This is a genomic window from Falsiroseomonas sp. E2-1-a4 (genome assembly GCF_051433165.1).
Taxonomy (GTDB): Bacteria; Pseudomonadota; Alphaproteobacteria; order Acetobacterales; family Acetobacteraceae; genus Falsiroseomonas.
The window spans coordinates 1-55835 of record NZ_JBHMFS010000019.1; the positions used below are offsets into that span (position 1 = coordinate 1).

Annotated in this window: 48 protein-coding genes, 1 tRNA gene and 3 pseudogenes (1 of these 52 running past the window's edge); 23 read left to right on the forward strand and 29 right to left on the reverse strand. The window is 67.6% G+C overall.

Translation table 11 applies throughout. The annotated features are described in order from the left end of the window. Positions 1 to 188 precede the first annotated feature (188 nt). Together ACFHNC_RS18920 and ACFHNC_RS18925 are read right to left on the reverse strand one after the other, a co-directional pair. A complete protein-coding gene (locus ACFHNC_RS18920; protein ID WP_437170800.1) occupies positions 189 to 3086 on the reverse strand; it encodes a PAS domain-containing protein in 2898 nt (965 codons plus the stop codon). Between the two features lie 150 nt (positions 3087 to 3236). Then, entirely contained in the window at positions 3237 to 4004 is a 768-nt protein-coding gene (locus tag ACFHNC_RS18925; RefSeq protein ID WP_437170801.1) for a hypothetical protein, read from the reverse strand. Between the two features lie 354 nt (positions 4005 to 4358). Between ACFHNC_RS18925 and ACFHNC_RS18930 the strand changes: the two genes are divergently transcribed. Then, positions 4359 to 6305 (forward strand): AsmA family protein, encoded by a 1947-nt coding sequence (locus ACFHNC_RS18930; RefSeq protein ID WP_437170802.1) that lies wholly within the window; start codon positions 4359 to 4361, stop codon positions 6303 to 6305. 44 nt (positions 6306 to 6349) lie between these two features. After that, the gene (locus ACFHNC_RS18935; protein ID WP_437170803.1) at positions 6350 to 8176 is read left to right on the forward strand and encodes an ABC transporter ATP-binding protein/permease; all 1827 of its coding nucleotides are present in this window, start codon (positions 6350 to 6352) and stop codon (positions 8174 to 8176) included. Positions 8177 to 8674: 498 nt separating this feature from the next. Here ACFHNC_RS18935 and ACFHNC_RS18940 read toward each other — a convergent pair whose 3' ends face one another. Together ACFHNC_RS18940 and ACFHNC_RS18945 are read right to left on the reverse strand one after the other, a co-directional pair. Next, positions 8675 to 9400 (reverse strand): glycosyltransferase family 2 protein, encoded by a 726-nt coding sequence (locus ACFHNC_RS18940; protein WP_437170804.1) that lies wholly within the window; start codon positions 9398 to 9400, stop codon positions 8675 to 8677. After that, entirely contained in the window at positions 9397 to 10740 is a 1344-nt protein-coding gene (locus ACFHNC_RS18945; protein ID WP_437170805.1) for a hypothetical protein, read from the reverse strand. The genes ACFHNC_RS18940 and ACFHNC_RS18945 overlap by 4 nt, the downstream gene beginning before the upstream one ends. 79 nt (positions 10741 to 10819) lie before the next feature. Here ACFHNC_RS18945 and ACFHNC_RS18950 point away from each other — a divergent pair, with 79 nt between their 5' ends. Continuing rightward, positions 10820 to 11407: a rhodanese-like domain-containing protein gene (locus ACFHNC_RS18950; protein WP_437170806.1), complete on the forward strand. Its 588-nt coding sequence runs from the start codon at positions 10820 to 10822 to the stop codon at positions 11405 to 11407. 11 nt (positions 11408 to 11418) lie between these two features. Here the strand turns inward: ACFHNC_RS18950 and ACFHNC_RS18955 are convergent, their stop codons facing one another. The 4 genes and pseudogenes from ACFHNC_RS18955 to ACFHNC_RS18970 form a co-directional block, all read right to left on the reverse strand. After that, positions 11419 to 12234: a DUF547 domain-containing protein gene (locus ACFHNC_RS18955; RefSeq protein WP_437170807.1), complete on the reverse strand. Its 816-nt coding sequence runs from the start codon at positions 12232 to 12234 to the stop codon at positions 11419 to 11421. Between the two features lie 201 nt (positions 12235 to 12435). Next, positions 12436 to 13161, reverse strand: coding sequence for a TIGR04282 family arsenosugar biosynthesis glycosyltransferase (locus ACFHNC_RS18960; RefSeq protein WP_437170808.1), 726 nt, complete (start codon positions 13159 to 13161; stop codon positions 12436 to 12438). A gap of 184 nt (positions 13162 to 13345) precedes the next feature. Next, positions 13346 to 14557, reverse strand: a complete 1212-nt coding sequence (locus tag ACFHNC_RS18965) for a PHA/PHB synthase family protein (protein WP_437170809.1) — start codon at positions 14555 to 14557, stop codon at positions 13346 to 13348. Positions 14558 to 14606: 49 nt separating this feature from the next. Continuing rightward, positions 14607 to 15125: pseudogene (locus tag ACFHNC_RS18970) on the reverse strand (poly-beta-hydroxybutyrate polymerase N-terminal domain-containing protein); the annotation flags it as partial. 210 nt (positions 15126 to 15335) lie between these two features. On the opposite strand from ACFHNC_RS18970, the gene ACFHNC_RS18975 reads away from it, so the two are divergent. The 5 genes from ACFHNC_RS18975 to ACFHNC_RS18995 are packed head-to-tail and all read left to right on the forward strand — an operon-like array spanning position 15336 to position 20560. After that, entirely contained in the window at positions 15336 to 15635 is a 300-nt protein-coding gene (locus tag ACFHNC_RS18975) for a phasin family protein (protein ID WP_437170810.1), read from the forward strand. A 19-nt stretch (positions 15636 to 15654) separates the two neighbouring features. Continuing rightward, positions 15655 to 16452 carry an HlyD family secretion protein gene (locus ACFHNC_RS18980; protein WP_437170811.1) on the forward strand — a complete coding sequence of 266 codons (798 nt, stop codon included), beginning with the start codon at positions 15655 to 15657 and terminating at the stop codon, positions 16450 to 16452. A gap of 42 nt (positions 16453 to 16494) precedes the next feature. Beyond that, positions 16495 to 16728: a hypothetical protein gene (locus ACFHNC_RS18985; RefSeq protein ID WP_437170812.1), complete on the forward strand. Its 234-nt coding sequence runs from the start codon at positions 16495 to 16497 to the stop codon at positions 16726 to 16728. Then, positions 16725 to 19451, forward strand: a complete 2727-nt coding sequence (rbbA, locus tag ACFHNC_RS18990) for a ribosome-associated ATPase/putative transporter RbbA (RefSeq protein WP_437170813.1) — start codon at positions 16725 to 16727, stop codon at positions 19449 to 19451. The genes ACFHNC_RS18985 and rbbA overlap by 4 nt, the downstream gene beginning before the upstream one ends. Before the next feature lie 2 nt (positions 19452 to 19453). After that, entirely contained in the window at positions 19454 to 20560 is a 1107-nt protein-coding gene (locus ACFHNC_RS18995; protein WP_437170814.1) for an ABC transporter permease, read from the forward strand. 178 nt (positions 20561 to 20738) lie between these two features. Here the strand turns inward: ACFHNC_RS18995 and ACFHNC_RS19000 are convergent, their stop codons facing one another. Beyond that, positions 20739 to 21716 (reverse strand): Bug family tripartite tricarboxylate transporter substrate binding protein, encoded by a 978-nt coding sequence (locus tag ACFHNC_RS19000; protein WP_437170815.1) that lies wholly within the window; start codon positions 21714 to 21716, stop codon positions 20739 to 20741. 276 nt (positions 21717 to 21992) lie between these two features. On the opposite strand from ACFHNC_RS19000, the gene ACFHNC_RS19005 reads away from it, so the two are divergent. Both ACFHNC_RS19005 and ACFHNC_RS19010 read left to right on the forward strand, forming a co-directional pair. Then, positions 21993 to 23477 carry a M81 family metallopeptidase gene (locus ACFHNC_RS19005; RefSeq protein WP_437170816.1) on the forward strand — a complete coding sequence of 495 codons (1485 nt, stop codon included), beginning with the start codon at positions 21993 to 21995 and terminating at the stop codon, positions 23475 to 23477. 22 nt (positions 23478 to 23499) lie between these two features. After that, complete coding sequence (locus tag ACFHNC_RS19010; RefSeq protein ID WP_437170817.1) at positions 23500 to 25077, forward strand: ABC transporter substrate-binding protein; 1578 nt, start codon at positions 23500 to 23502, stop codon at positions 25075 to 25077. Here ACFHNC_RS19010 and hisD read toward each other — a convergent pair. The 9 genes from hisD to ACFHNC_RS19055 all read right to left on the reverse strand — a co-directional run bounded on the left by hisD (position 25074) and on the right by ACFHNC_RS19055 (position 35215). Next, positions 25074 to 26348 carry a histidinol dehydrogenase gene (hisD, locus tag ACFHNC_RS19015; RefSeq protein WP_437170818.1) on the reverse strand — a complete coding sequence of 425 codons (1275 nt, stop codon included), beginning with the start codon at positions 26346 to 26348 and terminating at the stop codon, positions 25074 to 25076. The genes ACFHNC_RS19010 and hisD overlap by 4 nt on opposite strands. A gap of 174 nt (positions 26349 to 26522) precedes the next feature. Further along, entirely contained in the window at positions 26523 to 28451 is a 1929-nt protein-coding gene (locus ACFHNC_RS19020) for an ATP-binding protein (RefSeq protein WP_437170819.1), read from the reverse strand. A gap of 74 nt (positions 28452 to 28525) precedes the next feature. Next, positions 28526 to 29965, reverse strand: coding sequence for a class I adenylate-forming enzyme family protein (locus tag ACFHNC_RS19025; RefSeq protein WP_437170820.1), 1440 nt, complete (start codon positions 29963 to 29965; stop codon positions 28526 to 28528). After that, positions 29962 to 30831, reverse strand: a complete 870-nt coding sequence (locus tag ACFHNC_RS19030; protein ID WP_437170821.1) for an amidohydrolase family protein — start codon at positions 30829 to 30831, stop codon at positions 29962 to 29964. Before ACFHNC_RS19030 ends, ACFHNC_RS19025 begins: the two co-directional genes overlap by 4 nt. Beyond that, entirely contained in the window at positions 30828 to 32003 is a 1176-nt protein-coding gene (locus ACFHNC_RS19035; RefSeq protein ID WP_437170822.1) for an acyl-CoA dehydrogenase family protein, read from the reverse strand. The genes ACFHNC_RS19030 and ACFHNC_RS19035 overlap by 4 nt, the downstream gene beginning before the upstream one ends. Continuing rightward, the gene (locus ACFHNC_RS19040; RefSeq protein WP_437170823.1) at positions 31973 to 32788 is read right to left on the reverse strand and encodes an ABC transporter permease; all 816 of its coding nucleotides are present in this window, start codon (positions 32786 to 32788) and stop codon (positions 31973 to 31975) included. The genes ACFHNC_RS19035 and ACFHNC_RS19040 overlap by 31 nt, the downstream gene beginning before the upstream one ends. Next, positions 32788 to 33573, reverse strand: a complete 786-nt coding sequence (locus ACFHNC_RS19045; RefSeq protein WP_437170824.1) for an ABC transporter ATP-binding protein — start codon at positions 33571 to 33573, stop codon at positions 32788 to 32790. Before ACFHNC_RS19045 ends, ACFHNC_RS19040 begins: the two co-directional genes overlap by 1 nt. Next, a complete protein-coding gene (locus ACFHNC_RS19050; RefSeq protein ID WP_437170825.1) occupies positions 33570 to 34196 on the reverse strand; it encodes an isochorismatase family protein in 627 nt (208 codons plus the stop codon). The genes ACFHNC_RS19045 and ACFHNC_RS19050 overlap by 4 nt, the downstream gene beginning before the upstream one ends. Further along, positions 34196 to 35215 carry an ABC transporter substrate-binding protein gene (locus tag ACFHNC_RS19055; protein ID WP_437170826.1) on the reverse strand — a complete coding sequence of 340 codons (1020 nt, stop codon included), beginning with the start codon at positions 35213 to 35215 and terminating at the stop codon, positions 34196 to 34198. Before ACFHNC_RS19055 ends, ACFHNC_RS19050 begins: the two co-directional genes overlap by 1 nt. Positions 35216 to 35331: 116 nt before the next feature. On the opposite strand from ACFHNC_RS19055, the gene ACFHNC_RS19060 reads away from it, so the two are divergent. Then, complete coding sequence (locus ACFHNC_RS19060; protein WP_437170827.1) at positions 35332 to 36798, forward strand: dihydrolipoyl dehydrogenase family protein; 1467 nt, start codon at positions 35332 to 35334, stop codon at positions 36796 to 36798. Positions 36799 to 36809: 11 nt separating this feature from the next. Beyond that, on the forward strand, positions 36810 to 37517 hold the full coding sequence (locus ACFHNC_RS19065; RefSeq protein ID WP_437170828.1) for a TVP38/TMEM64 family protein: 708 nt from the start codon (positions 36810 to 36812) through the stop codon (positions 37515 to 37517). A 55-nt stretch (positions 37518 to 37572) separates the two neighbouring features. Here the strand turns inward: ACFHNC_RS19065 and ACFHNC_RS19070 are convergent, their stop codons facing one another. The 5 genes from ACFHNC_RS19070 to ACFHNC_RS19090 form a co-directional block, all read right to left on the reverse strand. Then, positions 37573 to 38415, reverse strand: a complete 843-nt coding sequence (locus ACFHNC_RS19070; protein WP_437170829.1) for a hypothetical protein — start codon at positions 38413 to 38415, stop codon at positions 37573 to 37575. A 68-nt stretch (positions 38416 to 38483) separates the two neighbouring features. Beyond that, entirely contained in the window at positions 38484 to 39281 is a 798-nt protein-coding gene (locus ACFHNC_RS19075) for a DUF72 domain-containing protein (protein ID WP_437170830.1), read from the reverse strand. Between the two features lie 49 nt (positions 39282 to 39330). Further along, positions 39331 to 40158 carry a metallophosphoesterase family protein gene (locus ACFHNC_RS19080; protein ID WP_437170831.1) on the reverse strand — a complete coding sequence of 276 codons (828 nt, stop codon included), beginning with the start codon at positions 40156 to 40158 and terminating at the stop codon, positions 39331 to 39333. Continuing rightward, positions 40155 to 40898, reverse strand: coding sequence for a phosphonate ABC transporter, permease protein PhnE (gene phnE / locus ACFHNC_RS19085; RefSeq protein ID WP_437170832.1), 744 nt, complete (start codon positions 40896 to 40898; stop codon positions 40155 to 40157). Before phnE ends, ACFHNC_RS19080 begins: the two co-directional genes overlap by 4 nt. Positions 40899 to 40911: 13 nt before the next feature. Beyond that, a complete protein-coding gene (locus ACFHNC_RS19090; protein ID WP_437170833.1) occupies positions 40912 to 41757 on the reverse strand; it encodes a phosphate/phosphite/phosphonate ABC transporter substrate-binding protein in 846 nt (281 codons plus the stop codon). A gap of 416 nt (positions 41758 to 42173) precedes the next feature. Between ACFHNC_RS19090 and ACFHNC_RS19095 the strand changes: the two genes are divergently transcribed. Together ACFHNC_RS19095 and ACFHNC_RS19100 are read left to right on the forward strand one after the other, a co-directional pair. Next, positions 42174 to 43700 carry an AAA family ATPase gene (locus ACFHNC_RS19095; protein WP_437170834.1) on the forward strand — a complete coding sequence of 509 codons (1527 nt, stop codon included), beginning with the start codon at positions 42174 to 42176 and terminating at the stop codon, positions 43698 to 43700. 14 nt (positions 43701 to 43714) lie between these two features. Further along, the gene (locus tag ACFHNC_RS19100) at positions 43715 to 44683 is read left to right on the forward strand and encodes a hypothetical protein (RefSeq protein WP_437170835.1); all 969 of its coding nucleotides are present in this window, start codon (positions 43715 to 43717) and stop codon (positions 44681 to 44683) included. 26 nt (positions 44684 to 44709) lie between these two features. Here the strand turns inward: ACFHNC_RS19100 and ACFHNC_RS19105 are convergent, their stop codons facing one another. Next, positions 44710 to 45408 (reverse strand): recombinase family protein, encoded by a 699-nt coding sequence (locus tag ACFHNC_RS19105; protein ID WP_437170836.1) that lies wholly within the window; start codon positions 45406 to 45408, stop codon positions 44710 to 44712. 156 nt (positions 45409 to 45564) lie between these two features. On the opposite strand from ACFHNC_RS19105, the gene ACFHNC_RS19110 reads away from it, so the two are divergent. Together ACFHNC_RS19110 and ACFHNC_RS19115 are read left to right on the forward strand one after the other, a co-directional pair. Next, the gene (locus ACFHNC_RS19110) at positions 45565 to 45876 is read left to right on the forward strand and encodes a hypothetical protein (RefSeq protein ID WP_437170837.1); all 312 of its coding nucleotides are present in this window, start codon (positions 45565 to 45567) and stop codon (positions 45874 to 45876) included. Further along, positions 45869 to 46606: a hypothetical protein gene (locus ACFHNC_RS19115; RefSeq protein WP_437170838.1), complete on the forward strand. Its 738-nt coding sequence runs from the start codon at positions 45869 to 45871 to the stop codon at positions 46604 to 46606. The genes ACFHNC_RS19110 and ACFHNC_RS19115 overlap by 8 nt, the downstream gene beginning before the upstream one ends. A gap of 789 nt (positions 46607 to 47395) precedes the next feature. Here the strand turns inward: ACFHNC_RS19115 and ACFHNC_RS19120 are convergent. Beyond that, positions 47396 to 48144: pseudogene (locus ACFHNC_RS19120) on the reverse strand (IS5 family transposase). Between the two features lie 167 nt (positions 48145 to 48311). Between ACFHNC_RS19120 and ACFHNC_RS19125 the strand changes: the two are divergent. Beyond that, positions 48312 to 48902, forward strand: coding sequence for a hypothetical protein (locus ACFHNC_RS19125; protein WP_437170839.1), 591 nt, complete (start codon positions 48312 to 48314; stop codon positions 48900 to 48902). A gap of 157 nt (positions 48903 to 49059) precedes the next feature. On the opposite strand, the pseudogene ACFHNC_RS19130 reads toward ACFHNC_RS19125, so the two are convergent. From ACFHNC_RS19130 to ACFHNC_RS19145, 4 genes and pseudogenes are all read right to left on the reverse strand, one after another. Further along, positions 49060 to 49359: pseudogene (locus ACFHNC_RS19130) on the reverse strand (transposase); the annotation flags it as partial. 61 nt (positions 49360 to 49420) lie between these two features. Further along, a complete protein-coding gene (locus ACFHNC_RS19135; protein ID WP_437170840.1) occupies positions 49421 to 50005 on the reverse strand; it encodes a hypothetical protein in 585 nt (194 codons plus the stop codon). Between the two features lie 181 nt (positions 50006 to 50186). Further along, positions 50187 to 51944 carry a DUF6538 domain-containing protein gene (locus tag ACFHNC_RS19140; RefSeq protein ID WP_437170841.1) on the reverse strand — a complete coding sequence of 586 codons (1758 nt, stop codon included), beginning with the start codon at positions 51942 to 51944 and terminating at the stop codon, positions 50187 to 50189. A gap of 64 nt (positions 51945 to 52008) precedes the next feature. Beyond that, a tRNA-Ala gene (locus ACFHNC_RS19145) sits at positions 52009 to 52084 on the reverse strand. Positions 52085 to 52236: 152 nt separating this feature from the next. Here ACFHNC_RS19145 and ACFHNC_RS19150 point away from each other — a divergent pair. The 6 genes in view from ACFHNC_RS19150 to ACFHNC_RS19175 are tightly spaced (at most 59 nt apart) and all read left to right on the forward strand, a layout consistent with a single transcriptional unit that may run on beyond the window. Continuing rightward, complete coding sequence (locus tag ACFHNC_RS19150; protein ID WP_437170842.1) at positions 52237 to 52548, forward strand: YggT family protein; 312 nt, start codon at positions 52237 to 52239, stop codon at positions 52546 to 52548. A gap of 32 nt (positions 52549 to 52580) precedes the next feature. Continuing rightward, positions 52581 to 52880 carry a DUF167 domain-containing protein gene (locus ACFHNC_RS19155; RefSeq protein WP_437170843.1) on the forward strand — a complete coding sequence of 100 codons (300 nt, stop codon included), beginning with the start codon at positions 52581 to 52583 and terminating at the stop codon, positions 52878 to 52880. Continuing rightward, positions 52877 to 53719, forward strand: coding sequence for a bifunctional methylenetetrahydrofolate dehydrogenase/methenyltetrahydrofolate cyclohydrolase FolD (folD, locus tag ACFHNC_RS19160; RefSeq protein WP_437170844.1), 843 nt, complete (start codon positions 52877 to 52879; stop codon positions 53717 to 53719). The genes ACFHNC_RS19155 and folD overlap by 4 nt, the downstream gene beginning before the upstream one ends. 59 nt (positions 53720 to 53778) lie before the next feature. Beyond that, positions 53779 to 54654, forward strand: coding sequence for a DMT family transporter (locus ACFHNC_RS19165; RefSeq protein WP_437170845.1), 876 nt, complete (start codon positions 53779 to 53781; stop codon positions 54652 to 54654). A 37-nt stretch (positions 54655 to 54691) separates the two neighbouring features. Next, positions 54692 to 55306, forward strand: coding sequence for an FMN-binding negative transcriptional regulator (locus tag ACFHNC_RS19170; protein WP_437170846.1), 615 nt, complete (start codon positions 54692 to 54694; stop codon positions 55304 to 55306). Continuing rightward, on the forward strand, positions 55299 to 55835 hold the 5' portion of the coding sequence (locus ACFHNC_RS19175) for an NUDIX domain-containing protein (RefSeq protein ID WP_437170847.1). Its footprint extends 15 nt past the window's final position; the window shows 537 of its 552 coding nt (coding positions 1–537); it begins with the start codon at positions 55299 to 55301; its stop codon lies off the right edge, out of view. Before ACFHNC_RS19170 ends, ACFHNC_RS19175 begins: the two co-directional genes overlap by 8 nt.

Here is a 55835-nt window from a genome sequence, read left to right on the forward strand (position 1 = left end):
GAAGCATTCGACGACGGACACGACGGGCAGGTCAAGTTGGAGGCGCTGCGGCTCTATGGGCTGCCGGAGGATGCGCCGGCGATCGTCTGTGGCTGCCCGCTGGGACGCGGACGCGAACCCTGGCAGCGGAGGCGATGGGGGATCTGCCCAGCTTGGCGTCCGGCGGCTTGGCACTGATCTCCGCAGGATCAACGCTTGGTGCGTTTGCTACCAGCACAGGCGTGGTCCGACGCAGGGGCCACTGTCGCCAAACTGAGAACCCGAGCGAGGTCGTCGACCGAGTAGGGCTTGTGGAGCAGCGGAAAGCCGTGGCGCCCCTCGGTTGCGAGAACCTGGCTGTAGCCACTGGTCAGCACGACCGGTAGGTCCGGCCATCGGACACGAAGTAGCCCGGCCAGTTCAACGCCGCTCATGCCCGGCATGACAACGTCCGAAAAGACGATATCAAATGCGCCACCATGCTCCTCCAGCAGGCCAAAGGCCTCCGTCGCGTTCATGGCAAGCGCCGTTTGACAGCCGAGATCGCGCAGAAGCAGCATTGCCAACTCAGCAACCTGCGCATCATCCTCGACGACAAGCACGCGGCGGCGCCTGGCCTTCCTTGCGTGGTCGAACGTGCCGACTTCCGCTGAAACCATGGCGGGTGGCTCAGACCGAGGCAGGTAGAGAGTGAAGCACGCGCCCTCGCCCGGCCGGCCTGCAACATCCACGTCGCCACCCGACTGCTTGGCAAAGCCATACACCTGGCTGAGTCCCAGGCCCGTTCCCTTGCCGATCTCCTTGGTCGTGAAGAACGGTTCGAACAGTCTCTGCATCGTGTCCGCGGAGATGCCCGTGCCAGTATCGGTGATCGACAGAATGATGTGCTCCCCGGCAACAGGCTGATGTGCACGGATTCCAGGCAGGGCCCCAACGATGCCGACCGTGATGGTCAGCGTTCCCTGTCCATCCATGGCATCGCGCGCATTCACTGCCATGTTGACCAGGGCGGTATCGAATTGGCTTGGATCAGCTTCAACAAAACATGGCACCGCCGCGGTGCCGATTTCGAGCTGGATGCGTGCGCCGATCATGGTCTGCAACATCTCGGCGATGCCTTGCACGCGCCCGGCCACGTCGAAGATCTCTGGCTTCAAAGCCTGGCGTCGGGCGAATGCGAGAAGCTGGCGCGTCAGCGTGGCCGCCCGCTCCGTGGTGTCGGAAATCGCATCGACATAGCGGCGCCGGCGCTCCTCCGGGAGGTCCTGCCGACGCAGTAGCTCCGCCGAGGATCGGATGATCGTCAGGAGGTTGTTGAAGTCGTGGGCAACCCCGCCGGTAAGCTGCCCAAGGGCATCCAGTTTCTGGCTCTGGCGCAGCTGGTCCTGCGCCTCGGTCAGTTCGGCGGCCCGCTGGGCGGCCCGAGTTTCCAGCGACTCGTTCAGTTCGCGAAGCTGCTCCTCGGTCTGCCGGGAGGCGGTGATGTCGCGAGAGACGGAAAGCAGCTTCACCGGCGTGCCGTCCGGCCCATTGATCGGCGTCACCACCACGTCCCACCAACGCGGCGAGCCCGCCATCGTGGTGGCAAAACCCTGAAAGCGACCGGTCCCGCCACGCCGAGCCTCCTCGACGGCGGCCACGGATTTCGCGTGCTCCTCGCCGCGCCAGAGATCGGGCCAGCAGGTGCCTTCGACAACGCCGAAATCGTCCACCTCCATCACCTGCATGCCGCCTTCGCTCATGAAGATCACACGGGCGTCGAGGTCAAGAACCTTGATGCAGTCAGCGGAACTCTGGATGATGCGGCGGTTGAATTCCTCGCTGGCCCGCAGGGCGGCTTCCGCCCGGACCCGCTCGGTCAGATCGATGGTGACGGACAGCAGTGCGGGCGGCTGGTTGTGCTCGCTGTCCAGCCGCGTCAGGGTGCAGCTGACAATGACCTTCGCTCCGTCTGGCCGGAGATAGCGCTTTTCGAATGATGCCGGCATGCCGGTGCGGGCCGTTCGTTCCGACTGTTCCAGCGTAACCGCAACATCGTCCGGGTGGGTCACCTCCACGAAGGTGCTCTCCAGCAAGTCTTCGCGGGACCTGCCGAGCATGCGGCAGAAGGCGTCGTTGACACGCCGAAAGCGACCATCCAGCGCCACCTCGGCAAGGCCCACCGCTGCGAGCTTGAAGATGGCGTTGAGGCGCTGCTCACTCATCCGAAGATCGGCCTCGGCGACCACGCGCTCGGTCACGTCCGAGCCCTCGACGAATATGCCCGTTACTGCGCCGTCCGAGTCGGTGATCGGCTGGTAGACCAGGTCGACGAAGCGTTGTTCCACCGCAGCTCCAGGTTGGCGCTGCAACGCGACGGACAAGGCGCGCCCGACGAATGGCGTGCCGGTGGTATAAACCTGGTCGAGCAACTCGTAGTACCCCTGTCCTTCAATTTCCGGGAGCGCCTCCCGCACCGACCTGCCGACCACGCTGCGGTGGCCGACGAGTTGCTCAAAGGCGTGGTTGGCGAATTCGAACTTCTGCGCACGGCCGCTGAGCATCGCCATGAAGCCGGGCGCCTGTTCGAACATTCGCGACATACGTTCGCGATCGGCTACATCGCGGCGCTCGGCGAGGACACGCTGGGTCGTCTCGACGACCGTGACGAGCAGACTCGCGACCGCAGTGCCCACGTAGCGGAGTGGGCTGAAGGTCAGGTTGAACCAGGCATCCTCCTGCCGGCCGTTCCGCTCAATGGTCAGCTTCTGGTTCTCGAAGGACCGCGTCTCGCCGCGGAATACGGCCGCGAAGATCGGCTCGTTGAAGGCCCAGATCTCCGGCCAGCAGACGCGGTTCGGTTGGCCAAGCCCCGCAGGATGCTTTGGGCCCATGATTCGGGCGTAGGCGTCATTGTAGACCTGGACGAAGTCGGGTCCACACAGCAGGACCATGGCCATTGGTGAACCGAGCACCAGATCGACCGTCGCGCGCAGGCCGGCCGGCCAGGTCTCGGAGGGGCCGAGCGGCGTCGCTGACCAGTCATGGGCACGGATCAGCGCGCCCATCATGCCGCCCGCGATGGGAAAGTCGCTGCTGTGGGTGGTTCTGCCTATGTCGTACTGCATGGTCTTGCCACATCTTTCGCCCAAATCATCGCGTGTTGCTCGGGGCTGGCCGCATCATCGAGGGTGGGGAAGTTCGCGTGTTGCGCCGTTGCGCCGCATGTCCTGACACGGTCAGGACCACAGTGGGGCAAGCTGAGCCGGCAGTTCTGGTCAGGGAGACGGGCTGAACAGGCTGGAATGGGCCCATCCCAGTGTCGTCTGGCCATCGCCGAGATGGATCCAGCCCCCGGGCGCCCGGTCGAGCACCACGTAGCTGCGGCCGCGCATCGCAGTCCACAGAATGTCCGCGTCGCCTGCTGGCGCCGCACGCACGCGCACCGGCGAAACCACAACCACCCGAGCCAGCGGTGCGGCAGCGGCCTCGGCATCCGGCTGCACGAGCGCCGTGACCTGCGACGCGTCAGCGCCTGCGGCTGTTGCCACCTGCGGGTCGCGACAATAGCGGAGGGCTGGACCCTGCTGCGAGCCACCACGCCCAAGTCCCGGCCCGACCTCCATGATGACCATGGCCGGGCGCGTCCTCGCGATTGCCTCGCCGTCCTGCGCTGCGGCGGCCCGGGCGGCGGCGGTTGGCTTGTGCAGGACAACCCGGGCAACGACCTGCATGGCCTCCGCGCCCGCCATTGGCAGCAGCGCGCAGACCACGATCTCATCGGCCACGGTCAGTGGGTACAGCCGAACGTCCGACAACTGGCCTTGCACACCTGCATCGCGCAGATGAGCCCGAACGGCAACCACCGCGACATCCTCCTGCTCCAGGGTCTGTCCGCTCGCGCCGCGTCGCGCGGTCTCCAGGACGGGGTCGGCCGCGGCGGCACGCGGATCACGGCGTTCCCAGCCCCAGCCCAGCGCAGCCGCGCTACCGGCTGCCAATGCGGTCAAGCCAACGATGGTTTTTTTTACAGCTGGGGCTGGCATGGGTCTGAATTTCCACGGGGGAGGGGGTGGTTCGGAACGCAATAAACACGGTTAATGAAGCATAAGTTTGGTAAAAATCTGACCGAAGGGAAGTCAAGGATCTTTGCAGTTACAACGTCCCGCTTGGCTTCTGATGTAGAAAACCTATAAATACACTGCGGTAATCGTTCAACTCTTAAAAATCAGATTAATTTTTTGTAGGTGATGCAACCTTTCTTGAAAAGACACAACACGTTGTTTGAAAGAGGCGTTTTTTATTTACTGAACCGGCACACGCTTGCCGTGAATTTGACACTTTCGGCCCCGCAACATCGCCATCCCGGATCGGCGGGCTGAGTGCATCTGGAGAACGACGTGACTCGTCTGGATCAACTGCCGCGTTGGCTGGCCTGGGCGTCACTGCCCTTGGTCATCCTGCTGCTGCTTTTCGCCTTCTGGTCCTGGGATTGGTTCATCCCGCTGGCTGAACGCCGCGCCTCCGCCGCCATTGGCCGGCCCGTGACGATCGCGCATCTGCACCTGCGCCTCGGCCGGGTCGTCGTGCTGACGGCCGAAGATGTCCGAATCGCGAACCCCCCAGGCTTCGTCGCCGATCCACCCTTCGCTCAGGCGGAGCGGCTGATCGCACGGATCGACCTGCTGGGGTCCTGGCGCGCAGCAGCGTTGGTGCTGCCGGAGGTCGAAATCGTGAAGCCCGTTGTCGAGGCGGCCGCACACGAGGATCGCCGCAGCAACTGGGTCCTCGATGTCGCGGCCGCGCCTCCGGGCCAGCCGTCCTCGCTGCGAATCGGCACCCTGCGAATCACCGAGGGCGTCGCCCACATCGTCCTGCCGCACCTTGAGGCCGATCTGCGGCTGGCGATCGCCACGCGCGAGGAGGCCGGTACGGCGCCGCGCCTCGCGGCCGACATCACCGGCACCTATGCCGGCCAGCCGATCACGGGGCAGGCGCTGGGCGGCGCCGTATTGGACTTGCAGGCAGATGCGCCCTGGGCGCTCAGCCTGCAACTCGCCAACGGCCCGACACGGATTTCACTTGAGGGCACGCTGCGGGACCCCCTGGCCTTGCGGGGCGCCGAGCTGCGCCTGGTGATGCAGGGGCCCGACATGGCGCTGCTGGAGAAGCTGACCGGTGTGCCGATCCCCCGCACGCCGAACTACGAGGTCGCCGGGCGCCTCGACTATGCCGAGGATCGCTTTCGCTTCAGCGAAATCGCCGGCCGCGTTGGCCAGACCGACATCGACGGCACGCTCACGGTCGGCACGGCGGGAACGCGCGTGAATGTGGAAGGAGAACTTCACTCGCGCCGCGTCGACCTGGCGGATCTCGGTGGCTTCATCGGCGAGGAACCCGGCCGCGTGACCACGCCCGGCCAGACGCCTGAACAGCGTCGCGACCTGGCCCGCAATGAGGCCCGCGCCCGCATGCTGCCGGATGAGCCGATCAACCTGCCGAAACTGCAATCGACCGACATCCGCATCAGCTACCGCGCCGACAGCGTCATCGGTCGCAACGTGCCCTTCGATTCTCTCCGCGCGGAGCTGGAGATAAAGGAAGGCGTGGTGCATCTGCGGCCGCTGACGCTCGGCGTCGGGCGGGGCCAGATTGCCGGCAACGTCACCCTGACGCCGGCCGAGGAAGGCCGCATGCAGGCCGAGGCCGATGTGCAGTTTCAGCGCCTGGACCTGTCGCGGCTGATGCAGGCGACGCGGACCTTCGAGGGTGCCGGCACGATCAGCGGGCGGGCGCGCATCCAGGGTGCCGGCAATTCCTTCGCCGCCATCCTCGGCGCTGGCAACGGCACGCTGACGCTGGCGATGTCCGGCGGCAACCTCTCCGCCCTGTTGGTCGATCTGTCCGGTCTGCGGCTGGCAAACGCGCTGCTGTCCTCGCTCGGCGTGCCAGGGCGCACGGCCGTGCAGTGCTTCGTCGGTGATCTGGTCCTCCAACGTGGTGTGCTGAACCTGCGCACGGTGCTGCTGGACACGGAGGATGTGCTGGTCGCCGCGACCGGCAGCGTGAACCTGGCGCGGGAACGGCTGGACGTGCGGCTGCGCAGCGAGTCGAAAAGCTTCACCATCGGTACCCTCCCAACCTCCATCCTGATTGCAGGCAGCTTTCGCAACCCCTCCGTTGGGCCGGAGCTCGGCGAACTGGCCGCGCGTGGCGGCGCTGCGGTGGGGCTGGCTGCGTTGTTGGCGCCGGTTGCCGGGCTGCTGCCGACCATCCAGTTCGGCATCGGTGAAGACAACCGCTGTGAAGCCATGGTCCGGCGTGGTGCGCGTCCAGCCGCGCGCTGAATTTCTGAAATCATAACCCCATCCAGCAAAGCGACCATCAGGCCATGAGCGACGCTGTGCCCGTCAGCCGCCAGTTCTTCCGTGACTTCGCCCGACTTGCCCTGCCCTACTGGACCGAGAAGGGACGCTGGCGGCCGCGGCTCTTGACCGGGCTGCTGGTCCTGCTGGTGGTCGCCCAGATCGCGCTGGTGCTGCGGCTGAATGTCTGGAGCGCGGATCTGTTCGACGCGCTGGAACGGCGCTCAGCAGAAAACGCGATGGCGCAGATCGGCATCTTTGTGCTGATCCTGGCGGGCACCATGATCACGAACATGGGCCACCTGACGGTCAAGCGGCACCTGCAGCTGGACTGGCGGCGGTGGCTGACTGCCCGCGTCGTCGGGCACTGGATGGAGGATGCACGGCATTTCCAGGCTGGCCTCATCCCCGGCGACCATGCCAATCCAGATGGGCGCATCGCCGAGGACATCCGCGTGATGACCGAGGCCGCGGTCGATCTTGCCAGCACGCTGTTCTACTGCCTGCTGCTGCTGGTGACGTTTGTCGGCATTCTATGGTCGCTGTCAGGTTGGATAACGGTGCTTGGGGTAAATGTGCCGGGCCATCTGGTGCTGCTAGCGTTCCTCTATGCCGGAATCGGAGCCGTTGTTGCCTTCGTTCTGGGCCGGCCGCTGGTGCAGGCCACGGATATTCGCCAAACCAAGGAAGCCAACTTCCGCTACGATTTGGTGCGCGCACGCGAAGCCGCCGAGCCGATCGCGATTGCGCGCGCGGAAGCCGCCGAGCGTCGCCGTTTGACAGTGGGGTTCGAGACGATCGCGATGGCTTGGAAGGATCAGTCCGTTGGGCTGGCCCGGCTGATTGCCTTTTCCTCGGGCTATGTTGCGCTCGCTGCCGTGTTCCCCATTCTGGTTGGCACGCCGCGCTTCCTCGAAGGAACGCTGTCGCTCGGCCGCCTCATGCAATCGGCGCAGGCATTCCAGCAGGTCACCGCGGCGCTGTCCTGGCCGGTAGACAACCTACCGCGCATCGCCGAATGGCGCGCCTCTGTCGAGCGTGTGCTGGCGCTGGAGGAGGCGGTTCAGGTGGTCGCACTGGAGACCGCCCGAGCAGGAGAGACCGCCATCAACATGGACCGCTCTCCCGGCCCGTGGCTCGGCGTTTCTGATCTTTGGGTGGCGGAGCCCGATGGCACGGCGCTGCTGACAAACCTGGCGCTGCAAGTGAAACCCGGCGAGCATGTGCTGGTGGATGGCGACGCAGAGGCCGCGGCTGCGTTCTTCCGGGTCGTTGCCGGCATCTGGCCATGGGGCCACGGCCGCATCGACCTGCCGGCAGATGCCCTGCTGGTCGCCAGTGGCCGCCGGGTGTTCCTCCCACGAGGCACGCTGCGCAATGCGTTGGCGCTATCGGATGAGGAAGCTGACGAAGCCATTCTGGAGGCGCTGGCCGCGGTCGGGCTGGCTTCGCTGACGGCTCGCCTGGATCAATCGGAAGACTGGTCGGAGGTGCTGAACGGCGCTGACCTCCAGCGGCTTGCCTTTGCCCGGCTGCTGCTGCTCCGGCCGGGCTGGGTGGTGCTGGGCGATGCAACGGATGCGCTGGACCCGGGTTCAGCCGATGCGCTGCTCCGCCTGGTTGCCACGCGCCTGCCGCAGGCGGCGGTGGTGCTGATCGGTCAGCATCCGGGATCAACCGAAGCCTTTGATCGCCGGCTGGCGCTGCATCGCTCCAAAGCCGGAGAGGTGCTGTTGAACGCGGTCTATGCCCGACGCCAAGCCGCACGCACCCCGAAGCGTAGGCCACTCAAGGTCGTGGACTGGCTGCAGAAGGGCTACCCGCCGGATGCGCCGAGCACGATGCATGGGTAAGCCGGCGAAGGTCCTGGGGCTGCCATTGCCAGGAATCACGATGGCGCCCCCTTGCCCGGGCACATCACTACCCCAGTCGGGGCTGGCGCGCGCTGCTTCGGGTTCACCATCGCATCCCGGTTCGCCACCGCGTTTCGTCCTCGTTTCGGCGAATCGCCGCTGGACACGGTGCGGCGCGACCGGATGCGCGGCACCAGCGTGGCTCCGGCCTCGTTCACCGACCGTTTCCACGCGCGTGGGTCGCGAACAAGGGGGATGCCGGGAACTGCGGTCGGCAGCGACGATCACGGATAGACCACAAGCCGCTCCACGACACAGCCCGGCCACGGCGGGACAGGACGAGCGTGTAGAACCGTTTCCCTGGGCGACACGCCCGCCCAGGACGCTGTTCATGCGCGGTGCCCGCCCCTTGGCGTCAGGACCGGGTCCCGAAACGTCTCGCGGCCCGATGGTCACGGCGCCCTGGCACCAGAGGCCCCGCGGAGGTTACGCGCCCGATCACGGTGCGCGCCGGGTTCGCCCCGCGCGCAATCCGTCCAGCGCCTCGGCACCGATCACCCAAAGGATCTTCCAGCCCGCCCTGACAGTGCCGGACAGGGTTCCCGAAATCTTCGATTGCCCGATGCGGCGCCGGTAGCCCACCGGCACCTCCCGCACCCGCAGGCCAAGGCGGGCGGCACGGACCTGCATCTCGACCGTCCAGCCCCAGGTCTCGTCGCGCATGGCCAGGCGCGCCAGCGCATCGCGCCGGATCACGCGGAACGGGCCGAGATCGGTGTAGCGTACCCCCCAGATCAGGCGGATCAGCAGGCAGGCCAGCGCATTGCCGACGCGTTGCTGGGGCGTCAGCGCGCCCGGCTCCACGCCAAGCGTGCGCGCGCCGATCACCAGATCTTCCTCTCCCGTCGCGATCGGGGCGAGCAGCCGCACGATATCCTCCGGTCGGTCGGCGGCGTCGGCGTCCATGAACAGCACCGTATCCACCTCGGGCGACAGCGCCGCGATGCCGGCCAGGCAGGCGCGACCATAGCCGCGACGCGGTTCCGCCACGACGCGGGCGCCGAGGCGGTGCGCAACCTCGGGCGTCCCATCCGTGCTGGCGGTGTCCACCACGATCACCTCGATGATCCAGGCCGGGATCGCCGACAGGACCTGCGGCAGTGCCGCAGCCTCATTGTGGGCGGGAATGACGATGCCGATGCGCAGGCCGCCTGGCGCGCTCATACGCGCGCCGACTTCCGGGTCCAGGCCATGATGAGTAGCACCAGCACCCCCCCAAGATGGATCGCCGCCAGGCCATAGGCGAAAAGCCCGCCGAGTCCCAATCCGCGCAACGCGAAGAAGGCGTAGTAGATCGGCAACAGCACCGCAGGCAGCAGCAGCGCCCGGCAGCCCAGCGCCGCGGCGAAGGGCAGGAACCAGACCGCATACCAGGGGAACTGCGCCGGGGAGAGGTAGAAGATCGCGGCCGCGACGATCAGCGCGCCCCGGATCAGCGCTGCCGGCTCCCCCGGTGGCGGGCGCGCCACCGCCAGCGCCACCGTGGCCCCGGCGAGCCCGAGCAAAGGTCGCAGCAGCTCGGCGAGGCCAGGCCCGAATCCCGCCTGCACCCAGGCCAACGGCGCGTTGTTGGCCACCCAGCCGGTGGCAAAGGCGTTGAGCCCGGCATCCGGCGCGGTTGCCGTGGCCAGCAACGGCAACAGCGTGACCGCCGCCGTCAGGCCGAAAACCGCGGCTGCCGGCAGCCTGGCGCCGGCCGGCAGCCAGCGCGCGAGCAGCGGCACCAGCAGCACCGGCCAGAGCTTCACCCCCGCCGCCAGCCCGAGCAGGCCCCCCGCCAGCGCCCCGCGCCCACCAAGCGTGGCCAGCAGCGCGCCGACCAGCAGCGGCGGCAGCAGCGCGTCCGCATGCGCGGCGTTCGCCAGCACCAGCGGCAGCAGCGGGCAGCACCACCAGATGGCGGCGCGCATCAGGGGCAGGCCCGCCCGCCGCAGCAGCGCCGCCAGCAGCAGCAGCGCCACAAGCTCCGCGCCGAGCATCACGAGGCGCAGGCCCAGCAGTTCCCACGGCGCGATCCAATGCGCCAGCAGGAAGGCCGCCTGGGCGGTGCCGGGGTAGATGCTGCGGAGCCACGCGAAGGGCAGCACCGCGCGCAGCGCCGCCCCCGCTTCGCCGAGCGCGGGCGGCACGCCAGCGGCGGGCGGCGGGCCCCAGGGCGAGAGGCCATGCGCCGCCAGCGCCCCGTCCCACAGGTAGCGCAGCGCATCGGTGTCGAGGACCGCCGGGGTGCCGAACCAGGCCAGCCGCATCGCCACGCCGAGGGCGAACACCGCCACGATCACCGCTGGCCGCGGCCGCAGCCGCTCCAGCGGCCCGATCGCCGCGAACCAGGCCGCCCCGCCGAGCAGGGCGAGGCCGACAAAGGCGAAGATCCCGGGCGCCGGCGCGCGCGTTTCGTCGGCGAGGGCGGGGGCGAGGGCGACCATGCCGGCCTGGGCCAGGGCCATCACTGCCGCCGCCGCGATCAGCCGCCATCCCTCGCCCCGCGCGGTGTCAGGCCCCATCTGCGTAACCCTGGCCTTGCCTGCGGCGATGATGAGCTGAGGGCTTCGCTGCCGCCACGCCGCCGATGAAAGCGACACCATGCTGACAGAATTCCGCCTGAGCCGCCGCCTTGTCGTGACGGCCGGTGCCGGTGGCGCCGCGCTGGCGGCGCTGGGGGGCGTAGCGCTGGGCTGGCCCTGGCGCAGCGGCCTGCCCGATCCCGCCGATCCGCGCACCACGATGGAGGCGGTCGAGCAGGCCGTGGCCCGGCTGCTGCCCGTGCCGGAGATCACCGGGGCCGAACTGGCACGCCGGCTCGCGGCCGGGGAGCGCATGGTGCTGTTCGACGTGCGGGAGGCCGAGGAATACGCGCAGAGCCGCATCCCCGGCGCGCTCCGCGTGCCGCCCGCAGCTTCGGGCGCGTCCGTCCTGGCGGAGCACGGCGCGCGCATGGCCGGCGCGACGGTGGTGCTCTACTGCGCCGTGGGCTGGCGCTCGGGCCTGATGGTGCAGGGCATCCGGGAGGCCGCGGCGCAGGCGCCAGCCGCGGCGCTGCTCAACCTCCGCGGCGGCATCTTCCGGTGGCATGCCGAGGCTGGGCCGCTGGAATTCGCCCCCGGCGCCACCGGCGTGCATCCCTTCGACACCGGCTGGGGCCGGCTGCTCCGGCGGATGACCGGCGGCTGAGCAACAACGGCTCATGCGCCCGGCGGGGCGTCATTCAGCGCCCAGTCATAGGTATCCTCGGCGATGGCGATGGTGGTGCGCTCGCCGAGCTGCGCGGCCAGCGCCGGCGCTGCGTAGCGGCGCAGATGGGCGACCACGCCCGCCTCGTTGCCGCCGAAATCCTCGCGGAACCAGGTGAAGATCGAGGAGACGCGCAGCCGCCCGTCCGGCAGCACCGTCACCCCGCGCGGGTGGTTGACGAAGGCGACGGCGGCGGCGTCCAGCTCCGCCTCTAGCGTCGCCGCCCGCCAGGCGCGCGGCCAGATGTTGGGGCAGCCGATCGAGGCGCAGTTCACCGCATAGTGCACGCGCGGATCGCGGAAGGTCGGGCGCATCGTCTCATGCTCGATGTCGTCAAGCGACATGCGCCGCCCCTCTACGGTGATAAGCCGCGTGCGCCACGGCCCGAACCAGCCCTTCGGGTCGAGCGGCACGCCGGTGGAGCGGATGTCCCGGATGGAGCGAACCGGGTAGCGTTCCAGCACCACCTTCAGCGTCAGCGCGTTGTAGAGATTGCCCCAGAAGGCGAAGGCCTCCGCGTGCGCCATGGCGGAGGGGCGGCGCGTCGCGGCCGCCGCGATCCACCCATCCAGCGCGCCCATATCGGCGGCGGAGGCCTTCCAGGCGGCGTAGCGCAGGCGCGTAACGCCATCGGGGTGCGGGACGACATGGCGGGCGAGCAGCGCATCCAGCGCGGCATCCGCATCGGCATACGCGGCGCGCGGCGGCAGCGCGATCATCGGCAGCACGAGAAGGGGAAGCCCGAGGAGGGTACGGCGGCGTGTCATGTGCTGCTCCATCAGTTGCGCGCGAAACGGGCCTTGAGCGGGATCTCCGCCAGCACGTCGCCATGTCCGGCCCCGTGGGTTGGCCCCGTGGGCTGGCCCGTCGCATCCATCACGGTCAGGCCTCATTCGGTTTGCACGACACTTCGGCGGACGGGTCGTTTTGGTTACGGGAGGGGCCGCCCTATTCATCACGGAACGTCGCTATGGGCAGGCCGTCTCGGCGCCGGCCCAATCGGCCAGCAGGGCGCGCGTGTGCCGCGCCGCGCCGCCGTCCACGCCCGATGCCAGGCATGGCGCTGGCCCGGCGAGTTCGTTCTGCAGTCGGAGGAAGTCCTGGGGCTCGTCGACATCGTACCATGTCCGCAACAGCGTGACAGGCAGGCCGATTTCCGTCGCGCGGTGTAGCGTGCAGGCGAGCACCTCCGGCGTGCTCCAGGCGATGTCCTGGAAAAGCCGGGGGTGGGGCCGCTTCAACCCGACAAGGTAGTAGCCGCCGTCGAGCGCGGGGCCGAGGACGACGCGGTCGCCGGGCGCGCGGAGCGCGGCGATGGCCTCGACGAGAACATCCGTCGGCAGGGTCGGACTGTCGCCGTTCACCATGATTGCGCAGTCGTGGCCGTCGGCGAGGAAGGCCGTCATGCTCATATCCAGAACCGAGCCAACGCTCGCCTCCTGGCGCAGCACCAGCGTCCAGGGCAATGGCAGCAGCGCCCGCAGCGATGCCTCCGATCCGGCCGGACTGAAGAGTGCGAAAAGGTGTCGGTCGAGCGGGCCGGGGACGGCCTCCAGGGCGGCGGCGACGTCGCGGATGAAGCAGGCGGATAGTCGTGCGACCCTCTCCGCCCCGAGCAGTGGCCGAAGGCGTGACTTTCCGCCGCCAACGCCCGGCGTCTTGCAGACAATCGCAATCGCGGCCCCCAGACCCATCGCCCCTCATCCGCTTTGTTAACCCTGCTCTACGTCCACGAGACCGGGAAGGTTACGTCAGATGCGCGCGTTTTTGGAGCCCAGCTTCAGGAGGGGTGCCGGCTCAGCTGCCCGCCCCACTGCTTCCGCACCGCCAGCGGCACCCGGACGGGTGCGGTTCTGAGAAGGGGCTGGCCGATCGTTCTCAGCCTTGCAGTACGTAGGTGCCGGGCGCGTCTTCCCGCGCGGGAAAGCCGGCCTCCGGTGCCCCCATGGGCGGCGGCGGCACGCCCTCGCCTGGCGTCTGCGCCTCCAGCCAACCGGCCCAGGCCGGCCACCAGGATCCCTCTTGCGGCGCGTGCAGCTCCATCCACTCATCCGCGTCGATCCAGACGTCGCCAGCCTGGCGTGTCGCGATGCGGAAATGGCGGTGCGCGTGTCCAGGCTCGCTGACGATGCCGGCATTGTGGCCACCGCTGGTCAGCACGAAGGTCACCTGATCTGCATCCGCTTGCGCATGGATCTTGTAGACGGAACGCCAGGGCGCGACATGGTCGCGTTCCGTGCCCACCGCAAAGATCGGCACGCGGATGTTCTGAAGCGCCGCCGGCCGGGCATCCACCATCAGCCGCCCCGCCGCGAATTCATTGTCCAGGTAGATTCGGCGCAGATATTCGGCATGCATCCGATAGGGCATGCGCGTGGTGTCCGCGTTCCAGGCCATCAGGTCGATCATCGGCGCGCGTTCGCCCATCAGATAGTCATGCACCATGCGCGACCAGACCAGGTCGCTGGAGCGCAACAGCTGAAAGGCGCCGGCCATCTGGTCCGCGGCCAGGTAGCCGCGGTCCCACATCATGCTGTCCAGCAGATGCATCTGGCTGTGGTCGATGAACAGCGCCAGCTCCCCGGGTTCGGTGAAATCGGTCTGCGCGGCGAGCAGCGTGAGCGAGGCCAGCCTTTGGTCGCCGGCGCGCGCCATGGCGGCCGCGGCGATGGCCATCAGCGTGCCACCCAGGCAGTAGCCGGTCGCGTGGACCCGCTGCCCTGGCAGGATCGCGCCCACCGCATCCAGCGCCGCCACCACGCCCATGCGGCGATAATCATCCAGCGCCAGGTCACGATCCGCCGCGGTCGGATTGTGCCAGGAGATGCAGAACACCGTGTGCCCACGGGCCACGAGATAGGCGATCAACGAGTTCTGCGCCGACAGGTCCAGGATGTAGTACTTCATGATCCAGGCCGGCACGATCAGGATCGGTTCCGCCCTCACCTGCTCCGTCGCCGGCGCGTATTGGATCAGCTCCATCAGTCGATTGCGGTGGATGACGCGCCCCGGCGTGCGGGCCACATCGCGGCCGACGACGAAATCCTCCGTGCCCCGGGGGCGGCTGACCGGCCATCGTCCGGCCCGCATCCTCCATCCAGTTCTGCATCCCCTGCAGCAGGTTCATGCCGCCCGTTTGCCAGGTGGCCTGCAGCACCGCGGGATTTGTGAAGGGCACGTTGGCGGGCGAGAAGATGTCGAGGATCTGCCGTGCGGTGAAGGAGACCACTTCCTCATGATGCGGCGTCACGCCCGGCACGTCATGCGTCACATTGTGCCACCATTGCTGGTTGAGCAGGAAGGCCTGCTGCCACAGCCGGAAGGGCCATTGCTGCCAGCCGGGATGGCGGAAGCGCGTATCGCCCGGCAGCGGCGCGATGCAGGGCGGTGATTCCGGATGCAGGGCACTCGTTGCCATCTCGCCGGCCAGCCGCGCCGATTTGCGCAGCGCCTTGTGCAACAGCTCCGCCTGCTTGCCTGGTGCGCGCGCCAGATGGATGGACCAGTCGAACAGCGCCAGCGCCAGGGCGGCGCGCGAAATGCCGGAGGAGGATCTCGCGCTCAGCGCCTCCGCCATGCGGTCGATGGCCCGAAAACTCGCGGTGTCGATCGGATCCTCACGCCGCGTCGCGCAGGCATCGATGTTCGCCCCGGTCATGTCATCGATCCTTCACTGTCCTGCCCCGGAAACTGTGATCTCGCATTCGTGAGATGGCAATGCAGGACTGGCACCACGGCAAATCGTGGAAGCCCTTGGCGTGGCTGCGCAGTAGCGGTGACGGCGACCGCAAATCCTTGACGCAGATCAATGCCCGGCGAGGCACTGGCGCCTAGGCAGGCGCCTTACCGCAAGAGGCAGGGATCGATCATGTCGAACCACAAGGCCGCCGCCGCGCCGCAGACCAGCACCATGCCGGCCAACCCATTCCTCGCCGCCGGCGATTGGACCAAGCCGCTGATGGACGTGCCCGGCAAGTTGCAGGAGGAGGCAATGAGCTTCGCCGCGCAGCGACTGCGCGCCCAGGCGGAGTTCCTGGAAGGCCTGGCCGCCTGCCGCAGCCCGGCCGAGCTGATGGAGCGCCAGGGCCAGTTCCTGCGCTCGGCGATGGATGCCTATTCCGCAGAGGCGGGCAGGTCGTGGAAGCTGTTGCAGGGCCCCAGCGCCTGATCGAAAGCGGATACGCGGCATGATGGCCAACGCCCGGCGCCACCTTCCCCTGGTGGCGCTGCTTCTCATCGTGGCCGTCGCCGTCTTCTATGGCTGGCGCGCATGGCAGCCCGCCGGCCTGCCAGACGGCATCGCCAGCGGCAATGGCCGCATCGAGGCGGTGGAGATCGACGTCGCCACCAAGCTCGCCGGCCGGTTGCAGGAGGTGATGGTTCGCGAGGGTGACTTCGTGACCGCCGGCCAGGTGATCGCGCGCATGAACACCGACCAGTTGCAGGCGCAGCGCCGGGAGGCCGAGGCGCAGCTGCGGCGCGCGCGCATCGGCATCCGCACCGCCGGCAGCGTGGTCACCCAGCGCCAAGCCGAACGCATGGCCGCGGACGCCGTGGTGGCGCAGCGCGAGGCGGAGCAGGAGGCGGCGGAACGCCGCGCCGCCCGCACCGAGCAGCTCGCCCGCGGCAACAATGCCTCGCAGCAATTGCTGGATGACGACCGCGCCCGATTGCAGGGCGCCATCGCCGCCACCGGCGCCGCGCGCGCCCAGCGCGCCGCCGCCGAGGCTGGCATCGGCGCCGCGGAATCGCAGGTGGTGGATGCGGAGGCGGCGGTGGAGGCAGCGCAGGCCACGCTGGAACGGATCGATGTGGAAATCGAGGACAGCACTCTGCGCGCACCGCGGGAGGGCCGCGTGCAGTACCTGGTCTCCCAACCCGGCGAGGTGCTGGCCGCGGGCGGGCGCGTGCTGAACATGATCGACGTCACGGACGTCTTCATGACCTTCTTCCTGCCGACCGAACAGGCCGGCCGCACCGCCTAGGGCGCGGAGGCGCGCATCATCCTGGATGCGGCGCCACGGCTGGTGATTCCCGCCGAGGTCTCCTTCGTCTCCGACACCGCACAGTTCACGCCGCGCACGGTGGAGACGGCGCAGGAACGCCAGAAGCTGATGTTCCGCATCCGCGTGCGCATTCCCCCGGCGCTGCTGCGCCAGCATATGGAACAGGTCAAGACCGGCCTGCCCGGCATCGCCCATGTCCGCCTCGACCCCACCACGGAATGGCCGGCCGCGCTGCAGGCGACGATCGCGCCGTGACGGCAACGCCGGTGGCGCGGCTGGACCAGGTCGCCCTGTCCCATGGGGCCAACAAGGCGCTGGACGGGGTGACGCTGGACCTGCCCGCAGGCTGCGTGGTGGGGCTGATCGGGCCGGATGGCGTCGGCAAGTCCAGCCTGCTGGCGCTGATCGCCGGTGCCCAGGCGATCCAGCAGGGGCGGGTGGAGGTGCTGGGCGGGGACATGGCGCAGGCGGCACATCGCCGGCGCAGCGGGCCACGCATCGCCTATATGCCGCAGGGCCTGGGCAAGAATCTCTACCCCACGCTGTCCGTCTTCGAGAATGTCGATTTCTTCGGCCGGCTCTTCGGGCATGGCAAGGCCGAGCGGGCCCGCCGCATCGCGGAACTGCTGCGCAGCACCGACCTGTCCCGCTTCGCCGACCGGCCGGCGGGCAAGCTCTCCGGCGGCATGAAGCAGAAGCTCGGCCTGTGCTGCGCGCTGATCCACGACCCGGAGCTGCTGATCCTGGACGAGCCGACCACCGGCGTGGACCCGCTCTCCCGCCGCCAGTTCTGGGAGCTGATCGCGGCGATCCGCATGGGCCAGCCCGGCCTCAGCGTGCTGGTGGCGACCGCCTACATGGAGGAGGCGGCACGCTTCGACTGGCTGGTGGCGATGGAGGCCGGGCGCGTGCTGGCCACCGGCACGCCGCGCGACCTGTTGGAGCAAACCGGCGCGGCCGATCTGGACGCCGCCTTCATCGCCCTGCTGCCGGAGGCACGGCGCGCCGGCCACCAGGCGGTGGCGATACCGCCGCGCCCCGAGACGGCGGCAGCGGAGATCGCGATCGAGGCCGATCACCTGACCATGCGCTTCGGCGATTTCACCGCCGTCGACGATGTCAGCTTCCGCATCCCGCGCGGCGAGATCTTCGGCTTCCTCGGCTCCAACGGCTGCGGCAAGACCACGACGATGAAGATGTTGACCGGCCTGCTGCCGGCCAGCGCCGGCACGGCGAAGCTGTTCGGCCAGCCGGTCGCGGCGCAGGACGTCGCGGGGCGGCGGCATGTCGGCTACATGTCCCAGGCATTCTCGCTCTATACCGAGCTGACGGTGCGGCAGAACCTCGACCTGCACGCCCGCCTGTTCAACCTGCCGCCCGAGACCATCCCCGATCGCATCGCCGAGATGTGCCGCCGCTTCGGGCTGGAGGGGGTGATGGAGGCGCTGCCCGACTCCCTGCCGCTCGGCATGCGGCAGCGCCTGTCGCTGGCGGTGGCGATGATCCACACGCCCCGCCTGCTGATCCTGGATGAGCCCACCTCCGGCGTCGATCCGGTGGCGCGCGACGCCTTCTGGCGCATCCTTGCGGAGCTGTCGCGGCAGGATCAGGTGACGATCTTCGTCTCCACCCATTTCATGAACGAGGCGGCGCTCTGCGACCGCATTTCCCTGATGCATGCCGGCCGCGTGCTGGTCAGCGACACGCCCCAGGCGATCCGCGCGGCCCGCGGCGACGCCACCTTGGAAGAGGCCTTCATCGGCTATCTCCAGGACGCGACGGGGCCGGAGGCCGTGGCACCCGAAGCGCCGCCGGCGCCCGCTGACAAGGCGCCCGCTTCCGCTCCGCGGGGCTTCGATCCGCGCCGCCTCGGGGCCTATGCCTGGCGGGAAGCGTTGGAGCTGCAACGCGATCCGATCCGCACCGCCCTGGCGCTGATCGGCAGCCTGATCCTGATGTTCGTCATCGGCTATGGCATCAACCTGGATGTCGAGAACCTGACCTTCGCCGTGCTGGACCGCGACGGCAGCGCCGCCAGCCGCGATTACAGCGGGCAGATCGGCGGGTCCCGCTATTTCATCGAACAGCCGCCGATCCTCGACTACGCCGATCTCGACCGGCGCATGCGGCGCGGGGAGATCAGCCTGGCCGTTGAAATCCCCGCCGGCTTCGGGCGAGACCTGGCGCGCGGCCGGGCGGTGGAGGTCGGCGCCTGGATCGACGGCGCCATGCCGACGCGGGCGGAGACCGTGCGCGGCTATGTGCAGGGCATGCATGCCGCATGGCTGACCCAGCGCGCGTTGGAAGGCCAGGGCGCCGCCGCCGCGCTGGGCAGCTTCACGCTGGAAATCCGCTACCGCTACAATCCGGATGTGCAGTCCCTGGTGGCCATCGTGCCGGCGGTGATTCCGCTGCTGCTGATGATGATCCCGGCCATGCTGGCGGCGCTGAGCGTGGTGCGGGAGAAGGAGTTGGGCTCGATCCTCAACTTCTACGTCACCCCGGTGACACGTCTGGAATTCCTGCTGGGCAAGCAGGCGCCCTATGTGGCGCTGGCGATGCTGAACTTCCTGATGCTGGCGGGCCTCTCCATCCTTGGCTTCGGCGTGCCATTCAGCGGCAGCTTCCTGGCGCTGGCAGCTGCCGCGCTGCTGTATGTGGTGGCCGCCACGGCGCTGGGGCTGGTGATTTCTGCCTTCATCTCCAGCCAGATCGCGGCGATCTTCGGCACGGCGCTGATCACGCTGATCCCCGCCGTGCAGTTCTCCGGCATGACCGACCCGGTCTCCTCGCTCGAAGGCGTCGGCGCGCTGATCGGGCAGATCTATCCGACCAGCCATTTCATGACCATCGCGCGCGGCACCTTCTCCAAGGCCCTGGGCTTCGGCGATCTCGTCGGGTCGTTCCTGCCGCTGGCGCTGGCGGGGCCGGTGCTGATCGGCCTGGCCGCGCTGCTGCTGCGCAAGCAGGCGCGCTGACCATGCGCAACATCCTGCAGCTCGGCATCAAGGAATTGCGCGGTCTGGCGCGGGACGTGGTGCTGGTGCTGCTGATTCTGTATTCCTTCACCCTGTCCATCCACACCGCCTCCCGCGCCATGCCGGAGGCGTTGAACAAGGCGGCCATCGCGGTGGTGGATGAGGACCGGTCGCAGCTTTCCGCGCGCTTGTCCGGCGCCTTCTACCCACCGCACTTCACCCTGCCGCCGCTGATCACGGCGCAGGAGATGGACCGGCGGATGAATGCGGGTCAGGACACCTTCGCGCTCGACATCCCACCGAATTTCCAGCGCGACCTGCTGGCCGGCCGGGTTCCGTCGCTGCAGCTGAACGTCGATGCAACGCGGATGACGCAGGCCTTCACCGGCGGCGGCTATGTGCAGTCCATCGTCAGCGAGGAAATCGCCACCTTCCTCAACCGGCAGGAGGGCGCGAGTGTCACGACGGTTGGGCTGGCGCTGCGCGCGCGCTTCGACCCGGAACTGAGCAGGGCCTGGTTCGGTGCGATCAATGAGGTGATTTCCGCCATCACCATGCTCTCCATCATCCTGACCGGCGCGGCGCTGATCCGGGAGAGGGAGCACGGGACGATCGAGCATCTGCTGACCATGCCGGTGACGCCCTTCGAGATCATGGCGAGCAAGATCTGGTCGATGGGACTGGTGGTGCTGCTGGTGGCCACCTTCTCGCTGGTGGTGGTGGTGCAGGGGCTGCTGGAGGTGCCCTTGCAGGGGTCGCTCGCGCTGTTCCTGCTGGGCACGGCTTTGCAGCTTTTCGCCACCACCTGCCTTGGCATCTACCTGGCCACGCTGGCCGGAACGATGCCGCAATTCGGTCTGCTGCTGATCCTGGTGCTGCTGCCGATCCAGGTGCTGTCCGGCGGCATGACGCCTCGGGAGAGTATGCCGGAGGTCATCCAGACCATCATGCTGCTCGCGCCCAACACGCATTTCGTCATGCTGGCACAGGCGGTGCTGTTTCGCGGCGCCGGGTTCGATGTGGTCTGGCCGCAGCTTCTCGCACTGATGGCGATCGGCGCTGGCCTGTTCCTGTTGGCGCTGCGCCGCTTCCGGCAGTTTTTGCGGTAGGGGGTTGTGGGAAGGGGCGTTGCGTCTCCGCGCCCCCCCCACCCCCCATTGGGTGGAGAGGGTTCTGTGGGGACCCTCAGATCGGGCAGACGCCGGCGTCGCCAGTTCCACCGCCTCGTGCAGCAGATCGGGGCCGGAGGCCTCGACATGATCGCGCCGTGCTTCAGGACCCGGCCGTCTAGTCGATGCGGATGCCGCTATCGCGGATGATCGGCGTCCACTTCGTGCGCTCGGCGGCCAGCGCCTCGTTCATCTGGTCCGGCGTGCTCCAGCGCGGCTCAAGCCCGTTGCGGTTGAGCACCGCCGTCACATCGGCGTCGTTCAACGCCACGCGCATCGCCGCGTTGAGGCGGGCGATGGCGGCTTCCGGCGTGCCGCGCGGCGCCATCACCGCGTACCAGGACGGCACGTCGAAGCCCGGCAGGCCGGATTCCGCGACGGTGGGAATGTCCGGCATCAGGCGTGAGCGCTCGACATGGGGAATCGCCAGGGCGCGCAGCTTGCCCTCACGCACCTGTGGCAGCACCGAGGCGGCGGTGGCGAAGGAGTAGTCGATCCGGCCGCCCAGCAGATCCGTCACCACGAGCCCGCCGCCGCGATAATGCACCGCGGTGGTGTCGGTCCCCGCGGTGCGGTTGAACAGCAGCCCCGCCAGATGCGGTCCGCCCGCGATGCCGCTGGTGCCATAGGAAAGCTGCCCCGGCGCAGCCTTTGCAGCGGCAACCAGTTCGGCCACGTTGCGCCAGGGCCGGTCGGGCGGCAGCACCAGAATGTTGAACAGGTCGACCGCCACCGAAACCGGTACCAGGTCACGCGCCGGGTCGACCGGCAGGCGGATCACCATCGGGCTGACCACCAGGGCCCCCAGCGTCGCCAGCAGCAGCGTGTGGCCGTCGGCGGGGCTGCGCGCCACCACCTCGGTCGCGATGTTGCTGCCCGCGCCGGGGCGGTTTTCGACGATCACGGGCTGGCCCAGCGCCTCACCCATCTTCGGCGCGATGGCACGCGCGGAGATGTCGGTCGCCCCGCCCGGCGTGAAGCCGACAATCAGGCGCAGCGGACGCGAGGGAAAACCCTCTTGCGCCAGGGCCGGGGCGGCAAGTGGCAGGGCGGCGGCACCCAGCAGGGTGCGGCGGCTGAAGGCAGTCGTGGTCATGGTGCTTCGTTCCCAGGCGATGATTGTTGACAGTCTTATCGCATGAACGGTGCGGGATACGAAACAGCCCATGTCCTTCCCGCTGGTGCCGCCGCGGCGGGTTGACAGGACTGGAAACGCCGGTGCCATCTTCCAGGCACTTGCTGGCAGGTTTGTGCGCAGCGTCCCGCTACCTGAAACGGACGGCATCCATGATTATTTCCGTGACCTCGGGACGACGCCTGCCATCCACCGCGCGCCCCGTCGCGGCGGGCCCAAGCCTGGCGGTGGCCTGAGATGCGGGTTGCCGTCGCGAGCTTCGAGTATGAAGGCAACAGCCTGTCGCTCCGCGTCGAACGTCGCGCCGATTTCGCGCGCATCGGCATCTTCGAGGGGGCCGCGCTTCTGCAGGCCATGGAGGGCAAGGACCTGGCACTGACCGGCGCCATCCATGCGCTGCGCGATGCGGGGGCGGACCTCGTCCCGGTCTTCGCCGCCAAGGGTGGTGCCGGCGGTCATGTCGAGGATGCCTTTTTCCATGAGGCGCGCGACCGCATCGTCGAGGGCATCGCCGCCGCGCTGCCGCTGGATGGTGTGTATCTCGCGATGCATGGCGCCATGATCTGCGCCGAGGAAAAGGACCCGGAAGGCGCCGTGCTGGCGGCGCTGCGCGCGCGCATCGGGCCAGGCATCCCCATCGCCATCAGCCTGGACCTGCACGCCCATGTGACGCCGCGCATGGTGGCGGCCGCCGACATCGTCGTGGGCTACGAGACCTATCCGCATGTGGATGCCTACCAGACCGGCGGCCGCGCGGCGGGGCTGCTGGTGCGCGCGCTGCGCGGCGAGATCCGCCCCGTCACCCGCATGCGGAAATACAACGCGATCGTGCCGGTGCTCGGCGGCGCCACGCTGGGCGATGCGCCCATGGCGCATGTGGCCGCCCACGCCCGGGCGCTGGAAGCCGCCGGGCGGGCGCTGTCGGTCAGCTACTTCCCGGTGCAGCCCTGGCTCGACATGGCCGATGTCGGCATCACCGGCCTCGCGGTCAGCGATGGCGATCCGGCGGGGGCGGAGGCGGTGGCGCAGGACATCCTCGATGACATGTGGCGGCGCCGGCGCGACTTCGAATTGCCGGCCATGACCCCGGCCGAGGCGGTGCGCGCCGCCCTGGCGCTGCCGGGCCGGACCTTGCTGATCGATGCCCCGGATGCCATCGGCGGCGGCGCCTCCGGCGACAGTCCCGCGCTGCTGGCGGCCCTGCTGGCCGAGGCGCCGGAGGCGGATGCCGCGCTGTGCCTGGTGGACCCCGCCGCCGCCGCGCGGGCCTTCGAACTGGGTGAGGGCGCGGAGGCCAGCTTCGCCATCGGCGCCTGGCAGGATCGGCGCTGGTTCAAGCCGGTGGAGCTTGTGGCGCGGGTGGAGCGGCTCTGCGAGGGCAGCTTCACCTATCGCGGTGGCCCGGCCTCCGGCGCCCGGGCCAGGCTCGGGCCCTCGGCGGTGCTGCGGGTGGGTGGGCTGCGCCTGCTGGTGGCAAGCCACGCCGTCTACGAACATCTGGATGAGCACTACGCGGCCTGCGGCATTGACATTGCCGCCTGCAAGCTCGTCTCCTTCAAGAACCTGATGAATTACCGCAAGCTGTTGGGACCCGACACCGGCTTTATCGCGCTGCACGGGCCGGGTGCCACGCCGCTGCGCCTGCAGGATGTGGCCTGGGAGAACCGGCGCCGCCCCTTCTGGCCCGCCGACGACATGACGGCGCCAACCGCGCTGGCCTGAGCATTTCAAAGGACACGGCAGAATGATCCAACGCAGAACCCTGTTGACGACAGCCGCCGCCGCGCCGCTTCTGTCCATGCCCGCCTTGGCCCAGGGCAGGGCGAGGACGCTGCGCTATGTGCCCAGTTCCAACCTCACTTTGCTGGACCCGATCTTCACGCCGGCCGCGGTCACCCTCGCGCATGGCTATTGCGTGTTCGACACGCTGTACGGCGTGGATGCCGAGTTGAAGCCGGTGCCCCAGATGGCGGCCGGCCACACCGTCTCCGCAGATGGCCTGACCTGGGAGATCACGCTGCGGGACGGCCTGCGCTTCCATGATGGGGAGCCGGTGCGCGCGCGGGATTGTGCCGCCAGCCTCAACCGCTGGTCCAAGCGTGACAGCTTCGGCCAGGCGCTCGGCGCGGCGACCGAAAGCTTCGGGGCGCGCGACGACAAGACCATCGTCATCAAGCTGAAGCGTCCTTTCGGCCGGCTGCTGCACGCCATCGGCAAGCCGCATTCCTCGCCCGCCTTCATCATGCCGGAACGCCTGGCGCAGACCAGCCCGACGACGCAGGTGACGGAGATGGTGGGCTCCGGCCCGTTCCGCTTCGCGCGCGGCGAATATGTCTCCGGCGCGCGCATGGTCTATGAGAAATTCGCGGAATACGCGCCGCGATCGGAGGCACCGGCCTGGACCTCGGGCGGCAAGGTGGTGCATTTCGACCGGCTCGAATGGCAGATCCTGCCGGACCCGGCGACGGCGGCGGCGGCGATCCAGGCCGGGGAGGTTGATTGGCTGGCGGCCGTGCTGCCGGAACTGGCACCGCTGGTGACGCGCAACCCGCAGGTCGAGCTGTTCCGCGGCGACCCCTTTGGCGTCGTCTCCGTGCTGCGCTTCAACCATCTGACCCCGCCCTTCAACAATGTTGCGCTGCGCCGGGCGGTGCTGCGGGCGATCGACCAGGTGCCGTTCATCCAGGCCATCACGGCCGATCCGGCGAACGGCCAGGTCTGCCGATCCATGTTCCCCTGCGGCATGCCGGGCGTGACGGAACTCGGCGCCGATGTGATGGGCTCGCTCAACATCGCGCAGGCGCGGCAGGCGGTGCTGGATGCCGGCTACAAGGGCGAGAGGATCGTCCTGCTGAACCCGACCGACCAGCCCACGATCAACGCGCATGGCGTGCTGGTGGCGGATCTGCTGCGGCGGATCGGCATGAATGTGGATCAGCAGGATCTGGATTGGGGCACGGTGGTGCAGCGCCGCATCTCGAAGAACCCGGTGGAGAGCGGCGGCTGGAGCATCGCCTGCACGAACTGGCCGGCGATCTCGATCGACAATCCCGCCACCAACACCACCACGCGCGGCGTGGGCAGTGCCGGCTGGTGGGGCTGGTTCGAGGATCCGGCGACCGAGGAACTGGTGCAGAAATGGCTCAGCGCCACCACGGCCGAGGAGGCCGATACGCTGTTCCTGGCCGCCCAGGCGCGGGCGCTGGAACTGGTGCCGACCATCCCGCTGGGCCAGACCTACTCGGACGGCGCCATCCGCAAGGATATCCGGGGCGCCCTCAACGCCTCGGTAAACCTGTTCTGGAATGTGCGTCGGGTTTAGGCCGGGGGGTCGAGGCGGATGTCCGCGGTGCGGGCATGCGCCTCCATCCCCTCCAGCCGCGAGATGCGGGCGGTGACTTCGGCCACCGGCCGCGCGGCGGATGCGGTGGCACGCTGCCAGGTGACGGTCTTGAGGAATTTGAACACCGACAGGCCCCCGGTGTAGCGCGCCGCGCCGGAGGTGGGCAGCACATGGTTCGGGCCGGCGGCCTTGTCGCCGAAGGCCACCGTGGTCTCCGCGCCGAGGAACAGCGACCCGTAGGCGGTCAGGCGCGCCAGCCACCAATCCAGGTCCCGCGCCTGCACATGCAGATGCTCCGGCGCATAGCGGTCGGAAAGCTGCGCCATTTCCTCCCGCGTCTCGCACAGCGTCACCTCCGCCATGTGGTCCCAGGCGGCGCGGGCGGAGGCGGCATTGGCGGCGGGCAGGGTCGCGATCAGCCCCGGGATAAGCTCCATCACCGCCTCCGCCAGCCCCCGGTCATCGGTGACCAGCCAGACCGGGCTGTCGGCGCCATGTTCCATCTGGCCGACCATGTCCCAGGCGACCGTCGCCGGCATCGCGGAACTGTCGGCGATGATCAGGGAATCCGTCGGGCCGGCCACCATGTCGATGCCGACGCGGCCGAACAACTGGCGCTTCGCCTCCGCCACCCAGGCATTGCCCGGCCCGGCCAGCACATCGGCGCGCGGCAGGCCGAAAAAGCCGAAGGCCAGGCTCGCCATGGCCTGCACGCCGCCCATGCACAGGATGCGGTCGGCGCCGGCCAGCCGCATGGCGAACACCATTTCATCCGCCAGGCCTTGCGATCCGCGCGGCGGTGAGCAGGCGATGATCTGCCCGACCCCGGCGGCGCGCGCCGTCGTCACCGTCATCAGCGCGGAGGCGACATGGCTGAACCGGCCACCCGGCGCATAGCAACCCGCGGCGGCAACGGGGATCGATCGCTGGCCGGCCCGGAAACCCGGCGCCATCTCAATCTCCATGTCGGTCAGCGTCGCCCGCTGGGCTTCGGCGAAACGCCGGATATTGCCGTGGGCGAAGCGCAGATCGGCCTTCACCTGCGGGTCCAGCCGCGCCGAGGCCGCCTCGATCGCCGCCTCGGTCAGCACCGGGTCGCCCTGCCAGCCATCGAGGTCCCGTGCATAGGCCAGCGCCCGCGCCGCGCCGCCCGCCTCGATCTCGCGCAGCATGCCGGCAACCGCTGCCGGCACGGCCTCGCTATGCTCGCGGCCCGGCGGTGTTGCGGATTTCAGGCGAAGAAGGGTCATGGCGGACTGCTTGATCGATGGCCCGGCAGGCTACACGACGCGTGCCGGGGCGACGAGCGGCGATCCGGCGGAGCCTCCCCAGCCCGTTTGCCCAAGCCCAGCGCCGCCGATGCAGGCAGATGGCGACGGGCGCTCGGGCTGGCGGTTCTACCGGGTGGAGGCGCCGCCTGGGCCTTAGGCCGCCGTGCCAGTCGCCAGGGCCACGCTCGGCCTGCGCCCCGGGGCCTCTGCCGCCTTCCAGTGGGTCGCCCGTGCCACCGCGGCCAGCAGGGCCTGGCGCTCCACCGGCTTGGACAGATGCGCGTCGAAGCCGGCTTCCAGCATCGCCTGGACCTGCTCCGGCAGCGCATCAGCGGTCAGCGCCAGGACCGGCAATGCGGCGGCCCGGCCCGGCATGGCGCGGATGCGCCGAACCGTCGCGCTCCCGGTCAGGACGGGCATATGCTCGTCCATCAGGACCAGATCCGGCAATTCGCCCCGTGCCAGCAGGTCCAGCGCCTCCTGCCCGCCCGCCACCCCGGTCACCCGGTGCCCGGCGGGCTCCAGCAGGGCGGCTGCGACGAAGCGGTTGGCCGCCACGTCATCCACCACCAGGATGTGCAGCGGGTGCTGCCGGGGCGTGCCCAGCGCCAGCGGCAGGTCCTGTGCCGCTGGCCGGATCTCGGCGGTGCAGGCGGGCAGGGGCAGCGCCAGGGTGAAGCAGCTGCCGACCCCCTGCGGCCCATCCGCATGGCCGAGGCTGCCGCCCATGGCGCGGGCCAGGGCGGCGCTGATCGCCAGGCCCAGGCCGCTGCCACTCTGCGACTCCGCATTGTCGGCCTGGACGAATTCCTCGAACAGATGCGGCCGCAAGGCCGCCGGCACGCCGCTGCCGGAATCGATCACGGCAAAGCGCATCCCGGCCGCATCCCCCGTCACCTGAAGCAGCACCGTGCCGCCGCGTGGCGTGAAGCGGATGGCATTGGCCAGCAGGTTCAACAGGATCTGCCGGATCCGCAGGGCGTCGCCCAGCACCGCCCCCGGCACCACCGGGTCCACCCGCAGCGCCAAGTTCACCCCCTTGGTGGCGGCCGCTTCCTCCGCCAGCGTCAGGGTTTCGCGCAGGAATGGCTCGGGTCGCAGCGGCCGGGGATGGGCCACGAAGCGCCCGGCCTCGATGCGCGCGATGTCCAGCACATCGTTGACGATGGCCAGCAGATGCCGGCCTGCCTGGTTCAAGGTCTCCGCCTGGCGCCGCTGGCGCGCGCCCAGGCTGGCATCATGCGCCAGCGCCTGCGCCAGCCCGAGCACGCCATTCAGCGAGGTCCGCAATTCATGGCTCATGCAGGATAGGAAGCGGGTCTTGTGGGCATTGGCGCGGTCCGCCGCGTCGCGGGCGGCGGCGAGGGCGGCGGTGGAACGCTGTTCGGTCTTTTCCTTCACCATGGCGACGAACAGCAGGGTTCCGCCGGCCAGGAAGACCACACCGATCAGCACCAGCGCGCCGAACAGGAAGCCTTGCGGCAACTGGTTGCCGATCGGCCGCGGTGCGAAGGCCAGGGTCGCCGCCGCGATGGCGACATAGGTGATGGAAACGGCGACCAGCAGGCTGATGAACAAGGGGCGGGACGGCAGCGGATTGGCCCGCTGGCCCCGCACCAGTTCCATCACCGCGAGGCCGTTATAGCTGAGCATCACGAGCGCCATCAGCGCGACCCGGGCATCGATGCTGGCGTGGAAGGCGGGGAACCGGTTGGCCGCGATCCAGAGCACCGGGCCCAGCAGCAGCCCCCAGGGGATCGGCCGGCGCCCTTCGAACTGCCGCGCGCCCGTCCAGTGCAGGCCATAGCCGATGCAGAGCAGCAGGTTCGCAACTTCGATCGAGGCCCAATCCGGCGCCAGGCCGCGCAGGCCCAGCAGCACCGTGCCGCCAGCGCCCAGCAACCGGGCGAGGCCCCAGGAGGCCAGCGCCGTTTCCCGGCGGTCGAGGGACCACAGCCACAGCGTTGCCAGCCCGAGGAAGCCGCCCAGGATCGAAGAAAAGACGAAGACCGTGGGCAGGTGGATGTCCGGCAACGCGTTCGCCCCCGTGAACAGGCCACTTCCTGTTTCAGCGGAAACCATAGCGCAATTTGCTCGGGGTGCTCAACCGGAGGTTGTCGAAATGTAAACAACCAGATCGGGTCGGTTGCGGGGGTTCAGGGCGCTGGCAGCAGTGGCGCCAATTCCCGCTTCAACACCTTGCCGGCACTGTTGCGCGGCAGATCCGCCACCACGAAGACCTGGCGCGGCCATTTCGGTCGCGGCAGGTGGCTCCGCGCGAATTCCAGCAGCGTGGCCGGGTCGCAGGGGGCGGCGAGCGTCACGAAGGCCGCGATCTCCTCGCCGAACTCCGCCGAGGGCCAGCCCAGCACGGCGCATTCCGCAACCGCAGGGTGCGCGCCCAGCGTGGCCTCGATATCGGCGGGGTGGATGTTGATGCCGGCGCGGATGATCATGTCCTTGCGCCGGCCGCGCAGCGTGACGAAGCCCTGCGGGTCCAGGGAGGCGAGGTCGCCCGGGTAGAACCAGCCGGCACGGAACGCCTCGGCGGAGGCCTCCGGGTCGCGGTGGTAGCCGGTGGCGCAGGCGGGGCCGCGGTAGCGCAGCAGGCCGGTCTCGCCGGGTGGCAAGGGCTGGTCGGCATCGTCCACCACCTCCACCTCGACGCCGAAGACCGGGCGGCCCACCGTCTCCCCATGCGTGGCGAGGTCGGCGGGGGTGAGGAGCGAGACGCCGCCGCCTTCCGTGCTGGCGTAGTATTCGAAGAAATTCGGGCAGAGCCGATCGCGGATCGCCAGGCGTTCCCCGGGCGAGAGCGGCGCGCCGGAGGAGAACAGCAGGTGCAGCCTTCGCAGCGGCGCCAGGGCCGCATCGTCGAGTGCCAGCAGGCGGCGGAACTGCGTCGGCACCAGGAACAGGCTGGTGGCATCGTGCTGTGCCACGCAGGCCACCAGATCCTCCGGCGCGCAGGGCGGCGGCTTCAGGATCAGCGTGCCGCCGGAGAACAGCACGGACATGGCGAAGGTGCGGCCGCCGCCGAAATACAGCGGGGTCGCGCAGATGAAGCGGTCCCGCCCGTTCAGGCCGAGATTGATCCAGTGCGTGCGAAAGCGCGCCAGGAAATGCCGGTGCGCGATCAGCGGCCCCTTCGGCCGGCCGGTGGTGCCGGAGGATAGCGACAGCACGAAGGGCGCCTCCGCATCGCTGGCGAAGGCCAGGCCCTCCGCGCTGGCCTCCCCGGGCGTGTCGCAGCGCAGGCCGGGCAGGGGGGTGGTGCCGGGTTCCAGCAGCACCAGCGCGGCGCCGAAATGGGTGGCGACGTTGCGCTGTTCCTCCGCCGTCCAGCGCACATCCATGGGCAGGATCGGCAGGCCGGCGCGCGCCACCGCATACAGCGCCACCACATGCTGCGCCGTGTCGCGCAGGCAGATGCCGACGGGCTGGTCAGCCGGCAGGCCGAGGCCCAGCAGCCAGGCCGCCATGCGCCGCACCTGCGCGGCGAGCTCCGCATGCGTCAGCACCAGATCGCCATCGATCAGCGCGACATGGCTGGGCCGCGCCTTAGCTTGGATGTCCAGCGCATCGGCCAGGTTCATGCGGCGATGCCATCCAGCTTGTAGATGCGCTGAACATTCGTGCGCAGGAACTTCTCCAGCACCTTCTCGGACAGGTTCAGTTCGCCGATCTCCGCCACGGTGCGGCCGAAATCCAGCACCGGGAAATCCGTGCCGAAGATCACCTTGTCCTGGCCGTAGCTGCGGATGTAGTGCTTGAAGCTGTCGGGCCAGTAGCGCGGGCTGTGCGCGTCCGATCCGATGAAGACATTGGCGTGTTTCCAGGCCATCGCGATCATCTCCTCGGTCCAGGGGATGCCGACATGGATGCCGATGATCTTCAGCTCCGGAAAATCGCACGCCACCGCGTCCAGCGTGATCGGGCGGCCAACGGAGCGCAGCGGGTAGCTCGGGTCATAGACCATGGACTGCCCGACCTGGAGCTGCACCGGCACGTCCAGCTCCACGCATTTCGCATAGAACGGGTACCACTTCGCGTGGTCCGGCGGCAGCTCGAACCAATGCGGGTAGAAATGCGCGCCGATGAAGCCGTATTCCGTCACGGCGCGAGAAAGTTCGCGCACGCCGCGCATGCCTTCGGTGGGGTCGAGGCCCGCGAGGCCGTAGAACCGATCCGGATGCGCCTGCACCGCATTCGCCACCAGCCGGTAATCCACATGGTAGCAGGCGGGGTGGCCGAGGCGGCCAACCTTGGCGGCGATCAGGAACGCCTTCTCGATGCCCGCCGCATCCATGCGGGCGATCATGTCCTTCAGGCTCATGCCCTCAAAGATCTCGCGCTTCACGCGCATCTTGCTGGTGTAGAAGCCGGTGCGGTCCGGCCTGCCGGCCAGCGCCTCCGGCGTCCAGATGTTCACCACCGCGTCGATCGCCCGGATGCCCGTCACGCCATTCCCCTTGCCGTCAGACCCATCTCCCGCGCGATGGAATCGCGCAGCACCTCATTCGCGCCTTCGCCGAAGGTGTAGAGGCGCGAATCCCGCCATAGGCGTTGCATGTCGCTTTCCGCCGAATAACCGGCGCTGGCCATGATCTGCATGCCGGCATCGGCGACGTCGCGCAGCGTTTCCGTCGCGATGATCTTGGCCTGCGCCGCTTCCCGCCGGCAGGGCGCGCCCTGGTCGATGAGCTGCGCCAGATGCCGCACCATCAGGCGCGACTGGTCCACCCGCATCCGCATATCCACCAGGCGATGCGCGATGGCCTGGAAGCGGCCGATCGGCTGGCCAAACTGCACGCGGTCCTGCGCATGCGCCAGTGCGATCCGCAACGCCGCTTCCGCCGCGCCGGTTACCGTGGCGGCCATGGAGGCGCGGGAGAAATGCAGCGTGGACATCATCTGCGCGAAGCCGCGGCCTTCCTCGCCGAGCAGCGCCGTGTCCGGCAGTTCCACATCCTGAAGGCCGATGTCGAAGGATGGCATGCAGTTGTTGCCGACCTTGGGCAGCCGGGTCGTGGCGATGCCGGGCGCCGCTGTCGGCACCAGGAACAGCGAAATGCCGCGCGCGCCCTCGGCCTCCGGCCCGGTGCGGGCGGGCAGGATCAGCCAGCGCGCGCCCTCCGCATCGCTGATCCAGGTCTTGCGGCCATTGATGCGCCAGCCGCCGGCGTGGCGCGTGGCCCGCGTGCGGAGGGCGGCCGCATCGCTGCCGGCCTGCGGTTCGGTCAGCGCCAGCGCGCAGAAGGCTTCGCCCGCCATCAGCAGCGGGAGCATTTCGGCGCGCTGCGCGGCGCTGCCATGGGCGCGGATGGTGGCCAGGCCGAAGCCGACCACGCGGTTGAAGATGGAGGCGGCCATATAGGCGTGCTGCCCCAGCGCATCCTGCACCAGCGCCACCGTCGCCCAATCCCCGCCCAGGCCGCCTTCTGCCACCGGCACCGCCAGCGCGAACAGCCCGGCCCGCCCCATTTCCGGCAACAGGTCATAGGGTGGCACATGCGCGGCATCCCGCCTGCGGATTTCCGCGGGCGGCAGGCGGCGGGCGAGCAGCGCCTCGACGCTTGCCAGGATCTGCGCCTGTTCCGGAGTCACACCCGGATCCGCGCGGAGGCATGCCACGGCACCAACATCCGCCGCAGCGCGCCGATGGTGAAGTAGAACAGGAAGCCGAGCATCGACATGTGGATCAGCACCGCGAACATCTGATCCGTCTCGAAGGCGTTCAGCCGCGCGATCAGCAGGTGCCCCAGCCCCGCATTGCCGCCGAGATATTCACCCACAATCGCCCCGATGATCGCCAGCACGATGCCGATCTCCAGCCCCGTGATGATGAAGGGCAGGGCGGAGGGCAGTTCCAGACGCCGGAACACCTGCCAGCGCGTCGCATTCAGCGACACCATCACATCCCGATGCCCCTCATCGATCGACTTCACCCCCATCGCCGTATTGGTCAGGATCGGGAAGAAGGCGAGCACCGCGGCGACGATGACCTTGGAGGTGATGCCGAAGCCGAACCACAGCACGAACAGCGGCACAAGCGCGACCTTCGGAATCACCTGCGTCGCCACGATGAAGGGATTCAGCGTCTGCTCCAGCCAGCGAATGCGCGCGATCAGCACGCCGAGCACAACGCCGATCACGGTCGCATAGGTGAAGCCGGTCAGCGTGGCATAGACCGTCATCCAGGTATGGTGCCAGGCGCGCGGATCGCCCAGCAATTCCAGCCAGGCGGACCACACCGCCCCCGGCCGCGGCAGGATGAGCGGGGAGATGCCGGAGAAGCGCACATAGCTGTCCCAGATCAGCACCAGGACAGCCAGCAGGATGGGCGTGGTGATCCAGGGCAGCGCGCTTTGCATCGTCACCAGGCGCTTGCGGAATTGCGCGGGTGCGGCCTCGTTCATCAGCTGATCTCCGCCAGGCGATGCCGCAGCTTGCGCACGATATCCTGGAACTCCACCGTGGATTGCAGATCCGGCACGCGCGGCCGGGCGAAGGGCACGTCCACCACCATGTCGATGCGCCCCGGCCGCGGCGACAGCAGCAGGATGCGATCGCCGAGGAACACCGCCTCCACGATCGAATGCGTCACCAGCACGATGGTTTTCCGGGTGGCGAGCCAGATGCGTTGCAGCTCCAGGTTCATCGCCTCCCGCGTCATCGCGTCCAGCGCGCCGAAGGGCTCGTCCATCAGCAGGATGCGCGGGTCGTAGGACAAAGCGCGGGCGATGGCGGCGCGCTGGCGCATGCCGCCCGAAAGCTCGCGCGGCCAACGCTTCTCGAAGCCCTGGATGCCGACCAGCCGCGCCAATTCCTGCGCCCGCGCCGCGCGCTGCGCCTTGGGCACGCCCTTCAGCTCCAGCGGCAGCGCGATGTTCTGCGCGATGGACAGCCAGGGAAACAGATTGGCGTCCTGGAACACCATGCCGAGATCCGACAGCGCCGCCGCCTGGCGCTGCCCGTTCTGCCACAGCCCCTTGCCCTCGATGGCGATCTCGCCGGAGGTCGGCGCGATCAGCCCGCCGATCATCCGCAGCAGGGTGGTCTTGCCGCAGCCGGAGGGGCCGAGCAGCACCAGAAACTCGGCCTCCGCAACGGCCAGGTCAGTTGCCGCCAGGGCGTGCACCGGCTCATCCCGCGTGCCGTACCATTTCTCGACCGCGTCGAAGGTGATGGCGGGATGCGTCATGGTGTAAAATCCGCCTGGCCGCTGGCAATCGCATCCAGCGCCTGGTTGGCGCCGATGATCCGCGCGAAGCCGAAGGCCATGGCATCCAGCGATGCCGCGTGGCGGGCCGCGTCGAAATCCGCCACCGCATCGCGCACCACGAAGGTGCGGATATCCCGCTGCGCCGCATCGCGCACGCTGCTTTCCACGCACATGGAGGTGGTGACACCGCCCACCATCAGCGCGCGGATGCCGGCACTCGCCAGCACCACATCCAGCGCCGTGCCGAAGAAGGCGGAATAGCGCGGCTTGTCCAGCACCACATCGGCGGGGTCCACCCCCGCTTCATCCGGGATCGCCACATCCGCGCTGCCCGCGGCCAGCGCGCGGATCTGCCCGAGCCGCGGCCGCAATTCCGTCGTCAGCAGCCCGCCATCGGCATGATCCGCGCGCAGCACATGCCGCGTCCAGATCACCGGCATGCCCACGGCGCGCGCCGCCCGGGCCAGCGCATAGCCGTGCCGCGCGGCCGCCGCGCAGGCCGAAACATCGCGGCCCTGCGCGGCGACGAAGCCCTCCGGGTGCAGAAAGCCGCGCTGATAATCCACCAGCAGCAGCGCGGCTTCCGCGCGATGGAATCGCATCAGGCCAGAGCGCGTTCGACGAATTCGTTGGTGTAGAGCGTCTCCGCCTTCACGCCGGCCGGTGCGAAGCCCGCCGCGGCCATCAGGTCGTAGCCGCGCTGCCAGCGGTCCGGCACGTTGCGCAGCATGTTCTCCCGCCCCGCGGTCAACCAGAACTGCATTTCGTTGCGCAGCACCAGCGGCGCGGTGGTGGCATTGCGCATTTCCGCGATCTCGAAGCCGCGCAGATTGGCCAGCGTCTTCGACAGATCCGTATCCGCCAGCATGGAATCCAGCGAGAGCTTCACCGCACGCAGGAAGCGCGTAATGATGTCGCCATTCGCCGCCAGAGTGGAACGGCGCGCGATGTAGCACTGGCCGGGAATCGGTGCGACATCATCCGTGTTCCAGCTCACATGCGGCGTATTCGCCGCCTGCAGCGCCACCGGCACGCCGGCAGAGACGATATAGGCATCGATCCGCCCCTGGGCGATGAGCTGCAGCCCCGCCGGCGAATTCGGCGCCACCTGCCGCGCCACCCGCGCACGTTCCACGCCCGCGGCCTGCAGCATCACGTCCAGCACGATTTCCGTCGCGCCGCCGACCGACAGCACGCCGATGGTCTTGCCCGCCATATCCGCCGGGGTCCGCACCGCCTTGTCCGGCGCGCTGATGACGTAGAAGGGCGAGCCCTGGCTGATGGTGCCGACCGCGACCAGGTCATCGCCGCCAGGGCGGGAGGAAGCGCGGATATGATCGCCCACGCCGGTGCGCGACAGCAGCGCGCCACCGCCGACAATCTGCTGCACGGCCATGGCGGAGCCGCGGCCCTGCTGGATGGTGACGTCCAGCCCCTCACGCTCAAAGAAGCCGCCACCCTTGGCGTTCAGCACATCGGCGAAGGCCAGGATGTAGGAGAAGGGCGTGACGAAGGTCATCGCGCGCGGTGATTGCGAACGGGCATCGCGCATGTTCACGGACAGCATCGCTGCGCCGCCCAGGGCAAGCGCGGCGCGGCGCGTGGTGGCGAGTGCGGACATGATCTGTCTCCTTCGTTTTGAACGGGCAGGGGAACCCCAGCGGCGCGCCGCGTCAATGCCCGTAACCATCGCCCTGCGCCGCGCGAAGCCCCGAACGAACAAGGAGACGACCGACGATGCACCACGCCCCACAACCGGGCCGCCGGCCGACCCGGCGCGACGGTGTGCTGCACGCCGATCTCTGCATCATCGGAGCCGGCTCCGGCGGCCTATCCGTCGCGGCCGGCGCGGCGCAGATGGGCGCCTCCGTCGTGCTGATCGAGAAACACCGGATGGGTGGCGATTGCCTGAACACCGGCTGCGTTCCTTCCAAGGCCCTGCTGGCGGCGCCCCATGCGGCGGCGGTGGTGCGCGGCGGCGCGCGCTTCGGCGTGAACGGGCACGAGCCGGACATCGATTTCACCGCCGTGCGGGCGCATGTGCAGTGCGTCATTGCCACCATCGCGCCGCATGATTCGGTGGAACGCTTCACCGGCCTCGGCGTCACCGTGCTGCAATCCGCTGCCCGCTTCACCGGGCCGGAGGAGGTGGAGGCGGGGGGTGAGCGCATCCGTGCGCGCCGCTTCGTCCTCGCCACCGGCTCCGCCCCCGCCGTGCCGCCGGTGCCGGGCCTGGCGGAGACGCCCTTCCTGACCAATGAGACGATCTTCGAGCTGACGGAGCGCCCGGCGCATTTGGTGGTGCTGGGCGGCGGGCCGATCGGGGTGGAGATGGCGCAGGCCTTCCGCCGCCTCGGCGCCGCCGTCACCCTGGTGGAGCGCGCCGAGATCCTGCCGAAGGACGAGCCGGAAGCGGTGGCGATCCTGCGCGCGGCGCTGCGGCGGGAGGGAATTGCAGTGGTGGAGCACGCCGCCGTCACCGCCATCCGCCGCGCCGGCAATGGCGTGGAGCTGGAACTGGACGCGCCGGCCGAGCATCGCCTGATCCGCGGCAGTCATGTGCTGGTGGCTACCGGGCGCCGGCCGAACACGGCGGGGCTGGGGCTGGACCAGGCCGGCATCGCCGCCACGCCGCGCGGCATCACCGTGGATGCCGGGCTGCGCACCGCCAACCGCCGCGTCTTCGCCATCGGCGATGTCGCCGGCGGCCCGCAATTCACCCATATCGCCGGCTACCATGCCGGGCTGGTGATCCGCGCCGCGCTGTTCGGCCTGCCGGTGAAGGTGGATTACGCGGCGCTGCCCTGGGTGACCTATGCCGATCCGGAACTTGCCCATGTCGGCCTGACCGAGGCCGAGGCGCGGGAGGCCGGGCACCAGGTCTCGCTGCTGACGCAGCCCCTGTCGGGCAATGACCGCGCCCAGGCGGAAGCGGCGACGGAGGGGCTGATCAAGGTGGTGCTCGGCCCACGCGGCCGCATCCTGGGGGCCACCATCCTGGCACCGAGGGCGGGGGAGATGATCGGGCTGTGGGGACTGGCGATCCAGCGCAAGCTGGGCATCGGCGCCATCGCATCCTCCCTTGCGCCCTACCCCACCCTGTCCGAGATCTCGAAGCGCGCCGCGGGCGGCTTCTACACGCCCCGCCTGTTCGGCGCGGGCACCCGGCGCATCGTCGGGCTGGTCCAGCGCCTGCTGCCATGAGGATCGCCACGATGACCCTGCCAAATTGGATGCGCGACCGCCGGCTGTGGATCGTGCTGGCCATCCTCGCCGTGATCCTGGCGCTGCGGCTGACCGGGCTGACGGAGCATCTGTCGCTGGAGACCCTGGCCCGGCATCGGGTGACGCTGGCGGCGCTGGTCGCGGACCATGCGCTGGTGGCGGGGTTGGCCTTCGTCGCGGCCTATGCCGCCGCTGTGGCGCTTTCGGTGCCCGGCGCGGTGTTCCTGACGCTGGCGGGCGGCTTCCTGTTCGGCGCGGTGCTGGGCACGGCGCTGACGGTGCTGGGGGCCACCATCGGGGCCACGCTGGTCTTCCTGCTGGCGCGCCGCATCTTCGGCCCGGATGCGCTGGACCGGCTGGGCAGCACGGCCCGGACGCTGGCCGAGGGAATCCGGCGCAATGCCGCGTCCTACCTGCTGGTGTTGCGGCTGGTACCGCTGTTTCCCTTCTTCCTGGTCAACCTGGTGCCGGCCTTCGCCGGAGTACGGCTGCCCGTCTATGTCCTGACCACCTTCTTCGGCATCCTGCCCGCCACCGCGGTGTTCAGCCTGGCCGGCGCCGGGCTGGGAGAGGTGCTGGAGGCCGGCGGCAATTTCGAGGTATCCAGCGTGCTGACGCCGCAGATCCTGGGCGCGCTGCTGGGCCTGGCGGCGCTGTCGCTCGCCGCCATTCCGCTGAAGGCGAAGTTCGCGAAGTGACCGTTTGAGGCCCGCGGAGCCGACCCGTCCGGTGTTCTCAAACGGTCACTACGTGCTAGCTCGCCTGTTCGAAGCCGCCGGCGCCGGGCCGCCCGGCCAACTCCAGGCTTTGGGCGAAGGCGTCCCGCCGGGCGATGTTGGTGGCGGCCAGGCTGCGCAGCCGGTCCGCGCCCCGTTCGGCGCCCTGGGCGGCAACCGGGGCGGCCGCGGCCTGCACGGTGAAGGCGTTGCCCGGGGCGTAGCCGCGCAGCCCCGGCCCGCCATCGGCATAGGCGAAGCCGGCGGCAGCCGGGCGCAGGCTGACCTCCGCCCCCGCAGTCAGCCGCCCGACGATCGGCGCATCCGCCTCCGGCCGGATCCGCAGCGGCACCGGGGCGGAGGCGACGGCGCGTGGCAGCGCGGCATCCGCCGCACGGCGTGCCGACAGTGCCGCGCGGGTGCCGGGGGCCACCGCCTCCACGGACTGGTCGATGCGGGCGGCGCGGGCCGTGATGGCGGCGCGGGTGCGCTCCGCCTGGTCCAGATCCCGCTGCATGCGGGTCTGGGCTTCCCGCAGCCGGGCGGGCAGGGCGGCCGGCGGGGTTTCGGCGCGGATCACCCGCACTTCCGTCCAGCGGCAATACAGCAGGGCGTCGAAGGCGATCTGCAGGCGTTCCAGCGCCGCATTCTCCCGCACCAGCTCCGCCTCCAGCTCGGCGGCGGAGGGGGGGCCGCTGCGGCGGGGCGGGCTGCCGAACAGGTCCCCGGCATTGACGAAGACCACCACCTGCGGCCCGCAGCTATCCTGCGGGTCGGCTGCCGCCTGGGTTGCAGTGGGGCCGCCCGGCGCCGTGGCACAGGCGACGAGTGCCAGCAGCATGCTCCCCAGGGCGGCACCCGTCAGTCCGGCATGTCGCATATCGGCTGTTCCTCATCCCACGCGGCAGAGTTGCGGTGCCATCGGCGCAGCGTCAACCAGTGCCTGATTCATCCGCGCACCCTTTCGAGCAGCGCCATCGCGGCCCGCGGCGCGCGCGGTTTGTAGCCGTTGATCATGAAGATGAAGACTTCGCGGGATTTCGGGGGCGTCTTTTGCGCCGGGGCCAGCAAGGGCAGGTCCTTCGGCGTGCCGCCCTTCGCCCAGCCAAGCGCCCGATCGGCCCAGAGGTCCAGCGCCGCCCCGGGGTAGCCCAGCGCCTCCTCCTCCGCCGCGCCCTGCAATCGGGCATAGACGAAGGGTGCGGTCACATCATGGATCGCCGGGTGCTTCTCGCTGTCCGCGACCACCACGCCGATGCCGTAGCGGCGCAGCAGCTCGGGAAATTCCGGCACGCAGAAACTGGGGTGCCGCACCTCCACCACATGCCGCAGCGCCACGCCGTCCTGCTGCTTCGGCAGCATTTGCAGAAACGCCTCGAAGTCCTCTGGCTCGAAGGCCTTGGTCGGCAGGAACTGCCAGTTGATCGGGCCCAGCTTCGCCTTCAGCTCGACAAGGCCGCTGGAGAGGAAGCGCGTGACGGAGGCACCCGATTCGGCCAGCACCTTGCGGTTGGTGGTGAAGCGGCTGGCCTTGAGCGCGAAGACGAAATCCTCCGGCGCCTCGTCATGCCAGCGGGCGAAGCTCTCGGGTTTCTGGGCGCCGTAATAGGTGCCGTTGATCTCGATCGCGGTGACCTGGCGGCTGGCGAAATGCAGCTCCTGCTTCTGTGGCAGGCCCTTCGGATAGAAATTGTCGCGCCAGGGTTCGAAGGTCCAACCGCCGATGCCGACGCGAATTCCTGGCATGATGTTCCTCCTGCTGTTGGCAGGCTGCACCGGGTTGCGTGCCGCGGCCTCACCACATCAGCGCGACGGGTGCCAGCGCCTGGCCGCGCCGCGCGCGCTCCACCGGTGGCAGCACGTCGCAGGAGGGCCAGAGGCCGCTGGACAGCGCCGCCGCATAGCCTTCCGGCAGCCGGGCCGCGCGCATCGCCGCGGCGGCGACCCCGTGGTCGTAGTGCAGCGGCAGGATTTCGACGCGCAGGCCCGTGGCATCCGGGGTCAGCAGCGCGAACCAGGCGCGCGGCGTGCCATCATCCGCCGGCATGCCCACCGCGCCCGCGTTCAGCCACAGCCCGGCCCCGACGCGCCGTGCGAAGGGAATGCCGCAATGGCCCGCGATCACCCCGTCGCAGCCCGTCGCCGCGATCTCGGCCGCCAGCACATCCTCGGGCGTGGAGGCGAACAGGAAGCGGCTGGTCTCGTGGGCGCCGCCATGCAGCACGGCCAGCCGCCGTCCATCCGGCAGCGCCAGCTTGATCCGCTTCGGCAGGCCGCGCATCCAGTCGCGCTGGGCAGGCGTGACCTGGGTGTTGGCGTGGGCGTACCAGCTTCGGCTGAGCAGGTCGCAGGCGGTGCCTTCTTCGAAACCGCAGCCGCAATCCGCCGCCGCCTCGGCCAGTTGTTCCTCGCAATTGCCGGCCACCACCACCACGCCGCTCTCCATCACCAGCGCCGTGGTGGCCGCTGCATCGGCGCCATAGGCGACGACATCGCCGGTGCAGAGGATGCGCCTGGGCGGAATGCCGCGCCGCACCGCCTCCGCCAGCAGCGCGGTGGTCGCCTGCAAATTGGAATAGGGGCCACCGAAGACCAGCAGCGGGCCATCCAGCGTGATCTTCATGCCAGCCTCCGTCGCAGTGCGGCGCTGATCCGGTCCGCCGCCAGGGTCAGCCCGACCACCACCAGCAGGATCGCGAACAGGCGATTGAAGTCGAGCAGATCCACCGCGTTCTTCAGCTCCTGCCCGATGCCGCCGGCACCCACCAGGCCGAGCACGGTGGAGGCCCGGATGTTGAACTCCCACACATAGAACAGCGCGCCCGCCGTCTCCGGCATCGTCTGCGGGATCAGCGCCCAGCGGGCCACCTGCAACCGCGTCCCGCCGACGGCCAGGATCGCCTCCGCCGTGCGCGGATCCGCCGCCTCGAACGCTTCGGACCACAGCTTGCCGAGCGAGCCGGCCGAATGCAGCGCCACGCCGATCATCCCCGCGAAGGGGCCGAGGCCCACGGCGGCGACGAAGATCAGCGCGAAGACGAAGCCATCCACCCCGCGCAGCCCATCCAGCACGCCGCGCGCCGGCTGGCGCAGCAGCGGCGCGCGGGTGACGGGCCGCGCCGCCAGCAGGGCGAAGGGCGCGGCCAGGATGGCGGCCAGCACGGTGCCGAGGGTGGCAATGCCCACCGTTTCCGCCGCGCGGCGGGCGATGTCGCCGGGGTTGGAGAAATCCGGCGGCCAGGCGGTGGCCAGCCAGCCGGCCAGCCGCGGCAGCCCGGCCGCCAGCCGCGCCGGGTCCGGCTGCACCGCCCAGACCGAGGCCGCGAGCAGGGCCAGGAAGGCGGCCCAACCTCCAATCTTCAACGACCGGCAGCCTTCACGCGTTGCGCAACCGGCCAAGCGCGCGGCCGGCGGCCTCGATCGGTGCATAGGTCTCGGGCGTGGCGGCGACCCAGCCGGTATAGTCGGGCGGCAGCATGGCTTCGGTGCTGGCGAGGGCGGCGGCGGCCAGCGCCTGGCGGGTTTCCACAGGCAGGTCGCGGCGCACCGCCAGCGCGTCATTCGGCAGCTTGTCGCTGCGCCAGACCTCCTTCACCTGTTCCGCCCGCACCCTTCCGCTGGCCAGCATGGCGGCCAAATTGCGGTCGAAATCCGTGGCGAGGTCCACCTGGCCATTCGCCACCGCGATGACATTCGCCGCATGGCTGGCGCCGTCGCGGTAGCGGAAGAAGCTGCGCGGATCGATGCCGCGCAGAAGGAACCAGTGATGCGGCACCAGCCAGCCGCTGGTGGACCCGGCATCGGCGAAGGATATGGACATCCCGCGCGCATCCTCCGGAAAGCGAGCGATGGGCAGCTCGGGCCGGGCCAGGATGATGGCGTGGTAGGTCGGGCGGCCGCGCCACAGCACCGTGGCGATGGGGTCCGCCCCCGCCCGCGCGCGGGCCAGCACATAGCCCCAGGGCCCCATCCAGGCGCAATCCACCTGGCTGCTGCCGAGCGCCACCGCGATGCCGGCCCAGTCGCTGGTGACGGAGAGTTCGTGCCGCCGGCCGAGTTGGCTCGCCAGATGGGCGAAGAAGGGTTCGAAGGCGCGGCGCGTATCGCCCGGCGTCGGCTGGAACGGCCCGACGGCGAAGCGCAGCGGCGCGGGCTGGGCGATCGCGGGGGTGGCGAGCGCCGCGGCGGCGGTGGCCAGCAGGACGCGGCGGGGGATGGGCATGCGTGGCGGGTCCTTCATGGCGGAACGCCGCAGCTTCGCCGCGCTGGCCCGGCCGGTTACGCTATTGATGGTCGGGATGCAGGGAGGACGGTGGTGGAGGTGAGCGGGATCTCCACCACCATTTTCTGGCAAGAATCAGCCAGGAACCGGGGCTTGGCACGAGCTAGCGCTGCCTGCTGTGTTACAGGATGTGGAACGCGCTGTGAAGCAAGTTGCTGCCGCTCCTGCTCGTCACCGGTCGACTTACCGAACCACAAGCCTCCGATTCCTGTGAGGGGAGCGTTCCGTAGGGTTGCGCCAGGGACAGTGCCTCTCAATGGGTCGCCTAGCACTGGATGGCTTGTCGCCCATGAAGTTTGTTGCATGATGGCAAGAGCCGCACGCGAATCGCAGAGGCTTGACGAAAGGCGGTCGCAATGCTCCGGACCATTAGGATTGAAAATTTCAAAGCGTTCGGCGAAGCCCAAGAAATTCCTGTGGGCCCGATCACTCTTATCTACGGCCCAAACTCCGCAGGAAAAAGCTCTATAATCCAGTCACTGCTGTTGATGCGGCAGTCGCTCCAGAGTGTGGCGATTTCGGAAAGTCGCCTTTTGTTTAGCGGCGAAGATGTCAACCTTGGAAACTACACTGCGGCATTGCATGGGCACAACGCCGAGAACAAAATGAAGCTCGGCTTTAGTTTTTCAAGTCGAAGCCAGGCTGGGTTCACGAGAGGTTTTTTCAGAGGTGCAGTGAAAAGCGTCGATATTGAGCTCGATTATCCGAAAGCGGCGCAGCGCGAAAATGTAAGTGATGCGTGGATCACCAACGTAAAATACGGTGTTCACGACCGAAATGCGGCCGACCTCAGCCGTGACCCCTTAGAGGTTGAGCTGGTGAGGCTTCCTTTGAAAAAGGGTGAGGTTCCAGACCTCGGTGAAGGCGTTACCAAGGCGGATTTCCGACCCCGCAATGCTGCGTCATCGTCGGACTTGCTCAAACTTATGATGCTAGTGAACGAAAAGATGACCCCGGAGGGCTCGCAGGCATCTCTTAAAGTTGTGCCGCCAGATCCGGCATTAGTTAAATCTGTCATGGCAATGAAATTCTTTTCCTATGGATTTCTGCCGTTCAGAATTGATTTCAGTCAGATAGATGCAGCTGCTCTTCCATCAGCCATAAGATATATGATCTCATCGCCTTATTCTCCTCTGGAAATCTTGCGCAGAGATTTTGTGGATGAGATGTCGAACATTTCTTACCTTGGGCCTCTCAGAAGCCCGCCCGCGCGACATTACATTATATCTGGCTCTGACAAGCACTCGGTTGGTAGTAGGGGAGAGCGCATGCCGCAAATCCTCTATCGAAAGAAGCGTATGGTTATTCCGCGGATCAATGAAAAACTGAGCGAATTCGGTATTCCTTATGTCCTTGACATTCAGAGCGCCGGGAATACTCTGACAGGCGATATTATTGCAATCGCGCTTTCGGATCAGCGGAATGTTGTCGTTAGCCCATCTGACGTGGGTTTCGGTATTGGGCAACTATTGCCGATATTGGTCGAGGGCATAGTTTCTGCTGGTAAGACTATCTGTGTTGAGCAACCAGAAATTCATCTCCATCCTCGACTTCAGGCCCACTTGGCCGATTTTTTTATTGAGACGGCGAAAACCCAGTCTGAATCATCTCGAGTGGGTCGACCAGCCTCAGAGGGTAGGTATGGTGGTAACCAATGGATCATCGAGACCCATAGCGAAGCTTTAATCCTTCGTCTTCAGACGCTGATTCGAAATAAGACCATACCAGCCTCCTTCGTTACTGTCTTGTATGTTGAGCCAACCAGCTATGGTGGAGCAAGAGTGCTTCGTCTTAAGCTGAGTGAAGAAGGTGAATTCATCGACGAGTGGCCTCACGGCTTCTTTGAAGAGAGCTTTCACGAACTTTTCTCAGGTCGTCGTTGATGCCAATCAGGTTCTTGATCGAAAGCGATGCGCTTGCCTGCGCTATCGACGAGGCTCATACATTAGCCACCCACCGTCGCCTACTCGAACTCTGGATGCAGTTTGGAGTGCTGGTTTATAGTCCGCGAAATCTGCGGTTCATTGATGCGATCAACGCTCAGCCTCTTGCGCGAAGGAAGCTTTGGCAGGCGGCTGTTGCATCGCCCAAATTCCGCAAAGTTCACTGTGAGGCTGCGGTGTGCGACTCTTTGTTTGAGGGCGAATCCGAAATCCTATCGCTTGCGTCGCAGGTTGATTTGGTATGCCTTGAGCCCACGCGAGCATGTGCGTATTATCTTGAGAATGACGAGCATGGTAAGATATACCCACAGGCAGGGATGGAGATTTGCAGGTTTGACTGTGCTGATCAATCGTCGGCTTTTTCTAAGGAGAAGGAGGCATGGCAGCAGATGATTTATGTCGGCTGCCCGAGGTCGACGGTGTGGGAAACACGCTTCGAAGGTTTATCTCTGCACGCCCAGCACATCTCGATTGTTGACCGATACGCAAGTTTGAATTTGGTCGAGCGACACCATGCGGGGAAGGCGTCAGGCTTCGAAATATTTCTTCGTTTGTTAAACGGATTGGACTCAAATAAGACCAGGAAAAAGACGATATCATTTTTTGTTTCAGATCTTGCGCCGACTGATGATGTGGTGGCGATAATTCGTCGCACCTGCGGGTCCTTGCTCCGAAACATAACAAGCCTAGTTTTATTCTCGGCCCCCGACCACCAGTTTAAAAGGGTGGCCCACGACCGCTTCTTTAGGTTTGACGGTCTTGTCACTAGTGTTGGACGGGGGCTGGCGCTCTTCGAAGAGCCGGAAATCACCGCGAATTTCTCGTGCAGTTTGGCCGTGGATAGGCAGGGCGACTTCGAAAGGAATGTCGAGCGGGTTTTGAGGCCGGCTTCGCGCATGCGAAGCGTGTTTGACTTCGGATGACAACTGGCGTGACGAACCCGGTCTGGTCAGGTAGTTCGCGCCAACACGCGCCGAACGGCTGTTGCCGTCCAGCGGCCACCACGCGGCGTCGAAATTCGCCGCTCTGTGAGCCCAGCCGCCAGCCGCTCGAGGGAGACGATGCCGGCGGCCTTCAGTTCATCGATCACCTGTTGCACCCGATGGGCTGCATGGTCAGCTTTCAGCTTGCGAACCTCACCGCTGCGCTGGGAGCCAGCTAAGGCATTCCGGTGCGTCGGCGGATGCTGGCCAGGCCGAACCCCTCCCAGCGTCTTCCCACGGGCCTTTGCCGCTGCCAGGGCGGCCTTGGTGCGGGAGCTGATGGCTTTGGCTTCCTCTTCTGCCACCAAACCCATGATCCCGACGGTCAGCCGATTGGCGTGCGGCATATCAGCGGCCACGAACTCGACCCCAGCCTTCTGCAAGCCCAGCAGGAAGTGCGCATCACGGGACAGCCGGTCGAGCTTCGCGATCAGCAGGATTGCGCCAGTTGCGCGGCAGCGATCGAGCGCCTTAGCCAGCTCCGGCCGGTCGTTATCACGGCCGCTTTCGGTCTCGACGTAGATCGGGGCCAGTAGACGATCGCTGGGGCGCAGGAAGGCTTGAATCGCAGCTTGCTGTGCCTCAAGGCCAAGACCGCTGCGCCCCTGCCGCTCAGTCGAGACTCGTGCATAGGCGACGAAGGTGCGGGGCTGGTCGGCGGTCATGGCGGCCTCTGAGGCGGTGCCCCCACAGAATCCCGCTTCGGTGCGATCCTGTCAATTACTGCCAACGCTCGTTGACAGCTAATGATATCACGTTTCTGTGGAACAAACGAACTGAGTAACGTATACTAATTGCATGCAATTTGGAGCGATCCCGCAATGCCCGCCCCCCGTTACCGCCGCACCCTCTCCTTCGCCGCGACCCTTTACGTTCTTCGTGTATTGCCGCTGGCGGAGTTGGCCCGCGATCAGGGCGTCCCGGTCGAACGACTTCGCAGGGAACTGAAGGGCATCGTCCCCGGCCAGACGCACACCCTCTGGACCTGGCTTGATGCCGTGCCGGGTCGGCGCGCGGCCTGGGATGCGATGATTGCCGCCCATGAGGCGGAGCACGAGCGCCTCCTCGCTGAGCTTGAAGCGATGATCGAAGGCGATGGCCTCGGCGATCTGGCGGAGTTGCTGGATGCCTGAGCTGCTCGCCGTTGCAGCCGCTTCCCCCAAGCGATCCTACGCGCGGCTGACACCCGAACAGTGGGGTGAGGCCCGAGCTGCATGGGCCACCGGGGCGGTCACTGCCGAGGAGCTTGCCCGGCACTACGGCTGTTCGCTGCGTTCGGTGCAGCTCCACATGGCCCAGCACAGGGTGGAGAAGGGCAGCGCGGCCGCCGCTCTCACCGCGACCGTTGAGGCGCGGGTTTTGGCCGAGGCGCTGCCGGGGGAGGATGACCTTGCCACCCGCATCCGGCAGACCCGTGACGGCACCTATGCCGATGCCGAGGTCATCCAGCGTCTGGTCATGCGGAACGTGCAGCTGGCACAGGACCCCGCCACAGGCTTCGCCGCCGTTGCCGCCCTTCGCGCACTCGACTTGGCAGCAGCGGCGCTAGGCCGAACACAACGGGTGCGGTGGCTGGCCCTGGGTCTCGATAAGGCCCTGCCGGCCGGCGGGGAGCTGCCGGAGCTGGTCATCCGCGAGATGACCGCCGAGGAGACCGCCGCCATCCGCGATCAGCAGCTCCGGGAGGATGCCGAGGCCGACGCCACCCAGCCGGCCGCCGAGGGTGAGGATGACGATGACGTGGTGATCGAGGGAGAGGACGATGCCGCTGACCAGCTCGCGGTGGTGGCGTCCGGCCCCGCCACTGTGCTGACGCCGGCCGCCTTCCTGAACGATGCCGGCCAAGTGGGCGGCTGCGACTGATGCGGAAGGCCGAAGTCCTAGAAGAAATCGCCCCTCCCGGATCCCGGTCCGTGCACCACCGGAGAGCAGATTCGGCGCCGCAATCTGGACTGGCGGGCCGCCGTGAGGGCCGGCGCGCTCTCCGCTATGTTTGCCCATGACCAAAGCCGCCTGCATCAAGCAAGCCGCCCCCAGGTGATCCAGTCAGGGAAGCGGATGGCCGTCGCGCCAGGGGCGACACACCGGTTCGTCACCCCGCACGCTTCGACATAGTAACACTGCGCCCAGGCGGCAGACTGCAAGCAAATGCGGCGCTCAGCGAAATTGCGCACAATTTTGTTGCAGGATTTGCCGCAGTTGCTTAAAATTAGAGCGCGAGCTGAGATCGGCACCCGCTTCGGGACGTGATGTTTGTTTTCGCCTCACGCGCTGGTCGGACAAAACGGCAGCGGCGCGGGAGTTTCACCTACTGTGGGATCTCCTCCAGGTGAAGCCCGGTCCGAAAGGCGCGAGGGCGAGGAGCGCGGAGTGCATCTCCCGCGTCAAGTAAGCGCCAAGGTGACGGCCATGCACGCCACGTCACTGCCGAAGCGAAGGGCGGCTCCATACCAAGGGCAGCGACATTCGCAGAGGCATAGGGACTATCCTCGCTGCATGCGGGGATAGTCGTCCTATGCCTTCTGCTCAGGGCTTCCACCCAAGGTGCTGTGGAAGAAGCAGTATCTGCAAACGCTGAAGTTGCCTCTGAGAGACCATCCGGGATCATTTGCTGACTTGGCATAGCTTTCGCAGCATGAGGCGGACGGAGGCTCATCGGAGAAAGGCGAGCGCTCTGCGGTTCAGGCACTTCCAATCCTTTGCCAGCCGGCGGCCGCGATTGAGCCAGGCGATGGTGCGCTCGACGATCCAGCGCTTCGGCAGGACGACAAAGCGGTGGCGGTCGGAGCGCTTGACGATCTCCAGGTTCACTTGGCGGCAGGTGCTGCGCAGCCCGGCCTGGAAGTTCGGCCCTTGATACCCGCTGTCGGCATAGAGCTTCAGCAGGAAGGGGTAGAGGCCGAACAGCGCGCCCATCAGCAGCACGCCACCGTCGCGATCCTGGATGTCGGCGGCGTGGATGATCGCCTGCATCAGCAGGCCTTGGGTGTCGACCAGGACATAGCGCTTCTTGCCTTTGATCTTCTTGCCCGCATCGTAGCCCAAGGGGTCGATGCAGGCCCCCCTTTTTCCGCGCCCTTGACGCTCTGGCTGTCGATGATCGCCGCCGTCGGGCTGGCCTCACGTCCGGCCTGCTCCCGGCACAGCACGTAGAGCGCATGGTGGATGCGATCGAGCGTCCGGTCCTCGTCCCAGCGCCGCAGGTAGTCGTTCACCGTGCTGCGCGGCGGCAGGTCCTTCGGCAGCGCCGCCCACTGGCAGCCGGTGCTCAGGATATACATCACCCCATTCAGCACCGCGCGCTCGTCGATGGTCCGCTTGTTGCCGCCACGCTTCGCACGCGGGATCAGCGGGGCGATGATCGCCCGTTCCTGGTCCATCAGATCACTCGGGTAGCGCAGCTTGCTGCGGTCCTATCTTAGTCGGTTCTCGGGCGTCCACATGGACGCCCTTCTCCCGCTGCTCGCCGCCGCAGGCCAATCACAAGCGATTCAGCAGACTCAACATGTTCCCGGATGGACACTTAGGGCTGCCGATCTGACAGTGGCTTCGAACTGCTTCATTTTGCTTGCTGCATATCGCCGCCATGTGCAAGCTTCCGACTGCATCAGCGGAGTTTGAAATAATCATGACACCCCAAGATTTCCTGCGCGTTCTTTTGACCACTGCCCCGGAGATATACCGGACAATTCGGACGGGCGCCCAATGGGAGGTTGTTGCCCACAGCATCATCAGTAACGCGCTTCTGGAAAAAACGGGTCGTATGCCGATACGAGAGCAGAGATACGCCAATTTTACTGGAGTGCCCAACAATGATTCCTGCGACCTTGTCTTACAGGACGGATCTCAATCGATTTGGGTGGAAGCAAAAGTGGAGGGAGCTCACACCAGAGGCCAATTTGCAAGCTTGAGTGGCCAGCGGGTAACTGACTTGAATGCCGCAATAAATGCGGATGCTGCAAAATTATCTTTGCTGCGGCCTAATTTGTTTACTTTTTCTACGCCGGACGGCAAGCAATCGGAGCCGATCCAGCTTACTAAATGGATACTTGTTATCGCGTGGTCGCCTGGCGCGGCGGCTACTGTGCACAGCGTGTCAGGCCCAAACATTATTTGCGACATCTCCACGGGGATTGCGTTCTGGATCGGTGTTGTTTAGCTAAAGTTGCTGGATTTATTCTGTCTACCTTACAGCTTGTTCGCCAAGATCGGATAAACTGCTTCCGCACTCTGATCAACCGCAGCGTCCCTTGGAGGTCCTGGTTTGGGATTTCTGATGGCGATTCCTGCTGAGAGCCCCTGCGGGAAGTTCGGATTCACGCTGAGGGCTTTGCGGCCAGCCGCCGAAGCATGATGCGGATCATGGCCATGCGGATGAAGGCTGCGGCGATGCGGCAGTGCCGCTCGAAGTCGCGGGCCAGACGCCGGTTGCGGCTGATCCATCCGATGATCCGCTCGACGATCCATCGCTTCGGCAGCACGACGAACCAATGGCGGCCGCAGCGACGCACGATCTCGATCTTCCACATGCCGGTGCGCGCAACTGCTGCCGCCATCCTCGGCCCTTGGTATCCGGCGTCGCCGATGACGCGCTCGACGAAGGGGAACAGACACCGACGTCATTCACCTACTGTGGAACAGCTGCACAGAGGGCATAACCGCCATACCAGCCGCCACTCAGGCCCGCGTAGGCTCGGGAGGCAGGCGCGGATCAGGCGCTTGCAGTAGCTCAGCAGTGCAGGCGCAGTCTGGACGGGTTTGCTCATGCGATCGGCAAAAGACGTAGCGCTGAAGGGACTGTTTAAGCCGTTGGCCCGAATAGGTTCGGCGGAGGTGCTTGTCCAGGCGCATCGTCTTGGAGTCTCCACAAGCGGTGCATGAGATCAGCAGGCCGCCCTGCCGCTCGGTCATACTCACCAGCCAGGGATCCTGCGCCGCATTACCAACGAGTTGAGGTGGCATGCGAGTATAGCCTGCTGTCCCAGGCCGGGTGGACCAGAAGCGCCAGAGCGATACCCACCCGCGAATCATCGGGATCCAGATGCTGATCGCGAGCCAAAGGCCAAGCAGCACCAAGGGGGCGCTCCACCAGCGGAACGCCGGGATGGTTGCGACGGCCGTGCCGAGAAGAAACAAGCCGAACCCGCCATAGACGACGATGTCGGCGAGGATGCCAACGACCGCGTAGACCCATGATTTACGCCTGTGCCTATGTTCGTTGGCGGCCCGCTCCTTGCGGCGAAAGCTATGGATTCCTTGCATTGCCGGAATCTACGCCATTGCCGGACCGCGACCTAGGGCATCGGCGACAAAAACGGCGCGACTCGACGCCGGTGCCGTTTAATGGGCGTAGAGCATTATCAAGGTGCCTCGCCTTAACGCTGGGGCGGTTCCAATGGGCAGATTCGGTCAACGCTCCCAGCCGTGGTTCTTGCGGGTGCTATCAGTATCGCGGCTTCAGCGCCTTTACCGCAGCCGGCAGTTCGATGCGCTCAAGTGCATCCTGCATCGCTTTCAGGCTGACGACGCCATAGTCGTTCCCCACGCTGCGCTTGTCATGGCCGCAAATTTCGTTCGAGACGCTATCCGGGACCCGGGCATCCCGAAGAAGCGTCTTCAGCGTGTGGCGTAATGAGTGGAAGCCGAGCCCGACGCGATTTTTCAATCCCAGGCGCGGGAGAAAGCGCTCGCTCATCCACTGTCCCGGCGCCTTCCCCGGATCGCCACCAACCGCCTTTGGTATTTCCGGAAGCAGCAGATACGCACCCATTGCCCTACGCTCTTCGGCAAGCTTGACGAGGCCCAACTCTACCAGCCTGCGGTGAAGCGGGATGATGCGGGCCGTTCCAGGGTTCTTCAGCGACTTCCGGCCCTCATCGTTGATGTCGAGAACCGGCACACCATTGATGAAGCGCACATCGCACGGCCGGAGCTGCGCAATTTCACCGATCCGCGCTCCGGTCAATAATGCGATAAGTGGTGCCCAGAACACCCATGTTCCAATTAGATGAATTCCCGGATCGTAGCGTCGAGCGGCGCTCTTCGCTCCCTGAAACAGCGGGCTGCCGAAGAGAGATTCCAGTTCTGGCGACGATAGCGTTCGATCTTGCTTTTTGAAGTTTCTCGGCTTTGCCACCCGAAGGCCATCGAAGGGATTGTGTTCTACCTGACCAGAAAATCTTTCATGTTCGAACAGGTTGCGCATGGTGACGACACAGGAGTTCACCGTCCGGAAACTGAGCGGCTTCAGCGACAATCGCCGCGCCGTATCAGCCATTTCGAAGAGGCCAAGGCCGGCGAGGGCTTCGTGCTTACGGAAGCCCGGAGGCAGAGATTGCAGGGCCTCCCTGATCTGCCCGGCATCCGCCCGTGTCACCTCGGCGACCCGACGATCGAACCCTAACGCGTCGGTGAGGATTCGAAGTTTAGCCCGCGCCTCGCTGATCTGCTTCGAGGTCGACCCGTGTTGCCGCATCCGGTCGGTGAACAGGTCTATGGCTGTCGCCAGCGTGCGTGACTTCGAGACGGATGTCGAATTTGCTGCCAGAACAGTCCCGGTCGCGGCGGCATCAATGTCTGGTGTGGCCGGGGTGGGTTCGGCCATCTGGGGAGGCACGGCCGCGAAGTCACCTCGCGCCCAATCCATCTTCGTCTGTTGAAGATCGATGAACTGTTCTAGTAAAAGCCGAGCCAGGATTGCCCGATCCCGCTCACCAGTTCTGGCGCCAAATCCGGTTGCTTCAAGGAGTCTGCCCGCCTCGCTGTCGAACCGCCGAAAATTGTTCTGCGCCACCTCATCAAGCGCGGCATCTGCCAATTCGCGAGCATCACGGCTGAACATCTCGGCGCTGAACGCCCTCAACTGCCCGTCCCGCAACTCCGCTGGCGCAACTTCCGTGGCAAAGTCGCCACGTTCCAGTATCGCCCACTGTTCCCGTATTGCACGCTGAAGCCAGAAGTCCGCGATTTTCCGGAGCTGGACAGCTGTCGGCGCTGACTGGCGTCGGATCATGGCCCAGAAGTCTCGCAGCCTGAAGGCTACACCCGACGTGACGGCGCGGGCGGCTCGCCGGTCGTCTGTGCCCAGCGCACGAACGATCTCGACGCGTTCTAACCTCGGAACGAGGTCAATGGGAACACGAACACGGATGAAGTGTCGCCCGTTCCTGACGAGCGAGTAGGAGGCCGAGTGAATACCCATGCGGTGCGTCCTGTGTTACAGGCGTCACCCGGGCCAACCCTAAGTTCTTGAAATCTAAGTGCGGTGGTGGAGGTGAGCGGGATCGAACCGCTGACCTCGTCATTGCGAACGACGCGCTCTACCAACTGAGCTACACCCCCACACGCCAAGCGTGGGTCCACCGCAGGGCGTGGCTTATGAAAGCGGCGGGGCCGGGTGTCAAGCCAGGGTGCGAAGATGTCCCTGGCCCGCAAAGCCTTGTTCCAAGGGCAAGCCGCCATTAGGTTCCGGGCGTAACGCCCAGGGGTCGCAGATGCTGCTCGATGCCGTTTTCTTTCTGGTCCGGGCTGGTCTCGACCTGTTCTGGTGGGCCGTGCTGCTGGCCGCGATCATGCAGACGTTGCTGTCCTTCAACGTGCTGGACGGCCGCAACCGCATCGTCTGGACCATCGCGGATTTCCTGTATCGGCTGACGGAGCCGGCGCTGCGCCGGGTGCGCGGGCTGCTGCCGAGTATGGGCGGCATCGATTTGTCGCCGCTGGTGGTGCTGCTGTTGATCACCGCGGCCACCATCGCTGTCACCGCCATCCAGGGCTACCTGCTGCGGAGCGGCCTGTACTTCTGAGCTGCGGAGCGGCCTGTACTTCTAACGCCGACATGCCCCCCTGGCGCCTGCGTCCGGATGGGCTGGACCTGGCGGTGAAGGTGCAGCCGCGCGCCAAGCGCCCCGCGCTCGGCGGCCTGTCACCGGATGGCGCCGCGCTGCGCATCGCGGTGTCGGAGGTGCCGGAGGATGGCCGCGCCAACCGCGCGGTCTGTGCGGCGGTGGCCGGCGCCCTCGGCCTTGCCAATTCCGCGGTCGAGGTCTTGCACGGCGCCGGCGCCCGCCAGAAAACCCTGCGCGTCACCGGCGACCCGGCCTCGCTGGCGCCCCTGTTGGAAAAGCTGATCGCATGAGCGCCCACATCATCGACGGCAAGGCGGTTGCCGCCACGCTGCGCCAGGACATTGCCGCTCGCGTCGCGGGGCTGGGCTTCCGGCCCGGCCTGCGCGTGGTGCGGGTGGGGGAGGATCCGGCCTCGGGCGTCTATGTCCGCAACAAGGACAAGGCGGCGAAGGAGGTGGGCTTCGACAGCGCCACCCTCGCTTTGCCCGCCGACACGACGGAGGAAGCGCTGCTGGCCGAGGTCGCGCGGCTGAACGCCGACCCGGCGGTGGATGGCATCCTGGTGCAGCTTCCGCTGCCGCCGCAGATCCGGGCCGACCGCGTGATTGCCGCGGTGGCGCCGGAGAAGGATGTGGATGGCTTTCACCCGCTGAATGCCGGGCTTCTGGCAAGCGGCCAGCCGGGCCTGGTGCCCTGCACGCCGAAGGGCGTGATGCATCTGCTGCGCGCCGCCGGTGTGGCGCTGCCCGGCGCGCGGGCGGTGGTGGTGGGGCGCAGCAACATCGTCGGCCGGCCGATGGCGCAGTTGCTGCTGGCCGCCGATTGCACCGTCACCCTGGTGCATTCCCGCACCCGCGACCTGCCCGCCGAATGCCGCCGCGCGGAGATCCTGGTGGCCGCCGTGGGCCGGCCCGAAATGGTGCGCGGCGACTGGGTGGCGGAGGGTGCGACCGTCATCGATGTCGGCATCAACCGCCTGCCAGATGGCAAGCTGGTGGGCGATGTCGCCTTCGCCGAGGTCGCGCCGCATGCCGGCGCCATCACCCCGGTGCCCGGCGGCGTCGGCCCGATGACCATCGCCTGCCTGCTGGAGAACACGCTGGACGCGGCCCTGGCCCGCCGCCGCTGAGGGTGCCCGCTGGCCCGCGCGCGGGCTACTGAGGCGCTACGACCGAAGGGCTATCCCCCATGCAGGGCAGCGGGTTGCTGATCGCCGGCGCATTCGTGGCCATCTGGGCCTCCGCCTTCACCGTGGCGGGGGTGGTGGTGCGGGAATGGCCGCCGCTGTGGTCGCTCGGCATCCGCTTCGGGCTGACCGTGCCGCTGCTGCTGGCGATCCTGCTGATCATGCGGTCCCGCCTGCCGCGGCCGGGGGACATCGGGCGGGTCGCGGTGCTGGGGCTGTGCGGCATGGGCGGGTATCTCGCCTTCGCCTGGCTGGCCATGGCGCGCATCCCGACCGGGCTTGTCGCCCTCATCTGCGCGACGACGCCGCTGATGGTCGCCGCCGGGGAGAGCCTGTTCCTGCGCCGGCCGCTTCCCGGTCTCGCCTGGGTGGGGCTGGCCATCGGCTGGTCCGGCGTGGCGCTGCTGGGCTTTTTGCGCGCGGTCGATGGCTTGGCGGTGGCGGAGGTCACGGGCTTCGTCTTCGCCCTGGGTGCGGCGATCAGCCAGGCGGTAGGGCTGCTGGTCTATGCGCCGGCCAAGGGGCGCGTCGATATCTGGTTCGCCAGCTTCGGCCAGACCGCCGTCTCCGCCCTGCTGTGCCTGGCGCTGGCCCTGGCGCTGGAGGGTGCGCCGCCGACATCGGCCAGCATGCCGACGGTCGCGGCGCTGCTCTGGTCCATGCTGGTGGTCGGCATCGGCGCCTATGCGCTGAACTTCGCCATGATGCGCCGCGTGCCGGCCTCCACCGCCGCCGCCCTGCAATTGCTGGCGCCGCCACTGGCCGCGGTGTTCGGCTGGGCGCTGCTGAGCGAGCGGCTGTATTTCAGCGACATCATCGGTGGCGTGCTGACCCTGGGCGGCCTCGCTTTGCTGGTGCATGCACGGTCGCGCGGTTGATCTTCCGGTTTCGCCCATTCGGCGGCAGGATGCCTCGATGTACACGCCAGCCGCCTTCCGGGTGGATGACCCGGCCTGGATCTTCGCCCATGTCGAACGGCATGATTTCGGCATGCTGGTCAGCGCCGCGCCGCTGATGGTCAGCCATTTGCCCTTCCACCTGGTCCGCCCCGTGGGCGACCAGCCCGCCCGCCTGGTCTGCCACCTGGCCCGCGCCAACCCGCATTGGCAGTCCTTCGCCGGGACAGGGGGAGAGGCGCTGGCCGTGTTCCGCGGCCCGCACGCCTATATCTCCCCCACCTGGTATGGCGAGCATCCCAGCGTGCCGACCTGGAACTACGATGTGGTGCAGGCGGAGGGGGTCGCGACGCTGGTGGAGGACCCGGCCGAGATCGCCCACCAGATGCGCACCATGGCCGCCGCCTACGAACCCACCCCCGGCTTCGACATGGACGCGCAGCCGGCGAAGTACATGGAGGGGCGGTTCAAGGCGCTGGTCGGGGTGACGCTCACCGTCCGGCGCTGGACCGCCAAGCGCAAGCAGAGCCAGAACCGGCCCGAGGCAGACCGCCTCTCCGTCGCCACGGCGCTGGAGGCACGCGGCGAACACGCCGCCGCCGCCGCCCTGCGCGAGGCCAACGGCATTGCGTGACACCCAGCCGGATATCGAGACGCTGGCCAGCCGCGAGGTCTACCGCAACGCCTGGATGACGGTGCGGGAGGATCAGGTGCGGCGCCGCGATGGCTCCACCGGCATCTATGGCGTGGTGGAGAAGGTGAACTTCGTCACCGTGGTGCCGGTGCATGCGGATGGATCGGTCCAGCTCGTCCAGCAATTCCGCTACCCGGTGGGGCGGCGGCATTGGGAATTCGTCCAGGGCATGTGGGGTCCGCCGGGCACGGCCCCGCTGGAGGCGGCACGCCATGAATTGCTGGAGGAAACCGGCCTTACCGCCGCCCAATGGCAGCATGGCGGTTTCCTGAACCTGGCCCAGGGCACCATGCGCCAGGGCTTCGACATCTTCCTCGCACGCGGCCTGACCCAGGGGGCGGCGATGCCGGAGGTGGAGGAACAGGACCTGATCACCCGCGCGGTGACGCTCGCCGAGCTGGAAGACATGCTGCGGAACGGCGAGATCCGGGATGCCACCTCCGTCGCCAGCTTCGGTCTGCTGCGCCTC

What these genes read in the sequence shown, in the direction of transcription:
- ACFHNC_RS19065 (WP_437170828.1), top strand. Translation starts at nt 36,810, where the DNA reads ATGACCCTGCCAAATTGGATGCGCGACCGCCGGCTGTGGATCGTGCTG.
- ACFHNC_RS19135 (WP_437170840.1), bottom strand. Translation starts at nt 50,005, where the DNA reads ATGCAAGGAATCCATAGCTTTCGCCGCAAGGAGCGGGCCGCCAACGAA.
- ACFHNC_RS18925 (WP_437170801.1), bottom strand. Translation starts at nt 4,004, where the DNA reads ATGCCAGCCCCAGCTGTAAAAAAAACCATCGTTGGCTTGACCGCATTG.
- ACFHNC_RS19025 (WP_437170820.1), bottom strand. Translation starts at nt 29,965, where the DNA reads ATGAACCTGGCCGATGCGCTGGACATCCAAGCTAAGGCGCGGCCCAGC.
- ACFHNC_RS19050 (WP_437170825.1), bottom strand. Translation starts at nt 34,196, where the DNA reads ATGCGATTCCATCGCGCGGAAGCCGCGCTGCTGCTGGTGGATTATCAG.
- folD (WP_437170844.1), top strand. Translation starts at nt 52,877, where the DNA reads ATGAGCGCCCACATCATCGACGGCAAGGCGGTTGCCGCCACGCTGCGC.
- ACFHNC_RS19140 (WP_437170841.1), bottom strand. Translation starts at nt 51,944, where the DNA reads ATGGGTATTCACTCGGCCTCCTACTCGCTCGTCAGGAACGGGCGACAC.
- ACFHNC_RS18935 (WP_437170803.1), top strand. Translation starts at nt 6,350, where the DNA reads ATGAGCGACGCTGTGCCCGTCAGCCGCCAGTTCTTCCGTGACTTCGCC.
- ACFHNC_RS19005 (WP_437170816.1), top strand. Translation starts at nt 21,993, where the DNA reads ATGCGGGTTGCCGTCGCGAGCTTCGAGTATGAAGGCAACAGCCTGTCG.
- ACFHNC_RS18945 (WP_437170805.1), bottom strand. Translation starts at nt 10,740, where the DNA reads ATGGGGCCTGACACCGCGCGGGGCGAGGGATGGCGGCTGATCGCGGCG.
- ACFHNC_RS19170 (WP_437170846.1), top strand. Translation starts at nt 54,692, where the DNA reads ATGTACACGCCAGCCGCCTTCCGGGTGGATGACCCGGCCTGGATCTTC.
- ACFHNC_RS19010 (WP_437170817.1), top strand. Translation starts at nt 23,500, where the DNA reads ATGATCCAACGCAGAACCCTGTTGACGACAGCCGCCGCCGCGCCGCTT.
- ACFHNC_RS18965 (WP_437170809.1), bottom strand. Translation starts at nt 14,557, where the DNA reads ATGCGGGCCGGACGATGGCCGGTCAGCCGCCCCCGGGGCACGGAGGAT.
- ACFHNC_RS19110 (WP_437170837.1), top strand. Translation starts at nt 45,565, where the DNA reads ATGCCCGCCCCCCGTTACCGCCGCACCCTCTCCTTCGCCGCGACCCTT.
- ACFHNC_RS19060 (WP_437170827.1), top strand. Translation starts at nt 35,332, where the DNA reads ATGCACCACGCCCCACAACCGGGCCGCCGGCCGACCCGGCGCGACGGT.
- ACFHNC_RS19055 (WP_437170826.1), bottom strand. Translation starts at nt 35,215, where the DNA reads ATGTCCGCACTCGCCACCACGCGCCGCGCCGCGCTTGCCCTGGGCGGC.
- ACFHNC_RS19155 (WP_437170843.1), top strand. Translation starts at nt 52,581, where the DNA reads ATGCCCCCCTGGCGCCTGCGTCCGGATGGGCTGGACCTGGCGGTGAAG.
- ACFHNC_RS19075 (WP_437170830.1), bottom strand. Translation starts at nt 39,281, where the DNA reads ATGCCAGGAATTCGCGTCGGCATCGGCGGTTGGACCTTCGAACCCTGG.
- ACFHNC_RS19095 (WP_437170834.1), top strand. Translation starts at nt 42,174, where the DNA reads ATGCTCCGGACCATTAGGATTGAAAATTTCAAAGCGTTCGGCGAAGCC.
- ACFHNC_RS18955 (WP_437170807.1), bottom strand. Translation starts at nt 12,234, where the DNA reads ATGACACGCCGCCGTACCCTCCTCGGGCTTCCCCTTCTCGTGCTGCCG.
- ACFHNC_RS18920 (WP_437170800.1), bottom strand. Translation starts at nt 3,086, where the DNA reads ATGCAGTACGACATAGGCAGAACCACCCACAGCAGCGACTTTCCCATC.
- hisD (WP_437170818.1), bottom strand. Translation starts at nt 26,348, where the DNA reads ATGACCCTTCTTCGCCTGAAATCCGCAACACCGCCGGGCCGCGAGCAT.
- ACFHNC_RS19150 (WP_437170842.1), top strand. Translation starts at nt 52,237, where the DNA reads ATGCTGCTCGATGCCGTTTTCTTTCTGGTCCGGGCTGGTCTCGACCTG.
- ACFHNC_RS19000 (WP_437170815.1), bottom strand. Translation starts at nt 21,716, where the DNA reads ATGACCACGACTGCCTTCAGCCGCCGCACCCTGCTGGGTGCCGCCGCC.
- ACFHNC_RS19165 (WP_437170845.1), top strand. Translation starts at nt 53,779, where the DNA reads ATGCAGGGCAGCGGGTTGCTGATCGCCGGCGCATTCGTGGCCATCTGG.
- ACFHNC_RS19080 (WP_437170831.1), bottom strand. Translation starts at nt 40,158, where the DNA reads ATGAAGATCACGCTGGATGGCCCGCTGCTGGTCTTCGGTGGCCCCTAT.
- ACFHNC_RS19020 (WP_437170819.1), bottom strand. Translation starts at nt 28,451, where the DNA reads ATGGTTTCCGCTGAAACAGGAAGTGGCCTGTTCACGGGGGCGAACGCG.
- ACFHNC_RS18975 (WP_437170810.1), top strand. Translation starts at nt 15,336, where the DNA reads ATGTCGAACCACAAGGCCGCCGCCGCGCCGCAGACCAGCACCATGCCG.
- ACFHNC_RS19045 (WP_437170824.1), bottom strand. Translation starts at nt 33,573, where the DNA reads ATGACGCATCCCGCCATCACCTTCGACGCGGTCGAGAAATGGTACGGC.
- ACFHNC_RS18995 (WP_437170814.1), top strand. Translation starts at nt 19,454, where the DNA reads ATGCGCAACATCCTGCAGCTCGGCATCAAGGAATTGCGCGGTCTGGCG.
- ACFHNC_RS19090 (WP_437170833.1), bottom strand. Translation starts at nt 41,757, where the DNA reads ATGCCCATCCCCCGCCGCGTCCTGCTGGCCACCGCCGCCGCGGCGCTC.
- ACFHNC_RS18960 (WP_437170808.1), bottom strand. Translation starts at nt 13,161, where the DNA reads ATGGGTCTGGGGGCCGCGATTGCGATTGTCTGCAAGACGCCGGGCGTT.
- ACFHNC_RS19105 (WP_437170836.1), bottom strand. Translation starts at nt 45,408, where the DNA reads ATGACCGCCGACCAGCCCCGCACCTTCGTCGCCTATGCACGAGTCTCG.
- ACFHNC_RS19070 (WP_437170829.1), bottom strand. Translation starts at nt 38,415, where the DNA reads ATGCGACATGCCGGACTGACGGGTGCCGCCCTGGGGAGCATGCTGCTG.
- ACFHNC_RS18950 (WP_437170806.1), top strand. Translation starts at nt 10,820, where the DNA reads ATGCTGACAGAATTCCGCCTGAGCCGCCGCCTTGTCGTGACGGCCGGT.
- ACFHNC_RS19115 (WP_437170838.1), top strand. Translation starts at nt 45,869, where the DNA reads ATGCCTGAGCTGCTCGCCGTTGCAGCCGCTTCCCCCAAGCGATCCTAC.
- ACFHNC_RS19040 (WP_437170823.1), bottom strand. Translation starts at nt 32,788, where the DNA reads ATGAACGAGGCCGCACCCGCGCAATTCCGCAAGCGCCTGGTGACGATG.
- ACFHNC_RS18940 (WP_437170804.1), bottom strand. Translation starts at nt 9,400, where the DNA reads ATGAGCGCGCCAGGCGGCCTGCGCATCGGCATCGTCATTCCCGCCCAC.
- ACFHNC_RS18980 (WP_437170811.1), top strand. Translation starts at nt 15,655, where the DNA reads ATGATGGCCAACGCCCGGCGCCACCTTCCCCTGGTGGCGCTGCTTCTC.